Below are 57076 nucleotides of genomic sequence, written 5' to 3'. Positions count from 1 at the left end.
TTCGTGACCTTGAAGGCGGATCTGGCGCTTGCGATCGGCAACGAAGAAACGGCCCGCGAGACCTTCGCCGACGAGCTGAAGCGCCTGACCGAGGGCAACACCGAGACGCGTGTGCTGCTGAGGGCCGACAAGGCCGTGGACTACGGCGAACTGATGACCGTCATGAACCTCATCCAGAACGCCGGCTATACCAAGATCGCCCTCGTCGGCCTGGAAGGCGCACCCGGGCGCTGACCCAGCCCAGGTCAATACCTCAACGATGCGTCGCGCCTTGTCCGCGCGCCGCCGCGCTTGGCCGATCAGGCCCTTCTTCCCCGTTTTTCCGGCGCAATTTGCCGCTGTCGCTTGAATCCGGCGGGGCGGCGATTTAAGAGCTTACGTCAAAGGCTTTCCGTTGAGAGCCACAAGACGATCGCGCGGGCTTCTCCGAAAAGCGGCGCCGCGCCTATCCGGATACGAGGGCACTAGCATGAATTTCGAAGCAGCGCGCACCAAGATGGTGGACAACCAGATCCGCACGACGGATGTGACGTCCCACTCGGTCTTGTCCGCCTTCCTCACGGTGCCGCGCGAGGAGTTCGTGCCCGCCAAGATGAAGGAGCTCGCCTATATCGACACCGACATCGCGCTTGAAGGCACCAACGGCGCAGCCCCGCGATTCCTGATGGAGCCTTCGCCGCTCGCCAAGCTTCTGCAGCTTGCCGAGATCGCCAAGTCCGACGTCGTGCTCGAGATCGGCTGCGGCACCGGCTACGCTTCGGCGCTGTTGTCGCTGATTGCCGGTTCGGTCGTGGCGCTCGAAAGCGATCAGGGTCTTGCTGCCACCGCCACCGAGACCCTGGCGCGTCTCGGCTATGACAATATCGCCGTCGTCACCGGTGAACTCGAGAAGGGTTACGCTGCCGAAGCGCCCTACGACGTCATCTTCGTCCACGGTGCGGTGGAAGTATTGCCTTCGGGTCTGTTCGAACAGCTGCGCGATGGCGGCCGACTGGTCGTGGTCGAAGGATTTGGCAACGCTTCGCGCGCTAAACTCTATGTGCACGAACATGGAAGAACCTCCGAGCGTGCCGATTTCAACACTGCGGTGAAGCCGCTTCCAGGCTTCCGCCGCGAGCAGGAATTTGTTTTTTGAGGTCCCGCTTATTGAGGGATATCAGCATTCAAAATGCACTGCTAAAATAACAATGTTGCCAATTCGCAACGGGGGGCGTGTTTCTTTTTGAAATGCCTGCGCAGAGTAGGTCTGCGCAGTTGTCGGAATCTGGAATCCGGGTTTCAAAGAGTGCAGTGGTAGTGATTTGCTCACCAGTGGGCGGTGTGAGCGCTTCATCGCCGTATCTAGGCAGCGCCGTTTTATTACGAGGACGGCGCCGCGGAAAATAGAGGGCAGGCTCTGCCGCCCCGATCGGAGAGAGAAGTAATGGTGTCGATTGTCCGTAAAGCGGCTCTGTGGGCCGCCGTTTCGACGAGTGTACTGGTTGCCCCGCATGCAGTACTGGCCGAGACGATATTCGGCGCAATGGCCAAAGCCTACGAGAACAACCCGGATCTGAATGCTGCACGTGCGGGTCTGCGCGCGACGGACGAGAGTGTGCCGATCGCCAAGTCTGGCTTTCGGCCCCAAGTGGCAGCTTTCGCAACAGGAACGCTTACGACTGTCGATAGAGAGAAAACCAGGTCACAAGACTTTCATCAGGGACAGGTCGGTGTCTCCGTAACGCAGATGGTCTTCGACGGCTTTCAGACGCTGAACAACGTTCGCGCGGCCGAAGCGAACGTATTCGCGACCCGCGAATCGCTGCGTGCCGACGAAATGCAGATCCTGCTCTCGGCTGCAACCATTTACTCCAACATCGCCCGCGATCAGCAGCTGGTCTCTATCCGCAAGCAGAACATCGCCTTCCTGCAGGAACAGGTGAACGCCGCCAAGGCGCGCCTGGACGTGGGCGAAGGCACGCGCACGGACGTGAGCCTTGCCGAGGCATCGCTCGCCAACGCGCAGTCGCAGCTCATCGTGGCCGTCGCTCAGCTGAAGCAGAGCGAAGCGACCTATGTACAGATCGTCGGCGACGTGCCGAAGGGCATCAAGCAGGCTTCGCCCGCCTCGAAGGGCCTGCCACGCTCGCTCGATCAGGCTGTCGCAATGGGCCTGCGCGAGCATCCGACGATTCTGGCCGCGCAATACTCGGTCGACTCGGCCGGTTACCAGGTGAAGTCTGCGGAAGGCACGATGCTGCCTGGCGTGACGCTTCAAGGCGAGGTCAGCCGCACCACCGGTAATGCCAGCACCAACGGTCTCGACAACAACACCTCGAGCATAACGGCGCGGCTGGAAGTTCCGATCTATCAGGGCGGCGCCGAATACGGCCAGATCCGCCAGGCAAAGGAACGCCTGGGGCAGCAGCGTATCCTGGTCGATTCGGCTCGCGCGGCCATTCAGCAGACGATCGTTTCCGCCTATGCGCAGCTTGAAGCCGCGATTGCCCGTATTTCCGCCAACAAGGCGCAGATCTCCGCCGCCAAACTGGCATTGGACGGCGTTATCGAAGAGCGCAAGGTCGGCCAGCGTACGACCTTGGACGTTCTCGATTCGCAGCAGGACGTGCTTCAGGCGCAGGAACTGCTGGCCCTCGCACAGCGCGACGCCGTCGTAGCCAGCTACACGTTGCTTGCGGCTGCCGCGAATCTTACGGTGAAGAGCCAAGGGTTGCAGGTTGCGGAGTATCGCGCCGAGCAACACTACGAGGCGGTCAAGGACAAATGGTTCGGTCTTCGAACCGTCGACGGTCGCTGAAGAAAACGCCCCGGTCTTGAACTGACCCCAAAAGGTTGGACGATTGCTGGGCTAGGATAATAGGGACTGAGTTCTGTATTGCACAGGACTCAGTCCTTTCAGTTTCAGCTTGATGCGCTGATGATTGAAATAGTGGATGTAGGCTTTGATGCCGTCCTTCAGGCTCTGGATGCTGTCGAACCTGTTGGGATGGAGGAACTCGGATTTGAGCACGGCAAGAAGCTTTCCATGGCGGCGTTGTCGAGGCAGTTGCCTTTGCGTGACATGCTCTGGGCGACGTCCCGCGCCTTGAGCCGGCGCTGACGTTTCTATTTTTTCCCCTGAAAACAAATCTGTGCAAGAATCTGAGTGGCTGATTCGTGGCGTTTGTTTCGTCCGCGAACTCACATAAGGTTTGTCGGAAATCGGCGCATGTCTCGTTCTGAAGCACATGCCGGCCGTGCAAACGAGGATGAAAATGGCACAGCTCAATGTCGCGCGTGAACCTTCGATGGATGAGATCCTGGCATCCATTCGCAAGATCATCGAGAGCAATGAGCCTGGGCAGGCCGGGCTTTCGCCGCAGCAGCACTTCGAGGACGAGGCGGGCGACGAGATCGAACTGACGATCGACCGCGAGATCGAGACGGTTGCCTTCGGACGACGCGAGGAGCCGACAGAGGCAACGCCGAGGGCCGTACCAGCGGCGCCGTCCGTAGAGCTTTCCATCGTTCCGTCCGAGGCTAGTACGGTGTCCGCGCAGCCGCCGCTCTCCCTGGCTGATGTCGCAGCACGCGTTCGCGCGGCGTCGGAGCGTCACGCGACAGGGTTTGCCCCGCGTGACACGCAGCCAGTCGCGCCGGCGCCAGCGCCGGTGGTCCAGGACAGCCCTGTCGTAACGTCACGCATGGCTGCGGTATCGGCACCCAAGGCTCCGGCTGCTCAGCCGATTGCAGCCTCCGAAACACGCGCGGATGTGGAGGCCGTCGCTGCCCCCGGTTCATCGGAGCGTCGCGACAGTCCCGAATCGCGGGCGCAGGCAGCGGCACCGGTGGTCGACGCGCTGGCACCCGAGAAGGCGATCGCAGCCATCGTCTCTCCGGAAGTCGGCCGGAAGGTCGCGCAATCCTTCGACAATCTCGCTCTCGCGGTCGATCAGGGCGCGAGGCGTTCGTTTGACGAAATCGCCGAGGAGATGCTGCGGCCGATGCTGCAGGAATGGCTGGACGACAATCTGCCGACACTCGTCGAACGGCTGGTTCGCGAGGAAATCGAGCGTGTTGCCCGCGGACCGCGTCGCTGAAATTCAGACCGTTTGACGCATGGGGCCGCGGCGACCGTCGCGGCTTTTTGCGTTCGTGTTGACTTGCACCGGCCGTTCCGGTTTACAAGACACAGACATCACTCTCCTAAATTGGCTCCAAAATGCTTGATAAGACCTACGATTCCGCATCCGTCGATCCACGTATCGCCAAGAAGTGGGACGAAGAAAACGCGTTTCGTGCAGGCGCGGGTGCCAAGCCCGGCGCCGACAGCTTCTGTATCGTGATTCCGCCGCCGAACGTGACCGGCTCGCTGCACATGGGCCACGCGCTCAACAACACGCTTCAGGACATCATGGTCCGCTTCGAGCGCATGCGCGGCAAGGACGTGCTGTGGCAGCCGGGCATGGACCATGCCGGCATTGCGACCCAGATGGTGGTCGAGCGCAAGCTCATGGAAACCCAGCAGCACCGTCGCCAGATGGGGCGTGAGGCCTTCATCGAGAAGGTCTGGGAGTGGAAGGCCGAATCCGGCGGATTGATCTTCAACCAGTTGAAACGGCTTGGCGCATCCTGCGACTGGTCGCGTGAACGCTTCACCATGGACGACGGTCTGTCGGAGGCGGTTCTGGAAGTCTTTGTCTCGCTCTACAAGGAAGGGCTGATCTACAAGGATAAGCGCCTGGTCAACTGGGACCCGAAGCTTCTGACGGCGATTTCCGATCTGGAAGTCGAGCAGCACGAGATCAATGGCAATCTCTGGTATCTGCGCTATCCGCTCGAGCCGGGTGTCACTTATGAACATCCGGTTGCCTTCGATGAGGAAGGCAAGGCGACCGAATGGGAGAAGCGTGAATATCTGGTCGTCGCGACCACCCGCCCGGAAACGATGCTCGGGGACAGCGGCATTGCCGTCAATCCGGACGATGAGCGCTACAAGCCGCTCCTCGGCAAGCATGTCATCCTGCCGATCGTCGGCCGGCGCATTCCCATTGTCGCCGACAGCTATGCGGATCCGACGGCCGGCACCGGCGCGGTGAAGGTCACGCCTGCGCACGACTTCAACGACTTCGACGTCGGCAAGCGTGCAGGCTTGCGCGCGATCAACATCATGACGATCGACGGCCGCATCACCGTCAAGGACAACGAGGAGTTCCTCGAAGGGCTTACCGACCCGGCCGCCTTGCATGGCGCATGGGACGAGCTCGAAGGCAAGGACCGGTTCGAGGCTCGCAAGATCATCGTCCGCATCTTCGAAGAGGCTGGCCTGCTCGACAAGATCGAACCGCACAAGCACATGGTCCCCCACGGCGACCGTGGCGGTGTGCCGATCGAACCGCGCCTGACGGAACAATGGTACGTCGACGCCAAGACGCTGGCGAAGCCGGCGATTGCCGCGGTCAAGGAAGGCCGGACGAATTTCGTTCCGAAGAACTGGGAGAAGACCTACTTCGAGTGGATGGAGAACATCCAGCCCTGGTGCGTCTCGCGTCAGCTCTGGTGGGGGCATCAGATCCCGGCCTGGTACGGCCCCGACGGTCAGGTCTTCGTCGAGAAGACAGAGGAAGAGGCGCTGCACGCCGCGATCCAGCATTATCTTGCGCATGAAGGTCCGATGAAGGCCTATGTCGAGGACCTGCTCGAGAACTTCAAGCCGGGCGAAATCCTGACGCGCGACGAAGACGTGCTCGACACCTGGTTCTCTTCGGCGCTCTGGCCATTCTCGACGCTCGGCTGGCCGAACGAGACGCCGGAACTGGAGAAGTATTACCAGACCGACGTGCTGGTGACCGGCTTCGACATCATCTTCTTCTGGGTTGCCCGCATGATGATGATGGGCCTGCACTTCATGAAGGATGCAGACGGCACCCCGGTCGAGCCGTTCCATACCGTCTATGTCCATGCGCTCGTTCGCGACAAGAACGGCCAGAAGATGTCGAAGTCGAAGGGCAACGTCATCGACCCGCTCGAACTCATCGACGAATACGGCGCCGATGCTCTGCGCTTCACGCTGGCGATCATGGCCGCGCAGGGCCGCGACGTGAAGCTCGATCCCGCTCGTATCGCCGGTTACCGCAACTTCGGCACGAAGCTCTGGAACGCGACGCGCTTTGCCCAGATGAACGGCGTGGTCGACAGCGAAGGCTTCATTCCCGAAGCCGCATCGCTGACCATCAACCGCTGGATCCTGACCGAGCTCTCGCGCACCATCCGCGACGTCACCGAGGCGATCGAGGCCTATCGATTCAACGAAGCGGCCGGCAGCCTCTACCGTTTCGTCTGGAACCAGTTCTGTGACTGGTACCTCGAACTGCTGAAGCCGGTCTTCAACGGCGAGGACGAGGCGGCCAAGCGCGAGTCGCAGGCCTGCGTCGCCTACGTCCTCGACGAGATCTACAAGCTGCTGCATCCCTTCATGCCGTTTATGACCGAGGAACTCTGGGGGCAGACTGCGGGCGAGGGCCGCGAACGCGAGACGCTGCTCTGCCACGCCGAATGGCCGGCGGCTTCCTATGCCGACGATGCCGCTGCCGACGAGATCAACTGGCTGATTGACCTCGTTTCGGGCATTCGCTCGGTCCGTTCGGAGATGAATGTTCCGCCGGCAGCAACCGCGCCGCTGATTGTCGTCGGTGCCAACAACCTGACGCGCGAGCGGCTGCAGCAGCATGCCCCGGCGATCGCCCGCCTGGCGCGTGTCGAACACATCGACCATGCGGCTGTCGCTCCGCGCGGCAGTGCTCAGATCGTCGTCGGCGAGGCGACCGCGTGCCTGCCGCTTGGCAACCTGATCGATCTGACCGCCGAGAAGTCGCGCCTGGAGAAGGCGATCACCAAGGTGGAGGCAGAGCGCGAGCGTATTCTTGGCAAATTGGCCAATGAAAAGTTCGTCGCGAACGCAAAGCCTGAGCTGGTGGAAGCCGAGCGTGAGCGTCTGGTGGAGCTCGATCTTCAGAAGGAATCGCTTGGCGTTGCTCTCACCCGCGTAGCGGAAGCCGGCTAGGAAACACGCTAGGGGTGTATCCGCCCCAGGATCGGTCGATCAAGGAAATCGGAATCCGCGACAGCACTGTCGCGGATTTTGTATTTTAGCATATCAGGATATACTTGCGCGCACGAGCTTCGGGATCGAATCGCCGGGCCGAATACTGTAGACCGTTCACGAAATCGCTTGGCATGTGCCGGCGGAGTTTCAATGGCCATTTTTGTGGCCTCCAGCAAAAACCAATATTGTTGTCTCCGCGACACAGCTTTCGCGAGTGTTGGAAGTTTTTCCTATTTTATTGGCTTATTTACCTATTTCCCGGAATATCATTCCGGAAATGCGCGAATGTGTCTAAATCATGAGAATCTTACGTAAATCATGTGACCCATGGTGTCGCACCACCTCAGCCTCTGGCATTTGCGATTTCACATGTTCGTGAGAATACTTTCGCCACACGCGGCATGAGGTGGAATGTCGCAGAGTGCAGTGCAGGGGAGGAGCTTGATGGCTCACATGAATTTTAAGCGTGGCGTCCTGACGGTGGCGGCTGGTTTGCTGTTTGCGTCGGCGGCCCACGCCGGCGGTCTCGAGCGCGGTGGCTACAACATCGACCTGCTCTTCGACCCGTCGGACTACGCGGCAGAAGCGTCGGCGACCTACGTCAATCCGCAGCGCGAACTCAACAACGTCGTCGATCTCAACCCGTTGAACGGTACGCCTGGTGGTCCGTCCGATGGCGTTCGCGATACCGAGAGCTATTGGGTGCCGCGCGTCGGCATCAAGGCCGGGATCGGCGAAGGCTTCGACTGTATGGCTGATTATTCGCAGCCGTGGGGCGCGCACTCGAAACCAGGATTTAACTGGGCAGGCGCCAATGATAACGCCGAAACGAAGGTCGAAAGTGACAACTATGCTGCGACCTGCTCTTACAAATGGGCAGTGGGGCCTGGTCAACTGCGTGTGATCGGTGGTGTGTTCTACCAGGAGGTTGGCGGGTTCAAGGAACGGCAGGTCGTGCCGGCATTCGGCACCTTTGATGGCTCTGGTCGACTTGATCTCGAAGGTACAGGCTGGGGATGGCGCACGGGTGTCGCCTACGAAATTCCTGAGTATGCCGTGCGGGCCAGCCTCGTTTACAACAGTGCAGTCGATCTGGATGACCTTTCTGGCTCGATCGATCTGCGGGACGCGGCGCTTCCGGCATTCATCCCGGGCGTTGGACTGGTGCGGATACCGGGCACCAAATACGATGTTTTCGGCAACGCTTCCATGCCGGATTCGCTGGAATTGAAGGTGCAGTCGGGTATCGCTCCGGATTGGGTGGCGTTCGGGTCGGTCAAGTGGACCGATTGGAGCCAACTCCAGGTTCTGAGTTTCTGCCCGCGTACGGCCAATCCTCTCACGCCCTGCACCAGCCTCAACTTGCTCTACCGTGACGGCTGGACGATCTCGGGCGGTGTCGGCCACAAGTTTACCGACAAGCTTAGCGGTGCAGCCAGCATCACCTGGGATCGTGGGACGAGCCACGGCTTCGGCACGCAGACCGACACCTGGACCTTCGGCACCGGGCTTTCTTATGCCGCAACCGAGAACCTCGAGTTCCGCCTCGCCGGAGCGGTCGGCATTCTGACGGGCGGCAGCTCCGGTCCGCAAGTGTATCAGGGGCAGCCCGTCGGTACCGACGTGAAGTACGATTTCGACGACGACTTCTTCGCGGCCGTCTCGACCTCGATCAAGATCAAGTTCTGATCCTCCGTTAATCTTACTGTTCAGGGCCCGGTTTCAACCGGGCCTTTCTTTTGGTGTGGAGTGTTTAACCAAGCGCCAGCAGCGTCCCGCAATGTGACGATTCAGCAACACATTTAATGCTAGAGTTTGTTAGCATCGGACTCGTCCCGGCTATGTCCATTTCCCGCCACAAACAGGGAGCAGCGATAGTAGGGACAAACCTGCAACGTGAAAACGAAACCTGCAGCGTTTGGTGTGAAATGAAACTTGGACAGTCGATGTTCATGTCAGATGTGGCCTCCGGTACTTTGGTGCAAGTGGCCGACTGAAATGGTCTTTTGGCGGATGTGTCGAAGTTTCGTTCTGGAATGGTCGCGTCGATGCAGTCGACGGATGTGATGAAGTTTTGGGCGGCGGCGGGTCGCCCGGGTGTTTGTGTTTGCAGCGGTGATGAGTTCGGCGTGGCCGGCTGGAACGGAAGAATTAGACTGTGATGCTTGCGGGTGAACTGAAGTCACTGAAGGTTGCGATACTCGGCGTGTCGCTGGCGGTCTGCGGGACCATCACCATGCCGGCTCTTGCCTTTGATCCAGGGGCAGGCGTTACGAAGGAATCCGGCCCCTTCGCGCTCTTCAAGTTCGGCTTCTCCGCTTACAAGAACGGTCGCAAGGATGAGGCCATCGAAGCCTACAAATACGCGGCGGAGAAGGGACATACCGGCTCCCGCTGGGCTCTGGCCAATATGTATGCCTATGGCGACGGCGTCACCGAGAACGACCTCGAAGCCTTCAAGATCTATAGCGAGATCGCCCAGCAGGGCGTGGAACCGGGCTCCGAGGATACCGGTTACTTCGTCAACGCATTGATCTCTCTTGCCGGCTACTACCGACGCGGCATTCCCGACAGCCCGATCAAGTCGGATATGGCCCAGGCACGGCAACTCTATTTCCAGGCGGCGTCGACCTTTGGGGTCGCCGAGGCGCAGTTCCAGCTCGCGCGCATGCTGCTCTCGGGCGAGGGCGGCAGTGTCAACGTTCAGCAAGCCAAGAAGTGGCTCAATCGGGCCCGCAAGAGCGGCCATGCCGGTGCCATGGGTGTCTTCGGCAACGTGATTTTCCAGGAAGGCCAGACCGTCCGTGGTCTCGCCTATATGACCGCCGCGCTCGACCAGTGTTCGCCGAAGGATCGGCCGTGGATGCAGTCGATGCAGGAGCAAGCGTTCTCGCTGGCGAGCGAGGACGACCGCCGTACGGCAATCGCCCTGTCGCAAAACCTGCACATGCAGGGCGACGACGACTGATCGCGTCGCGGGACAATCCCAAAAAACAGCGGCACTGATACGGAAGAGCCGAACGGCAGTTCCGCGCCTCAAGCCGCGGCGAAGGCAAACTCGCCGATGACGGGGACGTGGTCCGAGGGCTTTTCCCAGGCGCGCACATGCTTGTCGATCGATGTCGAAACCAAACGATCGGCCGCCTCCGGCGACAGCATCAGATGGTCGATGCGAATGCCGAAATTCTTGGGCCAGCAACCGGCCTGATAATCCCAGAACGTATAGAGCGGGACTGCGTCCGATGTCGCCCGCACGGCGTCGGTGAAACCGAGATTGCGCAGGCGCCGAAAGGCCGCGCGTGTTTCAGGCAGGAAGAGAGCGTCGTTCTGCCAGACCTTGATGTCCCAGCAATCATGCTCCTCCGGGATGACATTGTAGTCACCGGCCAGGATGAAGGGCTCTTCGAGCAGAAGGCGCTGCTCGGCGTAGGCCGCAAGCCGGCGCATCCAGGAAAGCTTGTAGGGATACTTCTCGCTATCGACGGGATTGCCGTTCGGCAGGTAGAGCGAGCAGACGCGGATCACGCCGCCGGCAACCGAGAACACACCTTCGATGAAACGGGACTGCTCGTCCGAATCGTCTCCGGGCAGTCCGCGGGTGACTTCGTCCGGCCGCAGCTTGGAGAGGAGGGCGACACCGTTGAAGCCCTTCTGGCCGTGAGTCTCGACATGGTAGCCGAGCGCCTCGATTTCCAGACGAGGGAAGCCGTCGTCGACAGATTTGATTTCCTGGAGGCAGACGATGTCCGGATTGGCTTCCTTCAGCCACGCCAAGAGGCTGTCGATTCGCGCCTTGACGCCATTGATGTTCCAGGTCGCAATCTTCATGGCTCGAAACGCCCTTCCATGTCGGTGAGTCCTTGACGCCGAGAATCTTCTAGCCGCTCCGGATTCTTTTGACAAATCCGATACCTGCGGCCTTTCAGGCCCGCCGGAAAGGTGCAACGACGGCGTGCGGCGCCGAGCGCAGTTTATACGGTATGGGTGCGGGTGCTCGAATTGATTCCAGTTCATGGCCGGCTATAGTCCGGCGCATGATCGATCTCGTGCAGAACTACTGGCCGCATATCCTGGCGCTGTTGTCCTTCGCGCTTGGCATCCCGGCTGCCATTCACGCCGCCATGACCAAGGACGACGTTCGCGCGGCCGCCGGCTGGGTCGGTGTCGTTCTGCTCTCGCCGATCGTCGGGGCATTGCTTTATGCCGTTGCCGGTATCAACCGTATCCGCCGCTCCTCGATAGGCTCGCAGCGCGCGCTGTTGCGCGGGCAGGGCCCCGACCAGTTCGGCAGGTTCGATATCTCTGAAACGGATATTGCCGGACGCTTCGGGAATCGCTTTGCCGCGATGAGAATTCTCGGGGATCGTGTTTCCCGCCATCGCATGTGTTCCGGCAACGGCATCGAGGTGCTTTCCGGCGGAGACGCCGCCTATGCGGCCATGCTGACGGCGATCGCGGGTGCGCAGCGCAGCATCCTGATGGAGAGCTACATCTTCGATCGCGACGTGGTCGGCCTTCGCTTCGCGGATGCCTTGATCGCCGCGGTCGCGCGCGGTGTCGAGGTGCGCGTGCTGATCGACGCAGTCGGCGCGCGCTACTCCGTGCCCAGCATTGTCGGTCATTTGAAGGCCGCTGGCGTTCCGACGGCCGTCTTTAACGGCAATATCATCATGGGGCTGCGGCTACCCTATGCCAACCTGCGCACGCACCGGAAGATCCTCGTCGTCGACGGCCGGGTTGCCTTTGCTGGTGGCATGAACATCCGTGCTGGCTTTACCAACGAGATCGCCGGCGAAATACCGGCGCTCGATACGCATTTTCGCGTGAGCGGCCCGGTGGTCGCCGACATCTTTCAGGTTGCCGCCGAGGACTGGCAATTTTCCAGCGGCGAGATGCTGACGGGCAGCGCCTGGACGCTCGAAGACATGCCCCCGCCGGCAGATGCGCCTTCCGTGCTGATGCGCGCCGTACCTTCAGGGCCGGACGCCACGAACGAGACCAATCACAAGATACTGATGGGGGCATTCTCGGTGGCGCGGAAGAACATCCGCGTGATGTCGCCCTATTTCCTTCCGGACCGCGAGCTGATCAGCGCTTTGGTTACTGCGGCCCGCAGGGGCGTCGACGTCGATATCATCGTCCCCGCGGTCAACAACCTGCTCTTGGTCGATCGCGCGATGACCGCGCAATTCGACCAGGTCCTGAAGGGCCACTGCCGCGTCTGGCGCGCCGCGGGCGCCTTCAACCATTCGAAGCTCTTGATCGTGGATGAGCGCTGGGCCTATGTCGGATCGACCAATCTCGACCCGCGCTCGCTGCGGCTCAACTTCGAGTTCGATCTCGAAGTGCTGGACGACGGTTTCGCCCATACGATCGGCGACATGATATCGGATGTTCAGGCCTCGGCCGAGCCCGTCACGCTCGAGGCATTGCGCGCCAAGCCGCTCGTCGACCGGCTGGCGAACCGTTTGCTTTGGCTGGGGTCGCCATATCTCTGATGGCGACCACGATCAGGTCCATCTGGCCGTGTCAGATGGAAAAACTCGTTCCGCATCCGCAGCTTGCGACCGCGTTCGGATTCTTGATCTGAAACGACTGGCCGAGCAGGTTGTCGACGAAGTCGATTTCCGAACCGCCCATATAGACGAGCGAAAGGCTGTCGATCAGAACCTTGGCGTCGTCCTTCTCCAGCACCAGGTCGTCGTCGTTTGCGCTATCGACCAGGTCGAATTTGTAGGAGAATCCCGAGCAGCCGCCGCCCTCCACGGATACTCGCATGGCATTGTTGTGACTGTCCGAACGAAGGATCGTGGCGATCCGCTTTGCAGCAGCGTCCGAAATGGTCACGGTTTCTTGCGTCATATCTGCCTCCTGCCGGGGTCAAGAACCGGAGAGATTGGATTGTTGTTCCAGCAATGTCGCGCCCGGCTCCGGAGGTGGTTTCAACCCCCGCGGCCAAGCCATTGCTTTCGCTTGCGGAATCGGTCGATGCTTGCGCGACGCGTTTCCGTGGCTTTCACTATAGGTATGAAGGCTTCAATGTCCCGTCAATGGGATGACGATTTGGGTGGAAAATGACATTCGACAAAACTGCGCTGGGCTTCGGTTATGGTGAACACGCGCCGTTCGCGTCGAATCCCTGGGCGACGCGCGGCAGGCTCTATCCGGAAGCATCGAGCGCGACACGTTCGGATTTCCAGCGCGATCGCGACCGCATCGTGCACACGACCGCCTTTCGCCGGCTGAAGCACAAGACGCAGGTCTTCATCGCTGCCGACGGCGACCATTACCGCACGCGGCTGACGCATACGATCGAAGTGGCGCAGATCGCTCGCGCACTCGCACGCGCGCTCAAGCTCGACGAGGATCTCGCCGAAGGGGTCGCCCTCGTCCACGATTTCGGTCACACGCCATTCGGGCATACGGGCGAGGATGCCTTGCATGAGATGCTGGAGCCCTACGGCGGCTTTGATCACAACGCCCAGTCGCTGCGCATCGTCACGAAACTCGAACGGCGTTATGCCGAATTTGACGGGCTGAACCTGACCTGGGAAAGCCTGGAGGGATTGGTCAAGCACAATGGACCGCTGCTGACGCCCGACGGGCAGGGCACGCGCGGACCGGTGCCGCAGCCGATCCTCGATTATTGCGCACTGTACGATCTGGAGCTGGCGAGTTATGCGAGCCTTGAAGCGCAGGTCGCGGCCATCGCCGACGACATCGCCTATAACACGCACGATATCGACGACGGCCTGAGGGCCGGCTATCTGACCTTCGAGATGCTGGAAGATGTGCCGTTCCTTGCCCGTCTGATGCGCGAGGTCCACGACCGCTATCCCGGCCTTGAAAGCAGCCGCTTCACGCACGAGATCATGCGTCGCCAGATCACGGCAATGGTCGAGGACGTGATCGGTGTCGCCCAGAAACGCATCGCGGACATTCGCCCGGAGAGCGCAACCGAGGTACGTCAGGCGGGTACGGTCATGGCGACCTTCTCCGACGAGATGAGCGAGACCGACAAACAGATAAAGCGCCTGCTGATGACCCGTATCTACCGGCACCCCGAAGTGATGCGGGTGCGGGAGGGCGCGGCGTCGATCGTCTGCGATCTCTACCATGCCTTCATGGATGACCCGCAATTGATGCGGGAGCACTATTGGGTCGATCAGATTGCCGGCATGGCCGAACCGGCGCGGGCCCGTCATGTCGGCGACTATCTTGCCGGCATGACCGATACCTTCGCAATCAGCGTGCACAAGCGCTTGTTTGACCACACGCCGGATTTGCGGTAGGGACGCCCCGCCCGGAGGCTTACGGTTCGACCGAACCGAGCCTCCTTTTTGAGTTTTGCACCGGTCACATGTGGTCGGGAAAAGCGGACGGATCAGATGAATCTCTTCACGGACTTCGAATCAAGAATTAAGGACATTCTCGAAACGCTTGAAAGCGTTCGAGAAAAGCGATCCGAGCTTGACTTCGGCCGTGTCAATGTCGAGCCGCCGCGCGATCCGAGCCACGGCGACGTCGCGACCAATGCCGCCATGGTGCTGGCCAAGCCGCTCGGCCTGAACCCGCGGGCGCTTGCCGAACTCATCGTTGAAAAGCTCAAACAGGACCCGGAAGTCACCGAAGTGACCGTTGCCGGCCCGGGCTTCATCAATGTCCGGCTTTCGGTATCCTATTGGCAGAAGCTGTTGTCGAGCGTGGTGCGGGCGGGCCTTGACTATGGCCGCAGCACCGTCGGTTCGGGCCGCAAGGTCAACGTCGAATATGTCTCGGCCAACCCGACGGGACCGATGCATGTCGGCCACTGCCGTGGCGCAGTCGTCGGCGACGCGCTTGCCAACCTGCTGGCCTTTGCCGGCTATGCGGTGACCAAGGAATACTACATCAACGATGCCGGCTCACAGATCGACGTTCTCGCGCGTTCCGCCTTCATGCGGTATCGCCAGGCGCTTGGCGAGGATATCGGGGAGATCCCGGCGGGTCTTTATCCGGGCGACTATCTCGTTCCGGTCGGCGAAGCGCTTGCCGATGAATTCGGCACGAGCCTGCGCCTGATGCCCGAAGACAAGTGGATGCCGCTCGTCAAGGACCGGACGATCGATGCCATGATGGCGATGATCCGCGAAGATCTCGCGGCGTTGAACGTCAATCACGACGTCTTCTTCTCCGAACGCACGCTGCACGCCAATGGAGCGGCTGCGATTCGCACCGCGATCAACGACCTGACCTTCAAGGGGCACGTCTACAAGGGCACGCTGCCGCCGCCGAAGGGGCAGCTTCCGGAGGATTGGGAAGATCGCGAGCAGACGCTGTTCCGCTCGACGGAGGTGGGTGACGACATCGACCGGCCGCTGATCAAGTCCGATGGCAGCTACACCTATTTCGCCGCCGACGTCGCCTACTTCAAGGATAAGTTCGATCGCGGCTTCGACGAGATGATCTATGTGCTGGGCGCCGACCATGGCGGTTACGTCAAGCGGCTCGAAGCGCTGGCACGCGCCGTATCAGGCGGTTCGTCGAAACTTACGGTTCTGCTGTGTCAGCTGGTCAAGCTCTTCCGTAACGGCGAACCGGTGAAGATGTCGAAGCGCTCCGGCGATTTCGTCACGCTGCGCGACGTTGTCGACGAAGTCGGCCGTGATCCGGTTCGTTTCATGATGATCTATCGGAAGAATTCTGAGCCGCTCGACTTCGATTTTGCTAAGGTTACAGAACAGTCCAAGGATAACCCGGTTTTCTACGTGCAATATGCTCATGCACGTTGCCGATCGGTGTTCCGTCAGGCGGCGGAAGCTTTCCCGGATCTGGATATCGAATCGCTCGACTTTGCCGGTGCCGTACAGGGGCAGATCGAGGATCCGACGGAGCTTCAGCTCGTCGCCAAGCTCGCAGAATATCCGCGGGTGATCGAGGCGGCTGCACTGGCTCAGGAGCCGCATCGCATCGCGTTTTACCTGTATGATCTTGCCGCTGCCTTCCACGGACACTGGAACAAAGGTAAAGAGAATCCGGAATTACGTTTTGTTAACGATAAAAATAGAGAATTAAGTACTGCCAGACTCGGGCTGGTGCATGCTGTCGCTTCGGTATTGAAGTCCGGCCTGTCTATTACAGGCACCTCCGCACCGGAGGAAATGCGATAAGTATTGTCACCATTTTCCCACAATGCACTGGCACATAAATACAGGCAATTGTGAGTGGAGAGCATGGCAGACAAACAATTCGCACGAAGCGGGCCGGCTGAATTCGACGTATTGGCAGACGATGATCCGTTGGCCGAACTCGCCCGGATCGTCGGTTACGATGCCCGGCCGGCCGTACAGCAATTGCAAGAGTTGCAGCGACATCAGGAGGCGGTCCGTCAGGATCCCGCCTTCGATCTCGAGGACGAACTTCTTCGCGCCTTCGACAGCTATGATGCGCCCCGCGCTGTGCAGCAGCCTGCTGTGGAGCCGGTTTCGGCGCCGCAGCCGGTTGAAGAGGCCCGGATCGAGCCGGTAGCCGATCTCGCGGAAGAATACGACGCGCCGATATTCCGTCAGCCGGAGCCGGTCGCAGCGCCAGCCGCTGTCGTCGAAGAGGAGCCCGAGCAGGCTTTCGAAGTGCAATCGTTCTCGGCCGCCCCTCCGGTTGCAGAAGACGATGGCGCGGACTTCGGCGCCGATGAGCCGGCGTTCGATCTGGAGCGTGAACTCGAATTGTCGCTCGGCGAAGCCGATCTGTTGCCGTTCGAAGAAGAGCCGACATCCGAGGCGAAGGAACAGGTTGCGGATGGCTGGCAAGCGCCGGCCGCGGAACCCTCTGCCGCTTGGGCCGAGCCTGCCCCTGTCGCCGAGCCGTTCCCGGTCTACGACGAGCCGAGCCTTGATGTCGTGCAAGAGGCGCACGCTGACGAGACCGCTCACGCGAACGAGACGATCCCGGAAGAGCCCGCGGGCCATGAAACTGTCCGCGACGAGCTTCTCGCGGATGTCGAGCGCTTCCTGGTTCCGCCGGTCGCTGCCGTCGTTGCCGCTGCCGTGCAGTCTCATCCGGCGCTTCACGCAACGGAACAGCCGGTCGTTGCGCCTGCCGTCGCCCCGGCAAATACGGTCGCGACGCCGGCGAAGAAGAGCCCCTATCCCTTTACGCCGACCTTCAGTCGGGCGACGCCTGTCGCTTCGCCGACCGGCGCCAGCCAGCAGCGCGCCTTTGCCGGCCCGCTCGTATCCCAGGCCGCGCCGGTTGCTGCTGCCGCGGTCGCCACACCTGCCGTTACGCCGGTGGTCGAGGCCGCCCAGCCAGCACAGCCCGTCGCGGAGCCGGAAAACGAGCCCGGCTTCGACATCGAGAACTTCGAGTTGGAGCTCTCCGATGCCGCGCTGAAGCTCGACCTCGCCGACCTCGGCCCGACCGAACCCGTTGCCGCAGCCCCTGCGGCCGTGCCGCAGGCTGCTGTGCAGCCGGTCGCCGAGACCGTTGCTCCGCAGCGCGAACCGGAACGCTCCGTCGAGACTTTCGCCGCTCCGGCCCCGGCTGAGCAGCAGGACGCACAGCCCGAAAGCGCGCTGCCCTTCGATCCCTCGATGATAGCCGAAGCCGAGAATGGCGTTGCACCGATCGCCGACATGGAGGTGCCGCAACTGCCGGTCATCGAAACGGAAAAGCCGGTCGCCTATCCGGCGGATTACGATCTCGATATCGACGCGGAAATGGCGCAACTGTTCGGCACGCCGGCTCCGGCCGTCAAGGATGCCCGTCCGGCGGCCGTTGAAAAGGCCGAGGCGGTTCGTCCTGCCCCAGCCGCAAATGCAAGTCCGTCGTTCGGTGCCGGCGCGCTCGATGATTTCGACGAATTCGAAAAGGCGATGGAGGAGGACTTCCGCCGCTCCATGACCGAACGGCAGTCCCCGGCGCGCGATGCCGAGCGGGTTTCCGCGGCGCAGGGCCAGGACGATGCGGGCGACTATCGCGACTACGGCTCGGGCCGGCGGTCGCAGCGCACGATGCTGCTTGCCGCAAGCGTCGCTGGCGTCATCATTCTCGGCGGCGCGGCTGTTTACGCCTGGATGGGCGGCAGCGATGCCGTAACTTCGGCCGAGGGCCCCAAGATCATTCTCGCCGACAAGGGGCCGGTTAAGGTCGTGCCGGAAGAAAAGGGCGGCAAGACTGTGCCGAACCAGGACAAGGCGGTTTACGATCGTGTCGCTGGAGCCCAGGCCGGTGCGCCGCAGCAGGAAGCGCTGGTTTCCTCGACCGAAGAGCCGATGGACGTCGTTCAGAAGACGCTGACGCCGGAAACGCTGCCGCTCGAAGGCAGTGACGACGCAGATGGCCCGCAGGCCAACCTGCCTGCGGACGACGAGGATGGCGCTCGCCTGCTGCCGGACGGCGGCGCCCCGACGGCTGCTCAGGAGGAGGACAAGGCGCCTGCCGTCGCACCGCGCAAGGTACGCACGATGATCGTCAAGCCGGACGGCACGCTGGTTGCTCGTGAAGAGCCGGTTGCCGCGCCTGCGACCGATGTTGCCGGAGCAACGCAGCCGCTGCCGGAAACGCCCTCGAAGGAAGTCGCCTCGGCTGAGGTCAGCGCTGTCGGTCAGGCATCGGCCAATGACGACCAGGTCGCGCTTGCCGCGACGGGCAACGCCAATCTCGAAGAGGTTCCGGTTCGCAGCGTGACGACCACGGCACCGGCCGAGAAGGCGCCGACGCCGCAGGCGCGTCCGGCCGAGCAGCCGGCCAAAGTGGCCGCTGCGGCCGCAGAGGGTGGCAATGTTCGCCCGGCTGAAGAGCAGGCCGCCGCCACGCCGGAAGCGCAGCCGCCGCAGCAGGTGGCAACGGCCTCGGTTCCGACCGGCGGATACTACATCCAGGTCGCGTCCCTGCCGTCGGAAGCTGAGGCGCAGAAGTCGTACAACAGCCTTTCCAGCAAGTTCGGAAGCGTCATCGGCGGCCGCGGCGTCGATATCCGCAAGGCGGAGATCGCCGGCAAGGGGACCTACTATCGCGTCCGTATCCCGGCCGGATCCAAGGAAGAGGCAAACGCCCTGTGCTCCAAGTACAAGGGCGCTGGCGGAAGCTGCCTGGTGACCAAGTAAGCCTGGCACATCGATAGAGTTTGAGGAGGGCGCGGCTCGGGGGCCGCGCCCTTCGCATTTCAGGGTTTTCGATCGCCCCATGGCCCTGTGCATGAGCGACGGGACTTCGTCTTTGTGGCTTCGCGCCGGGCGGCGCCCGCTCTATGCTCTCCCAATGAGCGAATCAAAAGCATTTATCTCGGGCTGCAAGGGCCTTTCTCTCACGACCGACGAACGCCAGTTCTTTGCCGGCGAGCGGCCATGGGGCTTCATCCTGTTCGGGCGCAACATCGGCGAGGAGCAGCAGATCTCCGATCTGGTGGCGTCGCTTCGCGACAGCATCGGCAATCCGAACGCGCCGGTGCTCATCGACCAGGAAGGTGGACGCGTGCAACGCATCCGGCCACCGCTCGTCCAGCAATATCCGAACGGCGCGGCGATCGGAGAAATCTACCGCCGCGACGCCGAACTGGGTCTGCGCGCGGCTTGGCTCATGGGGCGCCTGCATGCCTTCGACCTGATGCGCTTCGGCATCACCGTCGACTGCCTGCCGGTGCTGGATGTGCCGGTGCCCGGAAGCCACGATGTCATCGGCAATCGTGCCTACGGTCATGACCCTGAGACTGTCGCGGCGATCGGTCGGGCGATGGGCGAGGGCTTGAAGGCCGGAGGCATGCTGCCTGTCATGAAGCACATGCCCGGTCACGGCCGCACCTTCGTCGACTCGCACCACAATCTGCCCGTAGTCAGCGCGACTTTCGATGAACTCGCCGCCAGCGACTTCCTGCCCTTTGTCGCGATGAAGGACGAGGTGATGGCGATGTCGGCGCACATGGTCTTCACGACGATCGATCCGGACAATCCGGCGACCACCTCGGCGAAGGTCGTGCGCGAGGTCATTCGCGGTCACATCGGTTTCGACGGTCTTTTGATGTCGGACGACGTCTCGATGAACGCGCTTGCCGGCGACATGACCACGCGCGCGCGCAACATCATTGCCGCGGGGCTTGATCTCGTCTTGCATTGTCATGGCATAATGGAAGAAATGAAGGCCGTCGCCGACGTCGTACCGGTTCTCGCTGGCGAGAGCCTGCGTCGGGCAAGGATCGCCGAGGCAGCCTTCCGGACGCCTGACGATGCGAACGAAAGCGATCTGCGGGCCGAGTTCAACGGTCTGTTCGCAACAGCGTAAGGCAGGCGCGGCCAGCGGGAAAGGATCGGATTGTCAGTGAGCAATGCGGGCGAAAGACAAGGTAAGCCTGCGTCGAAGGCGCCGATGGAGCCCCTGTGGCAGGAAGAGACTGCCGAGCGCGGGCTGCATGAAGAAGCGCTGGTGGTCGATCTCGCCGGTTTCGAGGGGCCACTCGATCTCTTGCTTCATCTCGCCCGCAGCCAGCGGGTCGATCTTTCGCGCATCTCCGTACTGGCACTCGCCGAGCAATATATCGCCTTCATCGAGCGGGCGCGCAGCATCCGCATCGAACTCGCCGCCGACTATCTCGTCATGGCGGCATGGCTTGCCTATCTGAAGTCGCGGCTGCTGATTCCGCAGCAGGTGAAGGACGATGGTCCGACTGGCGAGGAAATGGCCTCGGCCCTGGCCTTCCGGCTGAAACGGCTGGAGGCGATGCGTGAGGCGGCAACGCGGCTCGTCAACAGAAACCGGCTTGGCCGGGACGTCTTCGTTCGCGGTGCGCCGGAACATATCGTCACTGAGAAGAAGTCCGGTTTCGATGCCTCGCTCTATGATCTCCTGAGCGCCTATGCGAGCCTGCGGCAGCGCCAGGCGATCACGCAGGTGACCATCGAGAAGCGCCACGTATGGTCTCTCGCCGACGCACGCCTGATTCTGGCGCGCATGATCGGCGAGCTCGATGACTGGACAGCGCTCGATCATTTTCTTATCCGCTACATGACGACGCCGAAGGAGCGGGCAACGGCGATCGCCAGCTCCTTTGCCGCCTCGCTCGAAATGGTCCGCGAGGGCCGGCTGGAGATCCGTCAGGAAGAGGCGTTTGCGCCGATCTATCTTCGGCGCGGACCAAATCCGATCGATGCGGAGACGCTTGCCGAAATGGAGGCAGCCCGTGGCTGAAGCCCAAAAATACATACCAGACACTCCTGACGAGGATGACGAAATCGATACGACGCCGTCCTTCGATCCGCGGCTGGAGCAAGAAGCCGAGCGGATCGCGGAGGCCCTGGTCTTTGCCTCGGCGCAGCCTGTGTCGGAGGCCTATATCGAAAGCAGGCTGCCGCGTGGTGCCGATGTCAGGCGGATCATGGGGCGCCTGAAGGCGCTCTATGCGACGCGCGGCGTCAACCTTGTCCAGATCGCCGACCATTGGGCCTTCCGCACGGCCGCCGATCTCTCCTTCGTGGTGCAGACCGACGAGCAGGAGGTCCGCAAGCTCTCGCGCGCTGCGCTCGAGGTCCTCGCCATCATTGCCTACCATCAGCCGGTAACCCGCGCCGAGATCGAGGATATCCGCGGTGTCCAGACATCGAAGGGCACGCTCGACGTCCTGATGGAGGCAGGCTGGGTCCGCTTCAGGGGGCGCCGGCGTACGCCGGGCCGGCCGGTGACCTTCGGCACTACCCGCGACTTTCTCGATCACTTCGGCCTCGAGGAACTGCGCGACCTGCCGGGTATCGAGGAACTGAAGGGGGCAGGGCTGCTTTCCGGCCGCGTGCCGTCCAATCTCAATATTCCCGTTCCCGTGGGCGAAGACGAGCTTGCCGAGAACGAGGACCCGATCACCCAGCTTGACCTTGAAGAACTGGGGCTCTTGACACCGAAGGGCGAAGAAGCCGATTAAAAACCTGAATGGGGATATCGGCTTTCCCCGACGCCCGACAGTTTTGGCGGGCACGACTGGTGTCAAGGAATGCAAGCATGGTTTCAGATCCGCAGGACGCTCCCGTCATGACGACACGACGGGCGGGTGTATCCTTCGCGGCGAGCCTGACCTTCGAAGACATTCATCACAGCTATCACGCCAAGGAAACGATCAAGGGCGTCAGCCTGGCGGCCAAGGCCGGCGAAGTGCTTTGCCTGCTCGGACCGTCCGGGTCCGGCAAGACGACCCTGCTGCGTATCGCCGCAGGGATCGAGAAGCAGAGTGCGGGACGCCTTCTGCTCAATGGCCAGGAGATTTCCGGCCCCTCGGTTTTCCTACCGCCGGAAAAACGCGGCGTCGGCCTGATGTTCCAGGATTTCGCGCTCTTCCCGCATATGTCCATTCGCGACAACGTTCGCTTTGGCTTGACGGCGCTTCCGAAGAAGGAAGCCCTGAACCAGGCGGATGCAGCGCTCGAGCGTGTGGGGCTCTCCCACTACGCCAACCAGTACCCGCACGTGCTTTCCGGCGGCGAGCAGCAGCGGGTGGCGCTGGCCCGCGCGCTTGCGCCACGCCCCGCCGTGCTTCTGATGGACGAACCGTTTTCCGGACTCGACTCGCGCCTGAAGGATTCGATCCGCGCCGATACGCTCGCCATCCTCAGAGAGACCCGGGCAACTGCGATCGTCGTCACCCACGACGCGGAGGAAGCGATGCGCATGGCCGACCGAATTGCGCTTCTGCAGGATGGGCGACTGGTGCAGGTCGGCACGGCCGATGAGCTTTATCGCCATCCGAGGAACCTGTTCGCAGCCGGTTTCTTCTCGGAAATCAACGTGTTCAACGCACAGGTTCGCAATGGCCGCGTCGACACGCCGGTCGGCACGGTCGCGGCCGGGCGGCACCAGGAAGGGGAGCGGGTTTCGGTCGCCGTCAGGCTTTCGGGCGTGCGTGTCGGCGAGGAGGAGGGCGATATTCCCGCGCGTATCCTCTCTCGCCGGTTCATCGGTGTGGTGGAATTGCTGGAACTCGCTGTGCCGCGTTGTGAAGATGTGGTGCGTGCGCGTATCCGCGCGGACCAATTGCCGCAAGGATTGCGCGATGTAATGCTTTCAGTTAACGAGCGGGATATATTACTGTTTGAAAAAGATGGTTCTGCATCTTAGGTTCTGTCGCAAAGAAGGACGTGTTTAGCGCGCGCCTGAAAATTGACATGTGAAAGAGCCTATATCGGGAAGGCTCAGAGGAGTAAGAGCATGGGTTCCTTTAGCATTTGGCACTGGCTGATCGTTTTGGTCGTGGTGCTGCTCTTGTTCGGTCGTGGCAAGATTCCCGAACTGATGGGCGATGTTGCGAAGGGCATTAAGAACTTCAAGAAGGGCATGAGCGACGAGGAAGCGGGCGCGACCGACAAGACGCTCGACAGCAAGACCGTTGACCACAAGTCCGACGAAGTTCGCTAACGGTCTGGCGTCGGTGGAGCCGGTCCGGTATCGGTACCGGACCAGTTCCCATCACGGGTTGCAGGACATTTCGAATGCTTGATATCGGCTGGACCGAGCTTGTCGTCATCGCCATCGTTTTGATCGTCGTTGTCGGGCCGAAAGATCTTCCGCCTATGCTGCGGGCCTTTGGCCGCATGACGGCGAAGATGCGCGGCATGGCCTCGGAGTTCCGCCAGCAATTCGACGAAGCGCTGCGCGAAGCGGACCTCGACGAGGTTCGCAAGACGATCAGCGATGCGCAGAGCCTCAACCCGGCCAATGCGCTCAGGGATGCGATGAATCCGCTTCGCCAGATCGGCAGCGAGATCAAGTCGGACCTGCAGAAGGCTGCGACGCCCGACAAGCCGGTCACGCCAAGCGCTGTCGAGCCCGTGACTGCGGAGGTGGCTGCGGCTGCCCCGGTGGCGGCGACGGAAGCGAAGCCCGCGGATGCGGTTGCCGCAGCCGCCCTGGGCTCAGCCACCCGCCAGTTGGAGCGCGCCGAAGCAGCCATCCCGGCCGAGAAGCCCAAGCGGGCGCCAAGGGCGAAGGCCGATCCGGCGCCGGCGGCGAAGAAGGCCGCAACGCCCAAGGCGGCGGCACCCAAAACTTCGGCAAAGGCGCCCGCAAAAGCGGTGGCCGAGAAGACGTCGTCGAAGCCCGCTTCAGCCGAGCAGGCTGCCAGGACGTCCAAGCCGCGCGCCAGCACGCGCAAGAAAGGTGAAGCATGAGCGGCGATATCGAGGACCGGCCGCAGCCGCTGATCGAGCACCTGATCGAATTGCGCAGGCGCCTGATGTGGGCCGTCGGCGCCTTCTTCGTGGCGTTCCTCGTCTGCTTCTACTTCGCCAAGGGTCTCTTCAATCTCCTGGTGCTGCCGTTCAAATGGGCAGTGAGCTGGGCCGGCCTAAATCATCGCAATGTCGAGCTGATCTACACGGCCCCGCAGGAGTTCTTCTTTACGCAGATCAAGGTGGCGATGTTCGGTGCACTGGTCATCGCCTTTCCGGTGATCGCTGCGCAGATCTACAAATTCGTGGCTCCGGGCCTTTACAAGAACGAGCGTGCCGCGTTCCTGCCGTTCCTGATCGCGTCGCCGATTCTCTTTCTGCTTGGCGGCGCCCTGGTCTACTTCTTCTTCACGCCGATGGTGATGTGGTTCTTCCTGGCGATGGAGCAGGGCGGCGGCGAAGGGCAGGTGGCCATTCAGCTTCTGCCGAAGGTCTCGGAATATCTGAGCCTGATCATGTCGCTGGTCTTTGCCTTCGGTCTGGTTTTTCAGCTCCCGGTGATCACGACGCTTCTCGCACGCGTCGGCTTCGTCACGTCGCAGGGCCTGGCCGAGAAGCGGAAGTACGCGATTGTGATTGCCTTCGTGGTTGCAGCCGTGCTCACGCCGCCTGACCCGGTTTCCCAGATCGGCCTTGCACTGCCAGCCATCCTTCTCTACGAAATTTCGATCTATACGGCGCGACTCGTCGAAAGACAGCGGGCAGCGGACGCGCTCAAGAGCGAAGTTGCCGAGTCGCAGGAAGGATCTTCCGGAGAGGTCGGCCCCGCCAAGGGCTGAGCATTCGAGATTTCGCGCCGTGAGTTGACCAACGCGTGGAACGACAATGCTTGATATCAAATGGATCCGTGAAAATGCCGAGATGCTGGACGCCGCCCTGGCGAAGCGGGGCGCGGAGCCTTTGTCGGCGTCGCTGATCGCTCTCGACGAACGCCGCCGCTCGATCCTTCAGTCGCTGCAGGACATGCAGTCGCGCCGCAACGCTGCCTCGAAGGATATCGGCGCGGCCATGGCGCAGAAGAATGCCGAGCTCGCCGAAAAGCTGAAGGCCGAGGTGGCCGAACTCAAGAACGCCATGCCGGCGCTCGAGGAAGACAGCCGCAAGGTGGAAGCCGAGCTCAGCGACGCGCTTTCCCGCATTCCGAACATCCCGCTCGAGGACGTTCCGGTCGGCGAGGATGAGACCGGCAACGTGGTCAAGCGCGTGGTCGGCAACAAGCCCACCTGGAACCACGAGCCGCGCGAGCATTTCGAAATCGGCGAGGCGCTCGGCCTCATGGATTTCGAGGGGGCCGCCCGCATTTCCGGTTCGCGTTTCACGATCCTCAAGGGACAGTTGGCCCGGCTCGAGCGTGCGCTCGGCCAGTTCATGCTCGACCTGCACACCCAGGAGCACGGCTACACCGAGGTGCAGCCGCCGCTTCTGGTGCGCGACGACGCCATGTACGGCACCGGCCAGTTGCCGAAATTTGCCGAAGATCTGTTCCGGACCACGGATGATCGCTGGCTGATCCCGACTGCGGAAGTGCCGCTTACCAACATCGTTCGCGAGCAGATCCTCGAAGGCGAAAAGCTGCCGTTGCGCTTCACCGCGCTGACGCCGTCGTTCCGTTCGGAGGCCGGTTCGGCCGGTCGCGACACCCGCGGCATGCTGCGCCAGCACCAGTTCAACAAGGTCGAACTGGTTTCGATCACCGATGCCGAAACCTCGATCGACGAGCACGAGCGCATGACCGCCTGCGCGGAAGAGGTGCTGAAGCGCCTCGGTCTACACTACCGCGTGATGACGCTCTGCACCGGCGACATGGGCTTCGGCGCCCGCAAGACCTATGATCTGGAAGTATGGTTGCCGGGACAGGACACCTATCGCGAGATCTCGTCCTGCTCGGTCTGCGGCGATTTCCAGGCGCGCCGGATGAATGCGCGCTACCGCACCAAGGAAGACAAGGGAACGCGCTTCGTTCACTCGTTGAATGGTTCCGGTGTCGCCGTCGGGCGCGCGCTGATCGCCGTCATCGAAAACTACCTGAACGAAGACGGTTCGGTGTCGGTGCCGGATGTGCTGGTGCCCTACATGGGCGGCCAGAAGCGCATCGAGAAGGCGGACTGAACGGACGTCAAGGGAAGGACGGCATCCATGCGGATCCTGCTGACAAACGATGACGGCATTCATGCTGAAGGCCTCGCCGTGCTCGAAAGGGTGGCCCGGACGATTTCGGACGATGTCTGGGTCGTGGCGCCCGAGGCGGACCAGAGCGGCTTGGCGCATTCGCTGACCCTGTCGGAACCCCTGCGGCTGCGCCAGATCACGGAGAGGCGCTTTGCGCTGCGGGGGACGCCGACGGATTGCGTCATCATGGCCGTCCGCAAGGTGCTGGACCGCAAGCCCGATCTCGTGCTCTCGGGCGTCAACATTGGTGCCAACATGGCCGATGACGTGACCTATTCCGGCACGGTGGCGGGCGCCATCGAGGGGACGTTGCAGGGCATTCGCTCCATCGCACTCAGCCAGGCCTATCACCACGCCGTCGGCAAGACCGTGCCTTGGGATGTGGTGGAGACGCATGCGCCGGGTCTGATCCGCAAGCTGATGGCCGTGGAACTGCCCGATGGCACGCTTCTCAACGTCAATTTCCCGAACTGCTCAGCCGACACCGTTGCAGGGGTCGAGGTAACGTCGCAAGGCAAGCTCGACTTCGGCCTGTCGATCGATGAGCGCACCGACGGCCGTGGTTTTCCTTATTTCTGGCTGCGCTTCGGTGAGCGGTTCGGCGATTTCCGCGCCGGAACCGACATTCATGCACTGCGCGAGAACCACATCTCCGTAACGCCGCTCAAGCTCGACTTGACGGACTATACCGTCCAGGACCGTCTGATGCGGGCATTGAACGAAGGGGCTCATTGATTGAGCGTGCGCGCTTCGGAACAGGAAGGCTTTGCCAAGATGGTGCTGCGGCTGCGCGCCGCAGGCATCATCAATCACGATCTGCTCAAGGCGGTCGAGCAGACCCCGCGCGGCCTGTTCGCGCCGCCGCAATATCAGGCCGAGGCCTATTCGCAGCGGACGATTCCGCTCGACTGCGGCTCGTTCATGGAAGGCTATGATTTTGCCGTGCGGTTGCTGCACTGTCTGAACCTGAAGACAGGGCAGCGCATCCTCGAGGTCGGAACCGGCAGCGGCTTTACCGCGGCGGTGATGGGGCGGGTGGCCGAGCGTGTCCTGACCATCGACCGCTACCAGACACTTGTCGGTACGGCGCAGAAGAACCTCGAGAAATCAGGCGTTCGCAACGTCATCGTCCGCCATGCCGACGGCAGCGCCGGCGTGCCGGGCGAGGGTACCTTCGACCGCATCCTGATCACGGCCGCCTTCAACAGCCTGCCGCGCATGTTTTCCGATCATCTCGTCTCGGGCGGAACCCTGGTGGTGCCGATCATGATGAGCGAGACCCATTGCCGGGTCGTCCGGGTCAATCGAACGGGAAGCCGCTTCGACCGCGAGGATCTGTTCGACGCGCCCTACCTTCCGATCGTCCCGCAGCTCGCTTCGTTCCTGTGATACGGCTGCTGCCGAACGTCTCCGCCGGTGAGTTAAGAGATTCTTAACCATATCCAGCCTCGCGCAAGCCTCGGGCCATACGCCTCCACTGCACGATGGGCTCCTACCCGCGAGTCGTTGCTCTTGCTCGACCAGGGTGTTGCTGCCGGATCGTGAGATTGACGGAGACGGCAAATGCAGATCGCGAACAGGCTGACGGCTGCAGCATCGGGCGACGGGCTGAATAATCTTGCCGGGCGCAGCTCCGGCCAGGCAAATTCCGGCGGCAAGGACGAACAGGCCGCGCAGGCGCTTGCGGCGAGCTTCTTCGACCCCACACCGCGCATCTCCCTTTCCGCCGACGCTCTGCTTTATCTCAGCCAGGCGAAGAAGGCATCGGATGGGCAGCCGCCGCTCAGCCGGGACGAGTGGAACAATCGTCTGACCCCGCAGTTGGCGTCGCGCGAATACCAGGCCTTCGGCAGGTTTCTGGATGCCGGGGACCATGAGGCCTACTATAAGAACTTCATCGACTATTACGACAGCCTCCGCCCCGAAGATCAGGACAGCCTGCGCTATTTTGGGACGCGCGAGGCTGCCGTCGCCGGTCTGCGGTCGCTCGAGTATGAGCGGGCGAGCGGAGCCGATGGCGAGGCAACGTTCCAGACACTGGTGAGCGTCCTGCTCGAAGAAGACAAGACCGCTCAGTCCGAAACTCCCGTCCGTCCGGAGGGACGTCCGATCTTCGCCTGGGATCTGACGAGCATCAGCTATGAAGATGAAACAACGGAGCGGCGTTCGGTTTCCGAAATCGAGCGTCTCTATTCCGAACTGAGCTAAAGCATGGCGCGCAAAAGCCGCCCGTGTCACCAGGCTTGTTCGGCGCTATGGATGCGGCGAGCCGGCGCCTATGGTTAGCGTTTCGTCAAATTAGTCCATTGGTGGTACCGACCTTAACCGGGCGGTAACTCTAATACGTTTTAATCATCCCACATCGAGTTGCGTTCGGAGTGGGTAAGCGTCATGCGTCAGTTTGTATCTCCCGGGGTTGGAAAGTCTACGATCCGCCTGTGTGTGGCGGTCCTGCTTGCAGGCGTCGCAACTGGCTGCAGTTCGGATGCCAGCCGATTTGACGGCCTGTTCTCCCGGTCGGACAACATCACCACAAATTCAATTCCACGCGATGCGACACCGGTACCGCGCGGTGACGTGGCGGTCGGCCAGATGGCTGCCCCTTCTGCGGATTCGCGCAATATGGCTCTCGGTCAACCTTATCCGACAGCAGGCACGCAGGGTGGCTATGATCCGGTGAATACCGCTTCCACTCCGGTGTCTACGGCCCGTGGCGCATCGACGCCGATCTCCGTTCAGCGCACGACCCTGGCCGACCCGAGCTCGACGGCACGCCAGCGCCCCGAAGCGCAGCCGTTCCCCGCTGCACGTCAGCAGCAGGCGGCAATCGCGACGCAGCAGACGCTTCCGGCGGCCGTCAAGGAGACCGCCAGCAAGAGTGGCTGGACGACGCAGAACGCCCCGACGATCATGGTTCGCCCCGGCGACAACGTCGCGGTCCTCTCCAAGCGCTTCGGTGTTCCCGAGAAGGAAATTCTGAAGGCCAACGGTCTGCAGTCCGCCGCTCAGGTCGAAACCGGTCAGCGGCTGGTGATCCCGACCTTTGGTTCCGTGGGCAGCCCGGCAAAGGCCGCTGCGACCAACTCGATTGCCGGTCTCGATGGCAACAAGCGCCAGCCTTCGCCCTTGCCCAACGATCAGCGTGACGCTGCGATCCTGCCTGGCTCTGCCCAGTCCCGCGAAAAGGGTGCAGGCAAGACCGATGTCGTTGCCGGCAAGCCGGCGACGAACGGCGAAGGTAACGGCGGTGGAACCTATACCGTCAAGCCAGGTGACTCGCTCAATCGCATCGCCAAGGCGACGGGCGTGTCCGTCTCGGCACTCAAGCAGGCGAACGGCCTGACTGCGGAATCGATCCGCGTCGGGCAGACGTTGCAGCTGCCGGGCACAGCCGGCGCCGCGCCGGACCAGGTCAAGACCGCATCGGTTCCGAGCAAGATGGCCGAGCAGCCGCAGGTTGCTTCGCTCGAAAAGAACAAGCCGGCAGAGTACCAGCCGCCGGCTGCCAAGCAGAGCGTTACGGACGTTGCGGCCATCAAGACGGATGTCGACGAGGACTCGCCGAAGTCGACGGGCATCAGCAAATATCGCTGGCCGGTGCGCGGCGCGGTGGTTGCCGGTTACGGCGCCAACGTCGACGGCAACCGCAACGACGGCATCAATATCTCGGTGCCCGAGGGCACGCCAATCAAGGCGGCCGAAAACGGCGTCGTCATCTATTCGGGCAGCAGCCTGAAGGAACTCGGCAATGCCGTTCTGGTGCGCCACGACGACGGCACGGTCACGGTCTACGGCAACGCTTCCGAGCTCAAGGTTCAGCGCGGCCAGAAGGTTCAGCGCGGCCAGACGCTCGCGGCGTCGGGCATGACCGGTCGCGCCAGCCAGCCGCAGGTGCACTTCGAGGTCCGCAAGAACGCCACGGCGGTAAACCCGGCGACCTTCCTCGAATAGTCCGCAGCCGTTTCCTTGGTCGGGCGCGATCGAGGCCGAAAAGTCAAATACCGCCTGTCGGGGCCGACAGGCGGTATTTTTTGCTAGAAGAGCAGATTTGACCAGGGATGCGATCGCGCAGCCTATGCGTCGAGGCGATGGCGCATGCGTCCGGCAAGATCCTGAATGAACTGCCAGGCGACGCGGCCGGACCTTGCACCGCGTGTCGTTGCCCATTCGAGCGCTTCCGCGTGCAAGGTCTCGGCCTCGACGGCGAAGCCGTAGTGCTTGGCATAGCCATCGATCATGGCGAGGTAGTCGTCCTGGCTGCACTTGTGAAAGCCGAGCCACAGGCCGAAGCGGTCGGACAGCGAAACCTTTTCCTCGACGGCCTCGGAAGGGTTGATGGCGGTCGACTGCTCGTTTTCCATCATGTGGCGCGGCAGCAGATGGCGACGGTTCGATGTCGCATAGAGCAGCACGTTCGACGGACGACCTTCGACGCCACCGTCGAGCACGGCCTTCAGCGATTTGTAGGACGTATCGTCATGATCGAAGGACAGGTCGTCGCAGAAGACGATCACCGGGACTGGCGCAGTCTTGAGGATGTCCATCAGTGTGGGCAGAGTGGCGATATCCTCGCGATGCACCTCGACGAGCTTGATGGCAACCCCGGTCTCGCGGGCCACCTGCGCATGCACCGACTTCACCAGTGATGACTTGCCCATGCCGCGCGCGCCCCAGAGCAGCACGTTGTTGGCAGGAAAGCCCTCGGCGAAGCGCAGCGTGTTGTCGAGCAGAATGTCACGGACGTGGTCGACACCTGATATCAACGACAGTTCGATACGGTTGGGCTTGGCGACCGGCTGCAGGTGATGCGTGGCGGGTGCCCAGACGAAGCATTCGGCGGCGTTCCAATCATTGCTTGCTGCGGCTGGACCGGCCATGCGTTCGATCGCTGCGGAAAGCTTCTGCATTTCCCGGATGAGAACGTCGATCTTTGCTTCCGGCATCTGTCTATCTCCAGCAACTGAATCAATCATTTGGTCGCGCCGCAGGGACGAGGGGCCGCATGAATCGGCACGCGATTGCGACTGTACGGTCAACTGACACCCGGTAGCACGCAGGTTTGCGCTGGAAAAGGCCGCAGAGCCTCGCGCGGGGGGTTCTACTCTTGTCGAAATTGTGTCAGAGGCACAGGAACGGGTAAGGGTGCCGCTGCTTTGCAGAGCCGCCGCGCGCCCCTATATTCCGGCCGATTTGGTGCGGAGGAACCGCCGATATTTGAACTCAAGGAGTGATCGATGTTCATTACCGAAGCTTTTGCGCAGACAGCCGGCGCCCCTTCCGCTGGCGGCGCGGACATTCTCATGTCCATCCTGCCGTTCCTGCTGATTTTTGTCGTTATGTATTTTCTGATCATCCGTCCGCAGCGCGCCCAGATGAAGCGCCGCGAGGAGCTGTTGAAGAACATCCGTCGTGGTGATCAGGTGGTGACCGGCGGCGGCATCGTCGGCAAGGTTACGAAGGTCGTCGATGACAACGAGCTCGAAGTCGAAATTGCCGAAGGCGTGAAGATCCGCGTCGTTCGCAGCGGCGTATCTGAAGTTCGCGTCAAAGGCGAACCTGTGAAAGAATAAGGGACGCGGACAGTCACCATCCGACGAACAACTGGAGCGTTTGAGGCATGCGCAGATTTCCGCCATTGAAACGTATCCTCGTCTGGTTGGTGGCTCTCGCCGGCATCGCCTTTGCCTTGCCGAATGTTTTAACGCGCGAGGAGGCGGCGGGACTACCGTCCTGGATGCCTCATCGCCAGGTGGCGCTCGGCCTCGATCTCCAGGGAGGCTCGCACTTCATGCTGCGGGCCGCGCGCAGCGATATCGTCGCTGAAAGGCTCGAAACGGTCGCCAGCGAAGTCGGCAAATCGCTGCGCGACGCCGATATCGCCTATATTGGCCTTTCGGGGGAAGGGCAGTCGATTTCGTTCCGGGTTCGGGACCGTGTGCAACTTTCGGCCGCTCGCGACAAACTGAAGACGCTGACGGCGCCGGTCGAAATCGGTGGCTTTGGCGGAGGGGCAATTTCAGAAGTCGTGTTTGACAGCGCCGCCGAGGATGAGCTCGTCCGTCTCCGCCTGACCGACGAAGGCATCGACTACCGGCTGTCCCTGGCTCTTGATCAGTCTATCGACGTGGTGCGCAGCCGTGTCGCCGAAGTTGGCGTGCTGGAGCCGTTGATCCAGAGGCGCGGCAAGGATCGCCTCATCGTCCAGGTGCCGGGTCTCGACGACCCGCAACGACTGAAAGACTTGCTCAGCCAAAGCGCTCTTCTGACATTCAGATTGCTGGATACGTCCGTATCGGTTGAGCGGGCCGTCGAGGGGCAAGTGCCGGCGGGCGCAGAAGTCCTCTATTCCTATGACGACCCGCCAGTTCCCTATCTGGTCCAGAAAGAGCCGCTGCTGGCGACGGGCAATTTTCTCGCCGCGCTGCCCGAAGCGGATGCTGCCGGCGATACGGCGTCGGTCGCGGTCAAGCTCGATGCGGCCTCGCAACAGCGCGTCGCCGCGGTCACGGGGCAGCAGCCGCAGGCGAAGATTGCGATCGTCCTTGATGGCCAGGTAGCTGCAACGCCGAAACTTTCGGACGCGGTCAAGGGCGACACGGCGCGCATTTCTGCCGATCTGCCGGCCGACTCCGCTGCGGATCTCGCCGCCCTCATCAGGACCGGACCGCTCCCGACCCCGCTGACCTTCGTCGAGGAGCGGACAGTCGGCCCCGGGGTCGGTAACGACGCGATTGCCGATGGGCTCAAGGCTGGTCTCGTCGCCGCGATTGCCGTGGCCGCCTCGATGATCTTCTTCTACGGCGTTTTCGGCGTCTTTGCCGTGATCGCGCTCGCCTTGAACATCGTCCTGATCCTTGCCGCACTCTCTGCGTCTGGCGCGACGCTGACCCTGCCGGGGATTGCCGGCATCATCCTGACGATCGGCGTCGCGGTCGATTCGAACGTGCTGATCTACGAGCGCCTGCGTGAGGAGGTTCGTGGTGGCGAGCCGCTGCGCCGCACGATCAACAACGCCTTCTCCCGCGTCTTCAGCAGCATCTTCGACGCCAACCTGACGATGCTGATCGCCAGCGCCATCCTGTTCTACCTCGGTTCCGGTCCGGTGCGCGGTTTCGCCGTAACGCTGGCGATCGGCAGTGTCACGACGCTATTCACCGCCTATACCGTGACCCGCCTGATCGTGAAGCGCTGGCTTCGGCAGTGGAAGTCGGAACGTTTGCCGAAGGGCATTCGGACCGGTCGCTTCAGCAATCTGGACATCCGCTTCATGCGGATACGCAATCCGGCGTTCATCCTGATGGCCGCCTTGTCGGCCGCCTCCGTACTCCTGCTTGCGGGCATCGGGCTCAATCTGGGTGTGGACTTCAAGGGCGGCTCGATCATCGAGCTGCACTCCAAGGGCGGTGCGGTCAACGTTGCCGACCTCCGCATCCGCCTCGACGAACTGAACTTCGGCGAAGTACAGGTGCAGCAACTGGGCTCGGGCGAGGACGTGCTCGTTCGGGTGCCGTCCCAAGAGGCGGGCGACAATGCTGAGCAGACCGCAGCCGGCGTCATCCGGACGGAGCTGGCCGACGAATACGAGTTCCGCCGGGTGGAAGTGGTCGGCCCCGTCGTTTCGGGCGAGCTGACACGTGCCGGAACGATCGGGCTCGCGATTTCCTTCGTGGCGATCCTGCTCTATGTCTGGCTACGTTTCGAGTGGCGCTTCGCCGTCGGCGCGATCATCGCGACCGTGCACGACGTGCTGCTGACGATCGGCTTCCTGGTGCTGACCGGCATCGAGTTCAATCTCGGCAGCATCGCCGCCGTTCTCACGATCGTCGGCTATTCGTTGAACGATACGGTGGTGATCTACGATCGCATCCGCGAGAATCTCGGCCGCTATCCGCGCATGCCGCTTTCGGTGCTGATCGATACGTCGATCAACCAAACACTCTCGCGCACGATCCTGACGGCACTGACGACCATTCTGGCGCTTGCTGCGCTCTATCTCTTCGGTGGCGGCCTCATCCGTTCCTTCAGCGTCACCATGCTGTTTGGTGTCGCCGTCGGGACGTTCTCCTCTATCTACATCGCCGGCCCGGTCCTCATCCTCTTCAGGAAGCGGACCGACCACATTCCGGGGGACGAAAACGCGTCCGGCGCGGATACGGGTGCCGCCGGCGCGGCAAAGGGTACAGTTTGAAATGCCCAAGGGTATTGAAATCCGCGAAGCGCATTTTCCGGGCCGTGCGCCTATCGATGCTTATGGCAACGGCGGTTTTCGCTTTGCGGACATGTCGCATCGCGGCTCGATCCTGATGCTGCCCTCGGGCGTCTATGCATGGGACGTGGTGGAAGGCGATCCCTTGGCGGTCGAGAAATTCCGTAAAGTCATCGATGAGGCGAAAGACATCGAAGTGCTGTTGGTCGGTACCGGCAAGGACATCCGCCCGCTGCCCGCGGACCTGAAGGCGGCATTGCGTGCCGTCAACGTATCCTCGGATCCGATGAGCACCGGGGCTGCGGTTCGCACCTACAATGTGATGCTGGCCGAATCGCGTGCAGTCGCCGTCGCGCTGATCGCCGTTTGATCGGGATCCGAGGAAGACGACGTGCAAGACATTTCCGCTCAGATCCTGGCCGACCTCCGGGACACGGACCGCGACCGTTATCTCGCCTGCCTGCTGGCGCCCGCCGACAAGCAGCGCTCGCTCGCCGCGCTTTATGCCTTCAATGCCGAGATCGCTCGAATTCGCGATCTCGTGCATGAGCCGATTCCAGGCGAAATCCGCATGCAATGGTGGCGCGATCTCATTGGCAACAGCGCAGGCTCCGGCGAGGGGCATCCGCTTGCCGAAGCCATTCTCCAGTGTATTCGCGAGCATCGGCTGCCGGTCTCGGTGCTGCAGAACATGATCGACGCCCGGATTTTCGATCTCTATGACGATCCGATGGAAGACCGCTCGGCGCTTGAGGGCTATGCCGGCGAGACCGCCTCGGCGCTGATCCAGCTCTCGTCGCTGGTGCTCGATCCGCAGAATGCTGCAAAATCCGCGGAGGCCGCCGGCCACGCCGGCGTCGCGCAGACGGTTGCCGGCCTCCTGATGCTGTTGCCGCTGCATCTGAGACGCGGTCAGGTCTATTTGCCGGCAGAACTGCTGCGCGCGACCGGCCTCGATCGAGAAGGGCTCATCGCCGGGGAGGACACCGACGGAATCAGCCGGGCCATTCGGGCCTTCGCCGGGTTCGGACGGGACCACCTTGCCAGGGCTCGAGCGCACATGGCGACGATCTCGCCGCAGAACTTTCCGGCCTTCGTGCCGCTTGCGTTGGCCGAGCCGGTCTTCGATCGGGCCGAGGCGGCTGGCGCCGGGCTTTTGAAGACACCCATTCGTCCGGCGCAATGGCGGCGGCAATGGTGGATGTGGCGCGCCGCTCGGCGCCGTCGCTTCTAACCGCCAAGGCAGCCGGTCGATGTAGGCGGCTATCCGTCAAACGCCTGATGCGTTCGGCTTAGTCGCCCCGACGGGACGACACGTTGGCACAAGCCTCGCAGCGTATGGAAGCGCTTTATCGGCGTTACGCCGAGCGAAGGGGAGCATCCGCGAATGCTTTGGTTATTGCTCATCGCCGTCATCGTACTGGCCGGCGCATTCTACATGTGGATGAACGCCCGCGCCGAGCGGGATTGGGACAATCCCGATGCGGGCTCTGCGATGGTTGAATTCGGCCGTGCTTTTCCGGACGAGGCGATCCGTGCGCTGCATTGCACCGCGGATCGGAAGGCGATATTCCTGAGGCTGCACGACGGCAAGGCGGGCTTCATCCAATCGCATGGTACGCACTATGTCTGCCACGTGATCCAGCCCGGAAAGGTGCGGGTGAACAGCTCCGAGACCGGCCGTGGCCTGATCGTGCATTTCCCCGACTTTGCCTATCTGGACAACGCCTTCGAGTTTCAAAACGCGGTCGAGGCGGCCGAGGTTTCCTTGTGGCTGCTCGGCAGCTTCAACCCGAAATCGGAATTCACGCATGCCGATTCCGAACCGTCCCCGACGGCGCAGGCGAGCGAGTAGAGTTTTTCATAGATCCTAAAGAAGCGGCCCGCTTGCGATCATCGCGATCGGGCCGTTCGTTGTCTGGCTCCTCGTTCGCCGTCAGGCGGACTTGCCGAGCCATGCGGCGCAATCGGCGAGGGCGCGTGATGCCGTTGCCTGCTTCTTGGCAACGGCCTTTTCCTTGCCGCGGAAGCGCTTGGCGCCCTCCGGCTTGGTGATTGCGCCCGGTTCGAGCGGCGGGAACAGGCCGAAATTGACGTTCATCGGTTGGAACGAACGCTTGCCCGGCTCATCGTCGGAGACGATGTGCCCGCCGGTGATGTGGTTGAGCAGGGCGCCGAAGGCGGTGGTGGCCGGCGGTGCAGCCAATGCCTCGCCCTTGCGCTCGGCAGCGGCGAAGCGGCCGGCAAGGAGGCCGATGCTGGCGCTTTCGACATAGCCTTCGCAGCCGGTGATCTGTCCGGCAAAGCGCAGGCCCGGCCGCGATTTCAGCGTCAATGTTGCGTCAAGCAGCGTCGGCGAGTTGATGTAGGTGTTGCGGTGCAAGCCGCCGAGGCGGGCGAACTCGGCATTCTCAAGGCCCGGGATCATGCGGAAGACTTCCGCCTGGGCGCCGTACTTCAGCTTCGTCTGGAAGCCGACCATGTTGTAGAGCGTGCCAAGCGCATTGTCCTGGCGCAGCTGTACGACGGCATAGGGCTTGACCGTGGGGTTGTGAGCATTGGTGAGGCCCATCGGTTTCATCGGCCCGTGGCGCAGCGTCTCGCGGCCGCGCTCGGCCATCACCTCGATCGGCAGGCAGCCGTCGAAATAGGGCGTGCCTTCCCATTCCTTGAAGCCGGTCTTGTCGCCGGCGATCAGCGCGTCGACGAAGGCGTTGTACTGCTCCTCGGTCATCGGGCAGTTGATGTAGTCCTTGCCGGTGCCGCCGGGGCCGACCTTGTCGTAGCGCGACTGGTACCAGCAAATGTCCATGTCGATCGTCTCGGTGTAGACGATCGGTGCGATGGCATCGAAGAAGGCGAGCGCGTCGGCGCCCGTTTCCTTACGGATTGCTTCGGCAAGATCGGGCGCCGTCAGCGGGCCGGTTGCGATGATGGCCAGGTCCCACTCCTTCGGCGGCAGGCCGGTGATTTCTTCTCGCACGACTGTGATCAGCGGATGGGCAGCGATCGCCGCGCTGACCGCGTCGGAAAAGCCGTCCCGGTCCACCGCAAGCGCGCCGCCGGCCGGAACCTGGTTGGCGTCGGCGGATTTCATGATCAGCGAGCCGGCGAGGCGCATTTCCGCGTGCAGGACGCCCACCGCATTGCTGGTCGCGTCATCCGAGCGGAACGAGTTGGAACAGACGAGTTCGGCAAGGCCGTCGGTCTTGTGCGCGTCGGTGCCGCGCACGCCGCGCATCTCATGCAGGATGACCGGTACGCCGGCCTCGGCGATCTGCCAGGCGGCCTCCGAGCCGGCAAGGCCGCCGCCGATGACATGGATGGGGGAGTGGAAAGTGGTGTCTTTGCTCATGGCCGGTTTCCTATCACGGCTCGGCCCTTCGTTCCAATGTCAATAAAGGAAAACGGCGCCCCGAAGGACGCCGTTTTGAAAGTCAGTTCGAACCGTTCGGATTAACGGAAGGAACGGGCCGCAATGTTGCGGATGTCGTAGCGGGTGATGCCGATGTCATTGAGAGCGTGGTTCGACAGGTTGCCCAGCTCGCTGACGGTGCGGCGGTAGTTGATCCAGCTTTTTGCGATACGAATCGGGTTCATGGTCTTTTCCTCAAAATCAGTTTGTCGCGACAGCCATCTGTCTGCGTCGTTGAGGTTCTTATACGCTTGTCTAATTAGAAGGTGGAGTGCAAAGAAAATGCACCTGCTATGCATTTGTGCAGTGCATCGCCGCATAGATGGGCACCGCTTCAAAAGACGGCATCGATTAACGATTGGTTAAAATGCTCTTTTCTCTACGCTAAGCATATGTGTTTTAAATGTTTTCTGAAATCGTGGACGCGTCGCTCACGGCGCATTTGACGAGCGTGGCTCGTGTTATTCCGCCGGGCGTTGTCGACCAGATCTCAGGTTCATCTCGCACGTGCGAAGGCGCGTTGGGATATCCGCGGTTTGGGCAACGAAAAACGCCCCCCGGAATGAACCGGAGGGCGCTTTTACTGGAGGCCGGTTGCGCTTGAAGCGCAACCTGAATTACTTGATCGCCTGGCGAGCAACGTACGGGATGTCGCCGCGGCCGATGCCGAGGTCGCTGAGCTCCCGGTCGCTCATGCGGCCGAGCTCGTTGCAGGTCTGACGATACTTGCGCCAATTGTTGAAAGAACGTGCGAGGTTCATGATCCTATCCTTTCTAGGGTCGTTTGCCAGCGCTCTATCTCTCTTGCTGGCCGTCATCTGATGATCTGGAATATAATCGTCTTGAGCAGAAGTTACAGAGATAATGCTGCATCGCACCCATGCATCAGGTGCAAGCCTTGCCGCGGTCGCCGGGCCACGAACGGCGCTCGATGCGCATCGTGCAATCGGGTTGTGGTGGTGAAGGTCTCGACCGAAATCCGGGGGCAAAAACAAACAACGCTCGCTGGGGGAGGAGGTCCAGCGAGCGTCGCTTTGTTCTGATCGGCAACCGGGAGGAGGAGTGTCGCCGATCAAAATCGAGGGGCGCTGGGAGGAGGAGTGCGCCGCCCCGATCGATGAGTTGAAGATAGTATGGAGCCGGGCGGAAGGGTAGAGCTGTTCCAGAATGGCACCTATGCGACCTGTGCATGGCTCCGGGCGCGCGCGACCGGAATGTGCACGAATATTGTGCAATTGCTCGACGTGCTGGCTTTCTTGTGGGGAGGAGAGCTGAAAAACAATAACGCCCGCTGGGGGAGGAGGTCCAGCGAGCGTCATTTGAAGTGATTGGCAACCGGGAGGAGGAGTGTTGCCAATCTGATCGGAGGAGCGTTGGGAGGAGGAGTACGCTCATCCGAATTCTGTCGGGTTTTGCCCGGGCCTTTCCCAGTATCCTGAGGCGGTTGGCCAGTTCCGCTGGCGATCGTCTGGCTTGCTGCCTTCGTTCGCCTTTGATGATTTGAATATAGGGGCCTTAAATCGATTTGTGCAGTGCAATATCCGCATGGAAGATATGCGCATCGCGCAAGCCGTTCAGCAGTCCCTATCGGTGCAGGAGCCGCGCTCGCGACAGAGCGGTTGTATTTCCGCGCCGATACGTGGTTAGTTGGTGATGAACACGGATCATTTCAAGCATCGGATGCTTAAGGCTGAGGGCAGCATGTACCGCGCGCGTCTCGAGCGAGACTTCAAGCACTGGATCGACAAGGGCCTGCTGCAGGACAATGCCGCACGCGCCATGCTGGCCGAGTATGACGGACGGGAGTCGACCTTCCGAGCCGGGCGCGTCCTGCTCATCCTCGCCGCCCTCCTGCTATCCGCGTCGATCCTGTTGCTTGTCGCCGCCAATTGGGAGGCGCTGCCCCGTCTGGCGCGGGTTGCCGGCATCGTTGCTCTGATCTGGGGCTTCCATTTTGCCGCCGGCTGGCTGTTGCGCGCCGGCAGGGCGGCCTTTGCCGCCGCAGCGCTGGTCCTGGGGGCGGCGGCCTTTGGCGGCGGTATCGCCCTCATCGGGCAGATGTACCACCTGTCGGGCGATGCGGCTGATGCTGCGCTGCTGTGGTTCGTCGGCGCCAGTCTCTCGGCATTCGCATTTCGCTCGGCGGCGATGGCAACCGCCGCCGGCGGGCTCGCGTGGTTTTATTTCGGTACGATGTTGACGGAAGGTGCGTTCCCCACGATCTCCGACTGGCGCTTGTGGTCCGTGCCGCTCCTGGCCGTGATCGTCGTTCTCCTGGTTCGTTTCACGGAAGCGGGCAGGGCTCGCCATCTTGCCTATCTGCTCGTTCTTTCCTGGCTGGCCTGGCTCTACCTGGATAGCCCGTCGCTTGCTTTCGCCGCTGGCCTCGCTGTTCTCGGTCTTGCGGCCTTCCTGGTGGCGACCCTGCCGGGTTCGCCGGTGCGCCAACTTGCGCTCGATGCCGGTTCGGCGCCCGCCTTCTATTCCTTTGCGCTCGCCCTGCTCGGTTTAACCGGGCTCCAATATGAGGCGGTCGGTCTGACGACGGAGATCGCGACCGGGGCGGGCACGTTGCTGGTGGCGCTCCTCGGCATTGCGCTTGCCGGAGCGCAGAACGGGGCGGTGCGCTACCTCGGCTATGTCGCCTTTGCCGGAGAGCTTCTCTACCTCGCCTTTGAAACCCTGGGATCGATGCTCGGCACATCGGGCTTCTTCCTGATTTCGGGTCTGGTCGTCGCGTGCATCGCGTGGCTGGTCATTCGCATCGAAGTGCACATGGCGCGGACGCGCCAGGCGGAGGTTTCGCGATGAGCAGCGGCACATCGAATAAGCGTTGGCTGAACCCGCTGCTTGCCGCCCTGCTTGTCGCGGGCGCGCAGACGGCGGCACTCGGCTACATGATCGAGAGCAGGGCCTCGATCCTCAGAAGCGGGCGGGACGTGCTTCTGAAAACCGTGCCCGTTGACCCGCGCGACCTGCTCAGGGGCGACTACGTGATCCTGAGCTACGATATTTCCAGGCTGCAGCCCGAACTCTTCAAGGGCGCGGTTCCGACGCAATCGGGTGAGGCTATGCTTTATGTCCGGCTGGAAAGGCAGCCCGACGGTTTCTGGATGGCGACCGAAGCGTCGTTCCAACCCTTGCCGCCCGTTGGCGACAGCGTCGTACTCCGCTCGCTTCCATTCTCGTACTATCCGTCGTCGCCTCCTTCCGCGGTGAATGTCGACTACGGCATAGAGCGCTTCTACGTGCCGGAGGGCGAAGGGCGCACATTGGAGGAGGCGCGCAATGCCGAGGCGCTTTCCGTCAATATCCGCGTTGATGGAAAGGGCAGTGCGCAGATCCGCGAGATCGCGGTCAACGGAAGCCCGGTCTATGAAGAGCCGCTTTATTGAAGCTCGGCAGGCGTCCTCCGGTCCGTCGTGGGAAATACGCATTTTCCCTTTGATCCCGCGAAAACGAGTGATATAGAGACGCCGCGCTCGGGAAAGCCGTAAACTTTCAGCATGCCCATTGTATCCGCGGGATTCCGCTGGTTGGACTTGCGGGAATACGATCAGGCGGTGCGATTGTCTGAACGCGGGTATGGTGAAATTGGTAGACACGCCAGATTTAGGTTCTGGTGCCGCAAGGCGTGGGAGTTCAAGTCTCTCTACCCGCACCAGACAGGGATCGCGCCTAAAGTCCGGATTCTGCAGGGATGAAGGGGGCTGGAGTGCCATTTTGCTTGCAAAACGGTTGCAGAACTGCGTAAAGCCACTCCCGGCAAATGGATCGGCTCACGTGCTCGCCAGACCTTATGAAGGGGAAGAGCACAGTCAACGTGAAATGAAGGTTTGAACATGCAGGTTATCGAAACGCTCGCTCAAGGGCTGAAGCGCGAACTCAAGGTCGTTATCCCGGCCAAGGACATGGAAGCTCGGATGAACGAGCGTCTGGCCGAAGTGAAGGACCGCGTTCGCATCAACGGCTTCCGTCCGGGCAAGGTGCCGGTTGCGCACCTGAAGAAGGTCTATGGCAAGTCGATCATGGCTGACCTCGTCAACGAGATCGTTCGTGACAAGCCGACCGAGATCCTGTCCGGCCGCGGCGAAAAGTCGGCGACCCAGCCGGAAATCGCGATGACCGAGGACGAGACCGAAGCCAACAAGATCCTCAACGCGGAAGCTGACCTCGAGTTCACCGTCGCCTACGAGATCATCCCGGCGATCGAACTCAAGGACGTCAGCGGCATCAAGGTGACCCGCGAAGTCGTCGAAATCGCTGACGAGGAAGTCAACGAACAGATCCTGCGTATCGCCGAAAGCGCCCGCAGCTACGAATCGAAGAAGGGCAAGGCTGCCAACGGTGACCGCGTTACGATCGATTACCTCGGCAAGGTCGACGGTGTTGCCTTCGACGGCGGCAAGGACGAAGACGCTGAGCTGGTTCTCGGCTCCAACCGCTTCATCCCAGGCTTCGAAGAGCAGCTCGTCGGCGTCAAGGCTGGCGACGAGAAGACGATTACCGTCACCTTCCCGGCTGACTACCCGGCTGCAAATCTCGCCGGCAAGGAAGCGACCTTCGACATCACCGTCAAGGACGTCGCTGCTGCCCAGGACATCGAAATCAACGACGAACTGGCCACCAAGCTCGGCCTCGAATCGGCTGACAAGCTGAAGGAAATCGTCCGCGGCCAGATCGAAAGCCAGTACGGCAACCTGACCCGTCAGAAGGTCAAGCGTCAGATCCTCGACCAGCTCGACGAACTCTACAAGTTCGAAACGCCGGAGCGCCTCGTCGAAGCCGAATTCGAAAACATCTGGCGCCAGATCAACACCGACCTGCAGCAGGCCGGCAAGACCTTCGCTGACGAAGAAACCACCGAAGAAGAAGCCCGCGCCGAATACCGCAAGCTCGCAGAGCGCCGCGTCCGCCTCGGCCTCGTTCTCTCGGAAATCGGTGAAAAGGCCGGCGTTCAGGTCAGCGACGACGAACTGCAGCGTTCGCTGTTCGAGCAGCTCCGCCAGTTCCCGGGCCAGGAAAAGCAGATCCTCGACTACTTCAAGAACACCCCCGGCGCTGCTGCATCGCTGCGCGCTCCGCTGTTCGAAGAAAAGGTCGTCGACCACCTGCTCGGCGAAATCTCGGTAACCGACAAGACGGTTTCCAAGGAAGAGCTGACGGCTGACGACGAAGAGGGCGAAGGCAAGGCTGCCAAGAAGGCTCCGGCCAAGAAGAAGGCTGCTGCCAAGGCTGAAGCCGCTGAAGGCGAAGAAGCCGCGGCTCCGAAGAAGAAGGCTCCGGCCAAGAAGAAGGCCGCTGAAGACAGCGCCGAGTAATCGGACCCAAGCCTTAGGAATCGAGAAGCCCTGCCGCTTGCGGCAGGGCTTCTTTCATTGGAGGCACGTCGCGGAGGCGGATCTATTCCGGTTTCAGCGGCGTGGCCTAGCCGATGTCGAGGAGCAGGGCGCGGTGGTCGGACACTTCCGGCTGCGCGACGACATCGAAGCGGGTGACATCGACGTCGCCGTTCACGAGCATGTAGTCGGCAAAGCGGCCGCTTTTCAGATAGTGCGACGTTCGAGTATCCGTGTGGCCACGGGAGACCACAAGGTCGATGAGCCCAAGCCGCCCGAGTGCCTGGAAGGTAACGCTGTCGGGAAGCACGTTGAAGTCGCCACATACGACGAGCCGCTCGTCGCCCGGCCAGACCTGACGGATGAGCGCCACAAGCGCATCCACTTGTGCGTGCCGCGCCGCCGTGTCGTTCTTGCCATTGATTTCTCTCAGTCCATGCATCTGCGCAATGGTGATCGCAGCGCCGATGTCGTGATCGAACAGGCGGATGCAATGCGCATTCCGCGCTCGTGGATGTGGCCCCCAAGCATTGGATGAGAAGCTGCCATGCACGAAGCCGAGCGCCTGCCCGATGACGGAATGCGTCCGTCGGACGAAGGTTGCGAGCCCAAATTCCGAGGTCACGGACCTGTCGCCGTCGAAAAGCGTGCCGCGTGCCGTTGGGCAGAAGAAGCCATCATGCCCCGGAAGCACTGCCGCGATCTCGTCGAAGAGGTTTGCGCGCTGCGGCAATACGACATCCGCATCGCGATACGTCAGCCACTCGGCTTCCGTGGTCGGCGAACGCGCGATCTCCTGCAGGCACAGAACATCGGCATCGACCTGCGAGAGATATTTCATCAGCGGCGAATGGAGCTTGCCGCCCCAGGCATTCAGGGAAAGGATGCGCATGGCGTTCATGTCTCTTTATCAGGAGAGGCAAAGCTACCTGATTCGTGGGCATGGTGGGCATGCGGGCGATTTGCCCGGTACGCGACCGAGTTGGACGCCGCTGTCGCCGTCTTTGACGCGCGCCCAGACCTGTCGCCTACGGCTTACGCTTTCGGCAGTTCCTGCTTGATCTCGCCCATGCGGTTCCATGCATCCAGGCCGGCAATCTTGTAGGCCTCGGCAAGCGTCGGGTAGTTGAAGGTGTTCTCGACGAAATACTCGACCGTGCCCTTGAGGTTCAACACGGCCTGGCCGATGTGCACCAGCTCGGTCGCGCCTTCGCCGATGATGTGCACGCCGAGCAGACGGCGAGTCTTCATTGAGAAGATCATCTTCAGCAAGCCGGAATCGAGCCCCATGATGTGACCGCGCGAGGTCTCGCGGAAGCGCGCAATGCCGCATTCATAGGGGATGCCGCGTTCCTTGACCTCTTCTTCCGAAAGGCCGCAGGTGGAGATTTCCGGCACCGCGTAGATGCCGTAGGGGAAATACTTCTGCGGTTCCATGGCGATCGCGCCGACGGCAACGCGCGCCGCGATGCGGCCCTGTTCCATGGAGGTCGAGGCAAGGCTCGGGAAGCCGACGACATCGCCGGCGGCATAGATGTTCGGCACCGAGGTCTGGAACGTCTCCGGATTGACCTTGAGCCGTCCGCGGCTGTCGGCCTCGAGCCCGGCTGCAGGCAGGTTCAGCGTGTCGGTCGCGCCCATGCGTCCGGCAGCGAAGAGGACCATGTCGGTGACGATCCTGCGGCCGTTGTCGAGCGTCAGCAGGACCTTACCGTCGTCGAGTCGCTCGACCTTGTCGGCCTTCTGTCCGAGATGCAGCTTCATGTTGCGGTCGCGCAGCTGGTAGGTGAAATCCTCGACGATCTCCTTGTCGATGAAGTCGAGCATCGTCGTCTTGGGGTCGATGACCGTGACATGCGTGTCCAGCGCGCTGAAGATCGTCGCATATTCGATACCGACGACGCCGGCGCCAATGACCACGAGCGAGCGCGGCAACTCCGCGATATCCAGCAGTTCGTCACTGTCGAGGACGGTCTTGCCGTCGAAGGGCATGTAGTTCGGACGGAATGGCTTCGTGCCGACGGCAAGCATGATGCTGGTCGCTGAAACCAGCAGGGTCTCGCCGTCGTCTTTCACGACCTCGAGCGTAGTCGGATTGACGAAGCTTGCCTTGCCGCGCATCTGCTGCACGCGGTTACGGGCAAACTGGTGTTCGAGAACCTCGACCTCGTGATTGAGGGTGATGATCAGCCGTTGCCGGAGATCGTCGGCGCTGATTTCCTGCTTCACGCGGTAGGCGCGCCCGTAGAAGCCGCGCTCGCGCCAACCGGAAAGATTGAGTGCCGTCTCGCGCAGGGTCTTGGAGGGAATGGTACCCGTATGCACCGAAACGCCACCGACGCGCTTTCCCTGTTCGATGACGAGAACCTTCCTTCCGAGCTTGGCGGCCTGGATGGCGCCGCGGCGACCGGCGGGCCCGCTTCCGACGACAATGAGATCGAACTGGTTCATGGGCATTTCCGTTTGAAGGGAGGAATCATTGTGCATCGCAAAAATTCTCGCTTGCAAGCGTCTATACCGTCAATGGCACGGTTTGATGAAGTGGTTTTCATAGCCGAAACAGCGGGATGAGAATATAAGGGAATGCGCGTAGGCTTGGCTTCGTTACGACATGCCGAGCCCCATCGGTGTCGTATTTGCCTGGGAGGCTGACGATGGGATTGGAGCTTACGAACAGGGCGGTGCCGCCACTTGACGAGGAGGGCGCGGCTGCACAGCTCACGCATCGGCCGGGTGTCGTGGCGGCGGCGGTCTATGAGAACGGCGTGAGACTACGCGATATCCGGATCGAAGATGCGGGCAAGTGGCGCTCGCGGCCAGGCGCGGTGATCTGGATTGGCCTGCACGAGCCCGATGCGGACCTGCTTCACCAGTTGCAAAGAGAGTTTGATCTCCACGATCTGGCCATCGAGGACGCCGGCAAGGCGCATCAACGGCCGAAACTGGAGATCTATGGCGACTCGATCTTCGTCGTGGCCCGCACCGCTCATATGGTCGGCGATGAGATCGCTTTCGGCGAGACCCACCTCTTCGTCGGCCGAGGCTATGTCGTCTCGGTCAGGCACGGCGCGTCCACGTCTTACATGGCGGTGCGCCAGCGTTGCGAATCTTCGCCGTCCGCGCTCGCCCATGGCGAAAACTACATCCTCTATTCGATCCTCGATTTCATCGTCGACAACTACATGCCGGTGATCGAGGCGATCCATGAGGAGGTGGAAGAACTGGAAGATCGGCTGTTGCGGGAGCGATTGGTCAAGCGTGATATCGAGCGCCTTTATCTGCTCCGCCGCAATCTCCTGAGGCTGCGCAATGCGGTCGTGCCGCTTGTCGACGTCTGCCGCCGGCACGAACACATCGATCTTCCTGGCATGGATGCCGCGCTGCAGCCGCTCTTTCGCGATGTGACCGACCACGTGCGCCGCGTCCAGGAGGATATCGACGCGCTGCGCGAAGTTCTCGCCTTCACCTTCGAGGCGAGCCTGATGATCGGACAGTCCGAACAGACGGAGATTTCCCGCAAACTCGCGTCGTGGGCGGCGATCCTCGCCGTGCCGACCGCGATCGCCGGTATCTACGGCATGAATTTCGACGACATGCCGGAGCTGAAGTTCCGCTACGGCTATTTCATCGTGCTGGCGGTGATCATCGGACTGTGCACCACGCTCTATCGCTTCTTCCGACGCGCGAAATGGCTGTAGGCCGAAGCACTTCCGGGAACAGTGGAAGCGGCTTCCGTCTGGAACCGCTTCTCAGAACAGCCGCAGGCCCTTCAGGCTGACATGCCCATCCTTGCCGATGATGATGTGATCGTGGACGGCGATGCCGAGCGGCTTCGCCGTTTCGACGATCAGCTTGGTCATGTCGATATCGGCGCGCGACGGCGTAGGGTCTCCAGACGGATGATTGTGGACGAGAATGATCGCCGTAGCGGAGAGTTCGAGTGCGCGCTTGACCACTTCACGTGGATAAACCGGCGTATGGTCGATCGTGCCCGTCTGCTGCACCTCGTCGGCAATCAACGCGTTGCGCTTGTCGAGAAAGAGGATACGGAACTGTTCCTTGGTCTCATAGGCCATTGCCGCATGGCAATAGTCGATGACGGCGCTCCAGGAGGAGAGAAGGTGCTTTTGCCGAAGCTCGCTCTTCAGGGTGCGGTGACCGATCGTGGAGATCAGCTTGAGATCGAGGGCAACGGCCTCGCCGATGCCGTCCACCTCCTGCAACAGCCCGATCGGTGCGCCGAAGACACCGGCAAGCGTTCCGAAACGGCTGATGAGCGCCTTGGCGATCGGCTTGGTATCCTTGCGCGGAATCAGCCGAAACAACAGCATTTCAAGGATTTCGTAGTCCGCCAGCGCCGCGTCGCCGTGCTCGCGATAGCGCGCCCGCAACCGATCGCGATGGCCGTGATAATGCGCTTCGGGCGCCGGCGCCTTCTTCGGCGCAGATCCCCTGCCCAACTGCAATTGCGGAAAAAACGTCCTTTCGTCCGCCGATGGCGCATCATCGCCCTCAGGGGAGATTGGACGCTTCTTCATGCGGCGCCGACATTGTTGAGGCCCGGCTTGAACAGGCCGGCGGGCGACAGAGTAAAGATCTCGCATCCCTCGGCGGTCACGCCGACCGTGTGCTCGTATTGCGCCGAAAGCGACCGGTCGCGGGTAACGGCGGTCCAGCCATCCGAAAGCACCTTCACATGCGGGCGGCCGAGATTGATCATCGGCTCGATGGTGAAGATCATGCCCTCGCGTAATTCGGGGCCTTCATTGGCGCGGCCGTAGTGCAGGATGTTCGGCGCGTCGTGAAAGAGCTTGCCGACACCGTGGCCGCAGAAATCGCGCACCACCGAGCAGCGCTCCGCTTCGGCATAGGTCTGGATCGCCTCGCCGATGGCGCCGGTGCGTGCGCCCGGGCGTACGGCGGCAATCCCGCGCATCAGGCTTTCATGGGTGACATCGAGCAGCCGCTCGGCCGCGCGCTTGATCTCGCCGACCGGATACATGCGGCTTGAGTCGCCATGCCAGCCATCGACGACATAGGTGACGTCGATGTTGACGATGTCGCCTTCGCGCAGCGGCTTGTCGTTGGGAATCCCGTGACAGACGACGTGATTGATCGAGGTGCAGGAGGACTTCGTGTAGCCGCGGTAGTTCAGCGTCGCCGGCAGCGCGCCATGGTCCATGCCGAACTCGAAGACGAAGCGGTCGATCTCGTCGGTCGTGACGCCCGGCTGAACGCGCGAGACGAGTTCGTCGAGGCAGCGCGCCGTTACCTGGCAGGCCTTGCGCATGCCCTCGAAACCTTCCGGTCCGTAGAGCCGGATAACGCCGGTGTTTTTATAGGGGGCAGACCCTGCCTCGATGTAAGTCACCATTCCAAAGCTTTCATTTGTTCCAAGTCGGATTTCATAGAGCAGCGAGGGCCGCTTCGTCCACTGTCATCAACCCGGTCGGACGGATTTGGGTCGGCGAAACCTGACATTTGATCGCATAGGCCTCGACCCCGCGTGCCATGGCGCGGTCAAAGGCTTGCGCATAGGCCGGGTCGAAGTCGCGGCAGATTCGCAAGCGGTCGCAGTCGCCGCGCTGCACGAGATAGATCATGACGGCGCGGTGGCCGCCTTCGACCATGTCGCCGAGTTCGTCGAGATGTTTGGCGCCGCGTGCCGTCGGGCTGTCCGGAAATTCGGCGAGGCCGGGCCTGCGGCTGAAATGCACGTTCTTCACCTCGACATAGGCAAGGCCCCGGACGGGATCGGTGAGCAAGATATCGATGCGCGAATTGCGGCCGTATTTCTGTTCCCGCGCGAAGCCTTGGTAGATGTGCAGATCGGAAACGAGGCCAAGCCGAATGGCCTCTTCGGCGAGCCGGTTCGGCAAACCGGTATTGATCCCGACCAGCGTGCCGTCGGCTTCGACGATCTCGAGCATGTGACGGTATTTCCGCGTCGGGCTGTCGTGCTCCGACATCCATATGCGTGAGCCCGGCGTCGTCAGACCACGCATTGAACCCGTATTCGGGCAGGATCCGGTCATGGCGGTACCATCCGGCTGGATCGCATCGAAGAGAAAGCGCTTGTAGCGCTGCACGAGGGTTGCCTGTGCGAGCGGCGGATCGAAAATCAAGATATTTCCTGCAAATGTATCATGCCCTGGCGCGAACATAGGAGCCCGGCGCCTCTTCGAGCGAATTCAGTGGACCGCCGGGCTTGCGGGCCGGAACGCGTCTCTTGTCGAGCTTCTCGATCCATTGGTGCCAATGCGGCCACCAGGATCCCGGCGTCTCCTTCGCTGCCTTGAACCACTCGTCGAACTCGCCCTTGGGCGCGCCTCCGGTCCAGAACTGGTACTTTCCCTTGTCCGGCGGATTGACGACGCCGGCAATATGGCCCGAGCCGGAAAGCACGTAAGTAACCTTGCCGCCGAAGGAAGAGCTGCCCAGGAAGACCGAGCGCGGCGGAGCGATGTGATCTTCCTTGGTGGCGAGGTTGTAGATGGGGATCTTCACGTCGCCGAGCGAGATCTGCCGGCCTGCAAGCACCATCTCACCCTTCGAGAGTTTGTTCTCGAGGTAGCAATTGCGCAGATAGAAAGAGTGGTTGGCTGCCGGCATCCGCGTCGAATCGGAATTCCAGTAGAGCAGATCGAAGGGCAGGGGATCCTGCCCCTTGAGGTAGTTGTTGACGAAGTAGGGCCAGATGAGCTCGGAGGCGCGCAGCATATTGAAGGCGGTCGCCATCTTCGAGCCGTCGAGGTAGCCGGTCACGCTCATGTTCTGCTCGATCTGGCGGATCTGGTCTTCGTCGACGAAGACTTTGAGGTCGCCCGCATGGGTGAAGTCGACCTGCGTCGTGAACAGGGTCGCGGAGCGGATGCGATCGTCGCCTTCGGCAGCGTGCAGCGCAAGGGTTGCGGCCAGCAAGGTGCCGCCGACGCAATAGCCGATGGCGTTGACTTCGCGCTCGCCGGTCGCCTGCTCGACGGTGTCGAGCGCAAAGCCGATGCCTTCGCGGGCATAGGCCTCCCAGTCCTTGGTTGCATGCCGTTCGTCGGGGTTCACCCAGGAGATCACGAACACCGTGTGCCCCTGGTCAACGGCCCATTTAATGAAGGATTTCTGCGGGTTGAGGTCGAGGACGTAGAACTTGTTGATCCACGGCGGGCAGATCAGCAACGGTCGCTTCAGCACCGTCTCCGTCGTGGCTTCATATTGCAGCACCTGGCAGACGTCGCTCTGGGCGATGACCTTGCCGGGCGTGATCGCGATATTCTCGCCGATCGCGAATTTGCTGGTGTCCGTCTGCCGCAGCTTGAGGTCGCCACGGCCGGCGGCGACGTCCTCGGCGAACATCTGCATGCCCTTGACGAGGTTGGCGCCGTTCGACGCGACGGTTTCGCGATAGAGTTGCGGATTGGTGGTGACGAAATTCGTGGGCGAGAGTGCGCTCGAAACCTGGCGGACGTAGAAAGCCGCCTTATGTTTCGTGTGATCGTCGAGCCCTTCGGCGTCTTCGACCATGCGCTCGGCCCAATCCGATGTGACGAAATAGGCCTGCCGGATGAAATCGAAGAACGGGTTCTTCACCCAATCCTCGTCGGAGAAGCGTTTGTCGTTGCGCTGGAGCGCGGCGGGCTCCGTCATCCCGACTTCGCCGGACATGCGATGGAGCGTCCGCGACCAGATCTCGAAGAAGCTGCCCATCAGATGCGTCTGCGCTTCAAGTGTGCGGCGCGGATCGGAAAGCCAGTATTCGGAGACCTTGGACAGTGTTTTCACCATGTCGGTGACCGGTTCGGCGAAGACGTCCGATTTCTGCCCCGATTCACGCGGCGCCAGCCAGGCGGAGGCCGCCTTGCCGAGTTGCTCCATGGCGCGGGCGAGGTTGACGGCGAGGCTTTCCGGGTCCTTGACGATGTATGGCTCGACGGATTTGGGGTCGAAACCCGTGAAGCCGTCCTTGCCAGTGGTGCCTTCCGTTTTCCTCTCTGCTGTCACCCGGCTTCCTCCACAGCATCTTGTTTGTTTTGTATTTTTACATTCTGCCCGAAAATGATTACAAGGGCTAGGCGCATCGTCGCGCCGTCAGATCAGAGGTTCTCTTCAGTATGCTTGCCGTCGGAAAACAGCGTTCCATCACCTGGCTTGCCGGGATCGTTCTGCTAGGCACGCTTGCAGGCTGCAACAACCAGACGACGAACTTCGAGAACTATCCCTCGGTCTACGGCCAAAAGCCGGCCGCGACGACGCAGATGACGAACGAGGAGGCGGCCGACATGCAGGCGCGGCTGACATCGCTCGGCGCTGCGCGCAAGTCCGGCGCGATCTCGGAAGCGGAATATCAGCGTCGTCTGAAAGAAATGCGCGCGCTCGCCGAACAGCACGGTGCCGACACGCTGAAAGAGATCCAGAATTAGCGCTTGCCTTTCCGGTGATTTGGACGCAAAGCGTTCAATGGCCGCAAGGACGGCCGTTCACCACAGCGCACGGTTTCGCGAAGGCTTGAGCCGCTGGCGGGAGCGTGCGCCAAACGAGGTTTGGAGATGGAAGAGTTTCACAAAGTCCGGCGTTTGCCGCCCTATGTTTTCGAACAGGTCAACCGTTTGAAAGCAAGCGCGCGAGCGGCCGGTGCTGACATCATCGACCTCGGCATGGGCAATCCGGATCTTCCCACACCACAGTCGATTGTCGACAAGCTTTGCGAGGTCGTTCAGGACCCGCGCACGCATCGTTATTCGTCGTCGAAGGGCATTCCCGGGCTGCGTCGTGCCCAGGCCGCCTACTACGCCCGTCGCTTCGGCGTCAAACTCAATCCGGAAACGCAGGTCGTCGCCACCCTTGGTTCCAAGGAAGGCTTCGCCAACATGGCCCAGGCGATCACCGCGCCGGGTGATGTGGTCCTGTGCCCGAACCCGACCTATCCGATCCACGCCTTTGGCTTCCTGATGGCCGGTGGGGTCATCCGCTCGATCTCGGTCGAGCCTGATGAGACCTTCTTCCCGCCGCTCGAGCGCGCCGTGCGCCACTCGATCCCGAAGCCGCTGGCGCTGATCCTCAACTATCCGTCGAACCCGACGGCGCAGGTCGCGACCCTCGACTTCTACAAGGACGTGATCGCCTTCGCGAAGAAGCACGACATCATCGTGCTTTCGGATCTTGCCTATTCGGAAATCTACTTCAACGACGCGCCGCCGCCATCTGTCCTGGAGGTTCCGGGAGCGATCGACTGCACGGTCGAGTTCACCTCGATGTCGAAGACCTTCTCGATGCCCGGCTGGCGCATGGGCTTTGCCGTCGGCAATGAGCGACTGATCGCGGCGCTGACCCGTGTGAAGTCGTACCTCGATTACGGCGCCTTCACGCCGATCCAGGTGGCGGCGACCCAGGCACTGAACGGCGATGGCAGCGACATCGCCGAGGTCCGCAACGTCTACAAGCGCCGCCGCGACGTGATGGTCGAGAGCTTCGGCAAGGCGGGCTTCGACGTGCCGCCGCCGGCAGCGACGATGTTTGCCTGGGCGAAAATCCCGGAGAAGTTCCGCCATCTCGGTTCGCTCGAGTTCTCGAAGCTCCTGGTCGAGAAGGCCGATGTCGCGGTTGCTCCCGGCATCGGCTTCGGCGAGCAGGGCGACGACTACGTGCGCCTCGCTCTGGTCGAGAACGAGCACCGTATTCGCCAGGCGGCGCGCAACATCAAGAAATTCCTGTCGACCGCCGACGAGACGATGCACAACGTCGTCTCGCTCAACGCTCACAGGTAAATAAGACGGGAGGCGCGCTCTTGGGTGCGCCTCCTTCCACACCGGCACCGCGGTTCTCGCGGCTCGCCCCTTACATGTTAGGAAATGGCTATGGCAGATGCCCTCAAAATCGGCATTGCGGGCTTGGGTACCGTCGGTGCCTCGCTCGTGCGAATCCTCCAGGATCGTCACGAGATGCTTGCGACAACGTGCGGGCGGGCAATCGAGACCACGGCCGTAACCGCGCGTGACCGCAACAGGGATCGCGGCGTCGACCTTTCGCAAATCAAATGGTTCGACGATGCCGTCTCGCTTGCGCGTGACGCCGATATCGACGTCTTCGTCGAATTGATGGGCGGCTCGGGCGACCCAGCCTATTCCGCCGTCAAGGCCGCCTTGCAGCGTGGCATTCATGTCGTCACCGCCAACAAGGCGTTGCTTGCGGCCCATGGCATCGAACTCGCCAAGATCGCCGAGGAGAAGGGCGCGCTTCTGAACTACGAAGCGGCCGTCGCCGGCGGCATCCCGGTGATCAAGGCGCTGCGCGAATCCATGACCGGCAATACGATCTCGCGCGTCTACGGGATCATGAACGGCACCTGCAACTACATCCTGACGAAGATGGAGAAGGAAGAGCTTTCCTTCGAAGCCTGCCTCAAGGAAGCGCAGCGTCTCGGTTACGCGGAAGCCGATCCGGCCTTCGACATCGAGGGCAACGACACGGCGCACAAGCTGTCGATCCTGACGAGCCTCGCCTTCGGTACGGCGATCGCTGCCGACGACATCTATCTCGAAGGCATTACCAATATCTCGATCGACGATATTCATGCGGCGGCCGATCTCGGTTACCGGATCAAGCTCCTGGGGGTCGCGCAGCGTACCGAGAGCGGCATCGAGCAGCGCGTCCATCCCACGATGGTGCCCTATGATTCCGTCATCGCCCAGGTCGATGGCGTGACCAATGCAGTCGCGATCGAATCCGACATTCTTGGCGAATTGCTGATGGTCGGCCCCGGTGCCGGCGGCAACGCGACCGCCTCGGCCGTTCTCGGCGATATCGCCGACATCGCGAAAAGCCGTCCGGGTGCTCAGCACGTTCCGGCCTTCGGCCGTCCGACCAATGCGCTGCTTCCCTACAAGCGCGCGCGGATCCAGAGCCACGAGGGCGGCTACTTCATCCGCCTGAAGGTCGTCGACCGCACCGGCGTTTTCGCCAGCATCGCGACGCGCATGGCGGATAACGGCATCTCGCTGGAATCGATCATGCAGCATTCCAAGCACCTGATGGAGAGCGGCGAGCCGCAGACGATCATCCTGGTGACACACGCGACCTCGGAGCATTCCGTTCGCGATGCCATCAAGGCGATCAAGAGCGAGGGCTATCTCGTCGGCGAGCCGCAGGTCATCCGTATCGAGCGTCCGAAGGCGAACTGAGGGCGGCACAGACCTCAACCGCAATGCATGGCGGCGGCGCGTAGCGCCGGATTGTCGCCGATAGATTGGAAGCCTCGCCGTGCAAGCATGCCGGCGAGGCTTTCTCATATGGGCATGTCAGGCGAGCGGCGCCGGAAACGGGGCGCGGACCGCGGATCTCTGTGTATGCCGTTCCAAAAACGGTCACGATTGTCGGGGTTATGCGCTAAGAAAAGTTAAGTGCAGGCGGGTGGACGAACATGGAAGAATTGGTGGATCCGGTACAGCGGGCCTTTCTCGGCGTCGAGCAATCGGTCAGCGGTCAGCGCTGGGTGTCACGGCTTGACCAGGCGGGCCAGAACCGGGCGCTCGCCATCAGTCAGGTCCACGGTTATTCCGATCTCCTTGGTCGCGTGCTTGCCGGCCGCGGGGTCGTGCTCGACGATGCCGCGAGCTTCCTCGATCCGACGCTTCGGTCGCTGATGCCGGATCCGGATACGCTCACCGATTGCCGCAAGGCCGCCGATCGTTTCGCGGCGGCCATCAAGCGGCGTGAAAAGGTCGTGGTCTTCGGCGACTACGACGTCGACGGTGCCGCGTCGTCGGCGCTCATGACCCGGTTCCTCCGTCACTTTGGCATCGACGCGGAGATTTACATTCCCGATCGGATTTTCGAGGGCTACGGGCCGAATCCGGCGGCGATCGAACAACTGATCGACAATGGCGCCGAGCTCATTGTCACCGTCGACTGCGGCTCGACGAGCCATGAAGCACTTGCCGTTGCGGGGCGACGTAGCGTCGACGTCGTCGTCATCGACCATCATCAGGTGGGGTCGGCCTTGCCAGCCTGTCACGCGCTGGTCAATCCCAATCGGGAAGACGATCTTTCGGGGCAGGGACATCTCTGTGCCGCCGGCGTCGTCTATCTGGTCCTCGTCAACACCTTGCGCGTGCTGCGCAGTGCCGGCAACGGGAGCGCCGCATCCTTCGATCTGCTGGCGCAGCTTGATCTGGTGGCGCTCGCGACCGTCTGTGACGTCGTGCCGCTCAAGGGGCTGAACCGGGCCTATGTCGTCAAGGGACTGATCGCGGCGCGGCACATGGGCAATGTCGGGCTCGCGGCGCTGTTGAGAAAGGCGGCGATCGGCGGCCCGGTCACGCCCTATCACCTGGGGTTTCTGGTTGGGCCGCGAATCAATGCCGGCGGCCGCATCGGCGACGCTGCCCTCGGCAGCCGTCTGCTGGCGATGGACGATGCCGGAGCGGCGGAAAGGATCGCCGCGCAGCTTGATGAGCTCAACCGCGAGCGGCAGGCCATGGAAGCCGTCATGCTGGCCGAAGCCGAGGCCGAGGTTCTTGCGGAGTACGGCACTGGCGAGGGCGCCTCGGTGATCGTCACGGCGCGGGAAAACTGGCACCCCGGTATCGTCGGGCTGCTTGCCGCCCGCATCAAGGAGAAGTTCCGCCGGCCGACCTTCGCCATCGCCTTCGATCCGAATGGCCGGGGCACCGGCTCGGGCCGTTCGATCAACGGCTTCGACATGGGCAAGATGGTCCGGGCCGCGGTTGATGGAGGCCTGCTCGTCAAAGGCGGCGGCCATGCGATGGCTGCCGGCCTTACGGTGGAGCGGGCGAAGCTCGGCAAGCTCAGGCAATTCTTCGAGGAACGTGCGGAGGCGGCAGTACGCGACCTCGTCGCCATCCAGACACTCAAGCTGGACGGTGCGCTCGCTGCCTCCGGCGCGACACTGGAACTCATCGATCTCTTGGAACAGGCCGGCCCCTATGGTTCGGCGCATCCGCAACCGGTCTTCGCCTTTCCGCAACACCGGTTGCGCGACAGCCGACAGGTGGGCGCCAACCACATCAAGGTAACGTTGGAAGGCCAGGACGGCAGCCGGCTCGACGGTATTGCGTTCCGGGCAACGGAAACGCCGCTCGGCGATTTCCTGCTCGCGAGCCGCGGCGCGTCGATTCACGTCGCCGGCTCGGTGTCGGCGGATCTGTGGCAAGGCCAGCGTCGTGTGCAATTGCGCGTCACGGATGCGGCGAAGGCGCTGTAAAATCGCCGAGCGAGAAACGCTCGGGTTCACCCATCGATGATTGAATGGCCGGCTGGTGCACTTGCGAGCAGCGATTGGCACGCCCAACGGGACTCGAACCCGTGTTACCGCCGTGAGAGGGCGGCGTCCTGACCGCTAGACGATGGGCGCCCATGCTTGTCGCTGATGATTTGCAACGCAGTCTGGCGACCGTGCGCAATTCACCCGCGCATATTATCCTCTTTCAGCTCAAACCTCGACATCAATTCAGAGGCATCGCTTCCAGAGTGCCGAGACGCGATCGAACATGAGTTGCAATCGCGCAGATACTGCGACGCTAGTATTGGAAATGTGGGGAAAGAGGTCAACACAGTGGCACGCCCTAGGGGAGTCGAACCCCTCTTCCCAGAATGAAAATCTGGTGTCCTAACCGATAGACGAAGGGCGCACTCGCTGTGTGGGCGCCTTATATCCAGCGACTCTGGAGACCG

48 protein-coding genes, 3 tRNA genes and 1 pseudogene (1 of these 52 cut by a window edge) are annotated in these 57076 nt (G+C 61.9%); 37 read left to right on the top strand and 15 right to left on the bottom strand.

Translation table 11 applies throughout. The features are described 5' to 3' along the window. From exbD to AC0C6X_RS25000, 3 genes are all read left to right on the top strand, one after another. Window positions 1-234, top strand: the 3' portion of a protein-coding gene (gene exbD / locus AC0C6X_RS25010; protein ID WP_472955804.1) for a TonB system transport protein ExbD. Its footprint begins 192 nt before the window's first position; 234 of the gene's 426 nt are visible here — the last part of the coding sequence; its start codon lies beyond the left edge, outside the window; it ends in the stop codon at window positions 232-234. 235 nt (window positions 235-469) lie between these two features. Beyond that, window positions 470-1135, top strand: coding sequence for a protein-L-isoaspartate O-methyltransferase family protein (locus tag AC0C6X_RS25005; RefSeq protein ID WP_247959044.1), 666 nt, complete (start codon window positions 470-472; stop codon window positions 1133-1135). A gap of 288 nt (window positions 1136-1423) precedes the next feature. Further along, window positions 1424-2797, top strand: a complete 1374-nt coding sequence (locus AC0C6X_RS25000; RefSeq protein WP_173516403.1) for a TolC family outer membrane protein — start codon at window positions 1424-1426, stop codon at window positions 2795-2797. Window positions 2798-2848: 51 nt separating this feature from the next. Here the strand turns inward: AC0C6X_RS25000 and AC0C6X_RS24995 are convergent. Beyond that, window positions 2849-3090: pseudogene (locus AC0C6X_RS24995) on the bottom strand (IS3 family transposase); the annotation flags it as partial. 164 nt (window positions 3091-3254) lie between these two features. Here AC0C6X_RS24995 and AC0C6X_RS24990 point away from each other — a divergent pair. From AC0C6X_RS24990 to exoR, 4 genes are all read left to right on the top strand, one after another. After that, entirely contained in the window at window positions 3255-4079 is an 825-nt protein-coding gene (locus AC0C6X_RS24990) for a PopZ family protein (protein WP_472955801.1), read from the top strand. A 122-nt stretch (window positions 4080-4201) separates the two neighbouring features. Next, window positions 4202-7042: a valine--tRNA ligase gene (locus AC0C6X_RS24985; protein WP_472955799.1), complete on the top strand. Its 2841-nt coding sequence runs from the start codon at window positions 4202-4204 to the stop codon at window positions 7040-7042. Between the two features lie 486 nt (window positions 7043-7528). Continuing rightward, window positions 7529-8773 (top strand): OmpP1/FadL family transporter, encoded by a 1245-nt coding sequence (locus AC0C6X_RS24980; protein WP_173516406.1) that lies wholly within the window; start codon window positions 7529-7531, stop codon window positions 8771-8773. A 472-nt stretch (window positions 8774-9245) separates the two neighbouring features. Beyond that, window positions 9246-10052, top strand: coding sequence for an exopolysaccharide production regulator ExoR (gene exoR, locus AC0C6X_RS24975; RefSeq protein ID WP_173516407.1), 807 nt, complete (start codon window positions 9246-9248; stop codon window positions 10050-10052). 68 nt (window positions 10053-10120) lie between these two features. Here exoR and xth read toward each other — a convergent pair whose 3' ends face one another. Continuing rightward, window positions 10121-10912, bottom strand: coding sequence for an exodeoxyribonuclease III (xth, locus tag AC0C6X_RS24970; RefSeq protein ID WP_247959042.1), 792 nt, complete (start codon window positions 10910-10912; stop codon window positions 10121-10123). A gap of 206 nt (window positions 10913-11118) precedes the next feature. Between xth and AC0C6X_RS24965 the strand changes: the two genes are divergently transcribed. Next, a complete protein-coding gene (locus AC0C6X_RS24965) occupies window positions 11119-12582 on the top strand; it encodes a phospholipase D-like domain-containing protein (protein WP_472955796.1) in 1464 nt (487 codons plus the stop codon). Window positions 12583-12613: 31 nt separating this feature from the next. On the opposite strand, the gene erpA is transcribed toward AC0C6X_RS24965, so the two are convergent. Continuing rightward, window positions 12614-12946 (bottom strand): iron-sulfur cluster insertion protein ErpA, encoded by a 333-nt coding sequence (gene erpA / locus AC0C6X_RS24960; protein WP_173516410.1) that lies wholly within the window; start codon window positions 12944-12946, stop codon window positions 12614-12616. 212 nt (window positions 12947-13158) lie between these two features. On the opposite strand from erpA, the gene AC0C6X_RS24955 reads away from it, so the two are divergent. The 15 genes from AC0C6X_RS24955 to AC0C6X_RS24885 all read left to right on the top strand — a co-directional run bounded on the left by AC0C6X_RS24955 (window position 13159) and on the right by AC0C6X_RS24885 (window position 30384). Then, window positions 13159-14376 carry a deoxyguanosinetriphosphate triphosphohydrolase gene (locus AC0C6X_RS24955; RefSeq protein ID WP_173516411.1) on the top strand — a complete coding sequence of 406 codons (1218 nt, stop codon included), beginning with the start codon at window positions 13159-13161 and terminating at the stop codon, window positions 14374-14376. A gap of 96 nt (window positions 14377-14472) precedes the next feature. Continuing rightward, complete coding sequence (gene argS / locus AC0C6X_RS24950; RefSeq protein WP_247959040.1) at window positions 14473-16233, top strand: arginine--tRNA ligase; 1761 nt, start codon at window positions 14473-14475, stop codon at window positions 16231-16233. A gap of 63 nt (window positions 16234-16296) precedes the next feature. Beyond that, entirely contained in the window at window positions 16297-19170 is a 2874-nt protein-coding gene (locus AC0C6X_RS24945; RefSeq protein ID WP_472955793.1) for an SPOR domain-containing protein, read from the top strand. Window positions 19171-19324: 154 nt separating this feature from the next. After that, entirely contained in the window at window positions 19325-20341 is a 1017-nt protein-coding gene (nagZ, locus tag AC0C6X_RS24940; RefSeq protein WP_247959037.1) for a beta-N-acetylhexosaminidase, read from the top strand. Between the two features lie 84 nt (window positions 20342-20425). Beyond that, on the top strand, window positions 20426-21244 hold the full coding sequence (locus AC0C6X_RS24935) for a segregation and condensation protein A (RefSeq protein WP_173516415.1): 819 nt from the start codon (window positions 20426-20428) through the stop codon (window positions 21242-21244). Continuing rightward, window positions 21237-21968 carry an SMC-Scp complex subunit ScpB gene (gene scpB, locus AC0C6X_RS24930; protein WP_173516416.1) on the top strand — a complete coding sequence of 244 codons (732 nt, stop codon included), beginning with the start codon at window positions 21237-21239 and terminating at the stop codon, window positions 21966-21968. Before AC0C6X_RS24935 ends, scpB begins: the two co-directional genes overlap by 8 nt. 77 nt (window positions 21969-22045) lie before the next feature. Next, window positions 22046-23155, top strand: coding sequence for an ABC transporter ATP-binding protein (locus AC0C6X_RS24925; RefSeq protein ID WP_173516417.1), 1110 nt, complete (start codon window positions 22046-22048; stop codon window positions 23153-23155). Between the two features lie 90 nt (window positions 23156-23245). After that, window positions 23246-23452: a twin-arginine translocase TatA/TatE family subunit gene (locus AC0C6X_RS24920; protein WP_113537623.1), complete on the top strand. Its 207-nt coding sequence runs from the start codon at window positions 23246-23248 to the stop codon at window positions 23450-23452. Between the two features lie 74 nt (window positions 23453-23526). Then, a complete protein-coding gene (tatB, locus tag AC0C6X_RS24915; protein WP_472955789.1) occupies window positions 23527-24204 on the top strand; it encodes a Sec-independent protein translocase protein TatB in 678 nt (225 codons plus the stop codon). Then, entirely contained in the window at window positions 24201-25043 is an 843-nt protein-coding gene (gene tatC, locus AC0C6X_RS24910) for a twin-arginine translocase subunit TatC (RefSeq protein ID WP_173516419.1), read from the top strand. The genes tatB and tatC overlap by 4 nt, the downstream gene beginning before the upstream one ends. Before the next feature lie 46 nt (window positions 25044-25089). Next, window positions 25090-26373 (top strand): serine--tRNA ligase, encoded by a 1284-nt coding sequence (serS, locus tag AC0C6X_RS24905; protein WP_472955788.1) that lies wholly within the window; start codon window positions 25090-25092, stop codon window positions 26371-26373. 27 nt (window positions 26374-26400) lie between these two features. Next, a complete protein-coding gene (surE, locus tag AC0C6X_RS24900; protein ID WP_173516421.1) occupies window positions 26401-27168 on the top strand; it encodes a 5'/3'-nucleotidase SurE in 768 nt (255 codons plus the stop codon). Further along, window positions 27169-27822 (top strand): protein-L-isoaspartate(D-aspartate) O-methyltransferase, encoded by a 654-nt coding sequence (locus AC0C6X_RS24895; RefSeq protein WP_472955786.1) that lies wholly within the window; start codon window positions 27169-27171, stop codon window positions 27820-27822. It begins immediately after the preceding gene. Window positions 27823-27996: 174 nt separating this feature from the next. Further along, window positions 27997-28641, top strand: coding sequence for a biotin biosynthesis protein BioC (locus AC0C6X_RS24890; RefSeq protein WP_472955783.1), 645 nt, complete (start codon window positions 27997-27999; stop codon window positions 28639-28641). 183 nt (window positions 28642-28824) lie between these two features. After that, window positions 28825-30384: a peptidoglycan DD-metalloendopeptidase family protein gene (locus AC0C6X_RS24885; protein ID WP_472955781.1), complete on the top strand. Its 1560-nt coding sequence runs from the start codon at window positions 28825-28827 to the stop codon at window positions 30382-30384. 122 nt (window positions 30385-30506) lie between these two features. Here the strand turns inward: AC0C6X_RS24885 and AC0C6X_RS24880 are convergent, their stop codons facing one another. Then, window positions 30507-31376 carry an ATP-binding protein gene (locus tag AC0C6X_RS24880; protein ID WP_173516425.1) on the bottom strand — a complete coding sequence of 290 codons (870 nt, stop codon included), beginning with the start codon at window positions 31374-31376 and terminating at the stop codon, window positions 30507-30509. A 291-nt stretch (window positions 31377-31667) separates the two neighbouring features. Here AC0C6X_RS24880 and yajC point away from each other — a divergent pair, with 291 nt between their 5' ends. The 5 genes from yajC (at window position 31668) to AC0C6X_RS24855 (ending at window position 36494) form a co-directional block, all read left to right on the top strand. Continuing rightward, a complete protein-coding gene (yajC, locus tag AC0C6X_RS24875; protein WP_065376915.1) occupies window positions 31668-32003 on the top strand; it encodes a preprotein translocase subunit YajC in 336 nt (111 codons plus the stop codon). Window positions 32004-32050: 47 nt separating this feature from the next. Next, a complete protein-coding gene (gene secDF, locus AC0C6X_RS24870) occupies window positions 32051-34621 on the top strand; it encodes a protein translocase subunit SecDF (RefSeq protein WP_472955779.1) in 2571 nt (856 codons plus the stop codon). Window position 34622: 1 nt separating this feature from the next. Then, a complete protein-coding gene (locus AC0C6X_RS24865; RefSeq protein WP_173518123.1) occupies window positions 34623-35009 on the top strand; it encodes an Mth938-like domain-containing protein in 387 nt (128 codons plus the stop codon). 21 nt (window positions 35010-35030) lie between these two features. Beyond that, on the top strand, window positions 35031-35873 hold the full coding sequence (locus AC0C6X_RS24860) for a phytoene/squalene synthase family protein (protein WP_472955777.1): 843 nt from the start codon (window positions 35031-35033) through the stop codon (window positions 35871-35873). A 153-nt stretch (window positions 35874-36026) separates the two neighbouring features. Next, entirely contained in the window at window positions 36027-36494 is a 468-nt protein-coding gene (locus AC0C6X_RS24855) for a hypothetical protein (RefSeq protein ID WP_247959032.1), read from the top strand. An 81-nt stretch (window positions 36495-36575) separates the two neighbouring features. Here the strand turns inward: AC0C6X_RS24855 and trmFO are convergent, their stop codons facing one another. From trmFO to AC0C6X_RS24840, 3 genes are all read right to left on the bottom strand, one after another. Then, a complete protein-coding gene (trmFO, locus tag AC0C6X_RS24850) occupies window positions 36576-37994 on the bottom strand; it encodes a methylenetetrahydrofolate--tRNA-(uracil(54)-C(5))-methyltransferase (FADH(2)-oxidizing) TrmFO (RefSeq protein ID WP_472955775.1) in 1419 nt (472 codons plus the stop codon). 101 nt (window positions 37995-38095) lie between these two features. Beyond that, window positions 38096-38239 carry a DUF1127 domain-containing protein gene (locus AC0C6X_RS24845; protein WP_064816989.1) on the bottom strand — a complete coding sequence of 48 codons (144 nt, stop codon included), beginning with the start codon at window positions 38237-38239 and terminating at the stop codon, window positions 38096-38098. Between the two features lie 432 nt (window positions 38240-38671). Further along, complete coding sequence (locus AC0C6X_RS24840) at window positions 38672-38815, bottom strand: DUF1127 domain-containing protein (RefSeq protein ID WP_065376908.1); 144 nt, start codon at window positions 38813-38815, stop codon at window positions 38672-38674. Between the two features lie 940 nt (window positions 38816-39755). On the opposite strand from AC0C6X_RS24840, the gene AC0C6X_RS24835 reads away from it, so the two are divergent. The 4 genes from AC0C6X_RS24835 to tig all read left to right on the top strand — a co-directional run bounded on the left by AC0C6X_RS24835 (window position 39756) and on the right by tig (window position 43375). After that, window positions 39756-40865 (top strand): DUF2157 domain-containing protein, encoded by a 1110-nt coding sequence (locus AC0C6X_RS24835; RefSeq protein ID WP_472955773.1) that lies wholly within the window; start codon window positions 39756-39758, stop codon window positions 40863-40865. Next, window positions 40862-41449: a GDYXXLXY domain-containing protein gene (locus AC0C6X_RS24830; RefSeq protein ID WP_472955771.1), complete on the top strand. Its 588-nt coding sequence runs from the start codon at window positions 40862-40864 to the stop codon at window positions 41447-41449. Before AC0C6X_RS24835 ends, AC0C6X_RS24830 begins: the two co-directional genes overlap by 4 nt. Window positions 41450-41633: 184 nt before the next feature. Further along, window positions 41634-41718 (top strand) — tRNA-Leu (locus tag AC0C6X_RS24825). A gap of 178 nt (window positions 41719-41896) precedes the next feature. Then, entirely contained in the window at window positions 41897-43375 is a 1479-nt protein-coding gene (gene tig / locus AC0C6X_RS24820) for a trigger factor (RefSeq protein WP_173516432.1), read from the top strand. A 106-nt stretch (window positions 43376-43481) separates the two neighbouring features. Here the strand turns inward: tig and AC0C6X_RS24815 are convergent, their stop codons facing one another. Continuing rightward, window positions 43482-44285, bottom strand: a complete 804-nt coding sequence (locus AC0C6X_RS24815) for an endonuclease/exonuclease/phosphatase family protein (RefSeq protein ID WP_173516433.1) — start codon at window positions 44283-44285, stop codon at window positions 43482-43484. 143 nt (window positions 44286-44428) lie between these two features. Then, complete coding sequence (sthA, locus tag AC0C6X_RS24810) at window positions 44429-45844, bottom strand: Si-specific NAD(P)(+) transhydrogenase (RefSeq protein WP_173516434.1); 1416 nt, start codon at window positions 45842-45844, stop codon at window positions 44429-44431. Window positions 45845-46047: 203 nt separating this feature from the next. Between sthA and AC0C6X_RS24805 the strand changes: the two genes are divergently transcribed. After that, window positions 46048-47091: a magnesium and cobalt transport protein CorA gene (locus tag AC0C6X_RS24805; protein ID WP_173516435.1), complete on the top strand. Its 1044-nt coding sequence runs from the start codon at window positions 46048-46050 to the stop codon at window positions 47089-47091. Between the two features lie 51 nt (window positions 47092-47142). Here AC0C6X_RS24805 and radC read toward each other — a convergent pair whose 3' ends face one another. Genes radC through phaC form a run of 4 tightly spaced genes read right to left on the bottom strand, consistent with a single transcriptional unit; the run spans window position 47143 to window position 51388 of the window. After that, the gene (radC, locus tag AC0C6X_RS24800) at window positions 47143-47931 is read right to left on the bottom strand and encodes a RadC family protein (RefSeq protein ID WP_173516436.1); all 789 of its coding nucleotides are present in this window, start codon (window positions 47929-47931) and stop codon (window positions 47143-47145) included. Then, window positions 47928-48767, bottom strand: a complete 840-nt coding sequence (gene map, locus AC0C6X_RS24795; RefSeq protein WP_173516437.1) for a type I methionyl aminopeptidase — start codon at window positions 48765-48767, stop codon at window positions 47928-47930. The genes radC and map overlap by 4 nt, the downstream gene beginning before the upstream one ends. 31 nt (window positions 48768-48798) lie before the next feature. Then, complete coding sequence (gene sfsA, locus AC0C6X_RS24790) at window positions 48799-49518, bottom strand: DNA/RNA nuclease SfsA (protein ID WP_173516438.1); 720 nt, start codon at window positions 49516-49518, stop codon at window positions 48799-48801. Window positions 49519-49537: 19 nt separating this feature from the next. Further along, window positions 49538-51388 (bottom strand): poly(3-hydroxyalkanoate) polymerase subunit PhaC, encoded by a 1851-nt coding sequence (gene phaC, locus AC0C6X_RS24785; protein ID WP_472955766.1) that lies wholly within the window; start codon window positions 51386-51388, stop codon window positions 49538-49540. Between the two features lie 110 nt (window positions 51389-51498). Between phaC and AC0C6X_RS24780 the strand changes: the two genes are divergently transcribed. The 4 genes from AC0C6X_RS24780 to recJ all read left to right on the top strand — a co-directional run bounded on the left by AC0C6X_RS24780 (window position 51499) and on the right by recJ (window position 56606). After that, on the top strand, window positions 51499-51807 hold the full coding sequence (locus AC0C6X_RS24780) for an SHOCT domain-containing protein (protein ID WP_247959027.1): 309 nt from the start codon (window positions 51499-51501) through the stop codon (window positions 51805-51807). A 126-nt stretch (window positions 51808-51933) separates the two neighbouring features. Continuing rightward, complete coding sequence (locus AC0C6X_RS24775; protein ID WP_247959026.1) at window positions 51934-53151, top strand: LL-diaminopimelate aminotransferase; 1218 nt, start codon at window positions 51934-51936, stop codon at window positions 53149-53151. 90 nt (window positions 53152-53241) lie between these two features. Continuing rightward, complete coding sequence (locus AC0C6X_RS24770; protein WP_173516442.1) at window positions 53242-54564, top strand: homoserine dehydrogenase; 1323 nt, start codon at window positions 53242-53244, stop codon at window positions 54562-54564. A gap of 239 nt (window positions 54565-54803) precedes the next feature. Further along, entirely contained in the window at window positions 54804-56606 is a 1803-nt protein-coding gene (gene recJ / locus AC0C6X_RS24765) for a single-stranded-DNA-specific exonuclease RecJ (RefSeq protein ID WP_173516443.1), read from the top strand. A 75-nt stretch (window positions 56607-56681) separates the two neighbouring features. Here the strand turns inward: recJ and AC0C6X_RS24760 are convergent. Beyond that, window positions 56682-56756: transfer RNA gene (locus AC0C6X_RS24760), tRNA-Glu, on the bottom strand. Between the two features lie 202 nt (window positions 56757-56958). Then, window positions 56959-57033, bottom strand: a tRNA-Glu gene (locus AC0C6X_RS24755). Window positions 57034-57076: the final 43 nt, after the last annotated feature.

Source organism: Ensifer sp. VA4 (assembly GCF_055710065.1).
This window is presented reverse-complemented; position numbering and strand designations above follow the sequence as displayed.

Bases quoted from the DNA above. Each gene is read 5' to 3' on its own strand.
- AC0C6X_RS25005 (WP_247959044.1), top strand. From the start codon at position 470: ATGAATTTCGAAGCAGCGCGCACCAAGATGGTGGACAACCAGATCCGC.
- AC0C6X_RS25000 (WP_173516403.1), top strand. From the start codon at position 1,424: ATGGTGTCGATTGTCCGTAAAGCGGCTCTGTGGGCCGCCGTTTCGACG.
- AC0C6X_RS24990 (WP_472955801.1), top strand. From the start codon at position 3,255: ATGGCACAGCTCAATGTCGCGCGTGAACCTTCGATGGATGAGATCCTG.
- AC0C6X_RS24985 (WP_472955799.1), top strand. From the start codon at position 4,202: ATGCTTGATAAGACCTACGATTCCGCATCCGTCGATCCACGTATCGCC.
- AC0C6X_RS24980 (WP_173516406.1), top strand. From the start codon at position 7,529: ATGGCTCACATGAATTTTAAGCGTGGCGTCCTGACGGTGGCGGCTGGT.
- exoR (WP_173516407.1), top strand. From the start codon at position 9,246: ATGCTTGCGGGTGAACTGAAGTCACTGAAGGTTGCGATACTCGGCGTG.
- xth (WP_247959042.1), bottom strand. From the start codon at position 10,912: ATGAAGATTGCGACCTGGAACATCAATGGCGTCAAGGCGCGAATCGAC.
- AC0C6X_RS24965 (WP_472955796.1), top strand. From the start codon at position 11,119: ATGATCGATCTCGTGCAGAACTACTGGCCGCATATCCTGGCGCTGTTG.
- erpA (WP_173516410.1), bottom strand. From the start codon at position 12,946: ATGACGCAAGAAACCGTGACCATTTCGGACGCTGCTGCAAAGCGGATC.
- AC0C6X_RS24955 (WP_173516411.1), top strand. From the start codon at position 13,159: ATGACATTCGACAAAACTGCGCTGGGCTTCGGTTATGGTGAACACGCG.
- argS (WP_247959040.1), top strand. From the start codon at position 14,473: ATGAATCTCTTCACGGACTTCGAATCAAGAATTAAGGACATTCTCGAA.
- AC0C6X_RS24945 (WP_472955793.1), top strand. From the start codon at position 16,297: ATGGCAGACAAACAATTCGCACGAAGCGGGCCGGCTGAATTCGACGTA.
- nagZ (WP_247959037.1), top strand. From the start codon at position 19,325: ATGAGCGAATCAAAAGCATTTATCTCGGGCTGCAAGGGCCTTTCTCTC.
- AC0C6X_RS24935 (WP_173516415.1), top strand. From the start codon at position 20,426: ATGGAGCCCCTGTGGCAGGAAGAGACTGCCGAGCGCGGGCTGCATGAA.
- AC0C6X_RS24925 (WP_173516417.1), top strand. From the start codon at position 22,046: ATGGTTTCAGATCCGCAGGACGCTCCCGTCATGACGACACGACGGGCG.
- AC0C6X_RS24920 (WP_113537623.1), top strand. From the start codon at position 23,246: ATGGGTTCCTTTAGCATTTGGCACTGGCTGATCGTTTTGGTCGTGGTG.
- tatB (WP_472955789.1), top strand. From the start codon at position 23,527: ATGCTTGATATCGGCTGGACCGAGCTTGTCGTCATCGCCATCGTTTTG.
- tatC (WP_173516419.1), top strand. From the start codon at position 24,201: ATGAGCGGCGATATCGAGGACCGGCCGCAGCCGCTGATCGAGCACCTG.
- serS (WP_472955788.1), top strand. From the start codon at position 25,090: ATGCTTGATATCAAATGGATCCGTGAAAATGCCGAGATGCTGGACGCC.
- surE (WP_173516421.1), top strand. From the start codon at position 26,401: ATGCGGATCCTGCTGACAAACGATGACGGCATTCATGCTGAAGGCCTC.
- AC0C6X_RS24890 (WP_472955783.1), top strand. From the start codon at position 27,997: ATGCAGATCGCGAACAGGCTGACGGCTGCAGCATCGGGCGACGGGCTG.
- AC0C6X_RS24885 (WP_472955781.1), top strand. From the start codon at position 28,825: ATGCGTCAGTTTGTATCTCCCGGGGTTGGAAAGTCTACGATCCGCCTG.
- AC0C6X_RS24880 (WP_173516425.1), bottom strand. From the start codon at position 31,376: ATGCCGGAAGCAAAGATCGACGTTCTCATCCGGGAAATGCAGAAGCTT.
- yajC (WP_065376915.1), top strand. From the start codon at position 31,668: ATGTTCATTACCGAAGCTTTTGCGCAGACAGCCGGCGCCCCTTCCGCT.
- secDF (WP_472955779.1), top strand. From the start codon at position 32,051: ATGCGCAGATTTCCGCCATTGAAACGTATCCTCGTCTGGTTGGTGGCT.
- AC0C6X_RS24865 (WP_173518123.1), top strand. From the start codon at position 34,623: ATGCCCAAGGGTATTGAAATCCGCGAAGCGCATTTTCCGGGCCGTGCG.
- AC0C6X_RS24855 (WP_247959032.1), top strand. From the start codon at position 36,027: ATGCTTTGGTTATTGCTCATCGCCGTCATCGTACTGGCCGGCGCATTC.
- trmFO (WP_472955775.1), bottom strand. From the start codon at position 37,994: ATGAGCAAAGACACCACTTTCCACTCCCCCATCCATGTCATCGGCGGC.
- AC0C6X_RS24845 (WP_064816989.1), bottom strand. From the start codon at position 38,239: ATGAACCCGATTCGTATCGCAAAAAGCTGGATCAACTACCGCCGCACC.
- AC0C6X_RS24840 (WP_065376908.1), bottom strand. From the start codon at position 38,815: ATGAACCTCGCACGTTCTTTCAACAATTGGCGCAAGTATCGTCAGACC.
- AC0C6X_RS24835 (WP_472955773.1), top strand. From the start codon at position 39,756: ATGTACCGCGCGCGTCTCGAGCGAGACTTCAAGCACTGGATCGACAAG.
- AC0C6X_RS24830 (WP_472955771.1), top strand. From the start codon at position 40,862: ATGAGCAGCGGCACATCGAATAAGCGTTGGCTGAACCCGCTGCTTGCC.
- tig (WP_173516432.1), top strand. From the start codon at position 41,897: ATGCAGGTTATCGAAACGCTCGCTCAAGGGCTGAAGCGCGAACTCAAG.
- AC0C6X_RS24815 (WP_173516433.1), bottom strand. From the start codon at position 44,285: ATGCGCATCCTTTCCCTGAATGCCTGGGGCGGCAAGCTCCATTCGCCG.
- sthA (WP_173516434.1), bottom strand. From the start codon at position 45,844: ATGAACCAGTTCGATCTCATTGTCGTCGGAAGCGGGCCCGCCGGTCGC.
- AC0C6X_RS24805 (WP_173516435.1), top strand. From the start codon at position 46,048: ATGGGATTGGAGCTTACGAACAGGGCGGTGCCGCCACTTGACGAGGAG.
- radC (WP_173516436.1), bottom strand. From the start codon at position 47,931: ATGAAGAAGCGTCCAATCTCCCCTGAGGGCGATGATGCGCCATCGGCG.
- map (WP_173516437.1), bottom strand. From the start codon at position 48,767: ATGGTGACTTACATCGAGGCAGGGTCTGCCCCCTATAAAAACACCGGC.
- AC0C6X_RS24780 (WP_247959027.1), top strand. From the start codon at position 51,499: ATGCTTGCCGTCGGAAAACAGCGTTCCATCACCTGGCTTGCCGGGATC.
- AC0C6X_RS24775 (WP_247959026.1), top strand. From the start codon at position 51,934: ATGGAAGAGTTTCACAAAGTCCGGCGTTTGCCGCCCTATGTTTTCGAA.
- AC0C6X_RS24770 (WP_173516442.1), top strand. From the start codon at position 53,242: ATGGCAGATGCCCTCAAAATCGGCATTGCGGGCTTGGGTACCGTCGGT.
- recJ (WP_173516443.1), top strand. From the start codon at position 54,804: ATGGAAGAATTGGTGGATCCGGTACAGCGGGCCTTTCTCGGCGTCGAG.